Below are 55,652 nucleotides of genomic sequence, written 5' to 3'. Positions count from 1 at the left end.
CGCCTCCGTAGTGGGTGTCTGGGCGCTCTGGTGGGGTTCCATGGGCTGGTTGCTGGTGTTCCTGATTCTCGTTGCCTTCACGACGCCCTGGAAGGAGGGCGGCTACGGTGGCTGGGCCCCGTGACAGCCGCCGGTCAGGGGCCGGGCCTTGACTGCCGTGGTCGCCCGGATGGCACGAAGCGTCACGGGCGATGGGTGATGTTCTTCAGCAGCACCCGGATCAGGCGGAACGGGGCCCGGATCAGCCAGGTGAGGGCCGTCCAGTACCAGCGCCACAGTTCCGCGCCGAGGACCGGGACGAAGCGCTTGACCAGCAACATCATCACGGTCGAGACGGCGATCAGGGTGATGGCCTGGGCCACCAGGCCGGTGGCGGCGTCGATGACCGGTCGCATCGGCTCAGGCCCCGGTCTTGTTGCCGAAGATGACGTCGCCGCCGGCCTTCGGTCCGTTGACCATGTCGCCGGCGACCTCGATGTTCTCGATGTGGATGGCGTACTCCAGGGCCGGGTCGTCGATCGCGTCCACGACCCGCTGGGCCAGGCGGCTGATCACCGCGCCGTCGCGGCTGAGGACCGCCGCGCGCTGGGTGCCCGCGATGCCGATGCTCAGCACGTGCAGGGTGCCGAAGGAAAGGCGGCGGACCAGCCGGACGGTGATCACGATCAGGGCGACGAGCAGGACCACCCCGTAGCCGGTGGTCACCTCGGCCGGTACCGAGGTGCCGAGACAGCCGAGGATGACCAGGCCGATGACGCCCAGCACGAGCCAGGACCCGGTGTCCTTCAGGTAGGTGAAGAGCAGGCGGCCCCGCTTCACCGTCACCTCGAGCGGCTGAATCTTGGTGACATGCGCCAGCGGGTACGCGGTGGTGTCGACCCACAGCGTCCGCCGGCTGATCCGCACCTCGACGTCCTTGCGTCTGATGCTGCTTCTGCTCATGTACGTCTCTGACGGACCGGTCCGTCAGAGAGCACCATGCAGACGTACTTCAACCGCGTGAACGTCGCCGGCGATCTGGTCAACGGCCCGAAGATCGGGGGCGACGTCGTCTTCGGCGACAAGAACGGGACCCCGGAGAAGGCGGTCATCCTGCTGATGAGCGCCCACGCCGCCGGGGCGCCGCCGCTGCGCCTCGACGAGGAACGTCGCGCGATCGGTCAGGCGGTCACGCGGTCCCGCGGGCGGGATCGGCTCCGGGTCCAGACGGCCGACGCGGTGCGGCTGGACGACCTGCACGACGAGATGTTGGCCCACCGGCCGGTGATCGCCCACTTCAGCGGCCACGGTCACCCGACGGCCGGGATCCAGGTCGTCGACGAGCGCGGCCGGGGCCGGTTCGTGAAACCGGCGGCCCTGAGCCGGTTGTTCGGCGTTCTCCAGGCCGGTCTGCGGTGCGTGGTGCTCAACGCCTGCCACACCCGCGAGCAGGCGACGGCCATCGCCCAGCACGTTCCGTGCGTCATCGGCATGCAGCGGGAGGTGCTCGACCAGGCGGCCATCCAGTTCGCGCGGAGTTTCTACGCCGGCCTCGCGGGCGGGCTGACCATCGGCGGCTCGTTCGACCTCGCGCTCAACGGGCTGGATCTGCACGGTTTCCCGGACCAGGACGTCCCGACGCTCATCGCCCGGCCCGCGGCCGCCGAGCAGACCGTCGTCACAGTTCCTTGAGCGTCACAGTTCCTTGAGGCGGCGCTGGACCTCCTCGTCGACCTCGCCCCGGTCGTAGCCGCGCAGGACGATCGCGAACTCGGCCGTGCTCAGGGCCTGCCGGGCGGCGGCGGTGTCGCCGGCGGCGAGGGCCCGCTCGACCCGGGCGAACAACTGCTCGACCTCGGGCAGGGAGTAGCCGCGCAGGACCGTGGTGAAGCCGAGCGACGCGTCGTCCGGTGTGGGCGCGGGCGCGGGAAGCGGGCCGCCCAGCCGGGTCAGGCGCTCGCTGATGGCCTGCTCGACGGCGGGACGCTCGTAGCCGCGCAGGGTGACGCGCAGCATCGGGTCGCTCAACGTGGACCGGGCGGTGACGTGGGCGGTCTCGCTGCCGGAGGCCAGCGCCTGGTCGGCCAGGGCGAGGAGTTGGTCGACCTGCGGGCGGTCGTACCCACGGAACACGACGGTGAAGGGCTGCGTCATGAAGGCGAAGCCTAGGCCGTGTCGCAAACCCGGCCAAGCGCTCCGCCGCCCCGGTCGGGCCGGCGAGCACGGCCTAGGTGATCGCGTGCTCCACGGGCAGCCCCGCGTCGGCCCAGGGCTGGATGCCCTCGGTGTAGACGCTGATGTTGGTGTAGCCCAGCTGTTCCAGGGCGGCGGCCAGGTCGGGGCCGCGGGTGCAGTGCGCGTCGGTCGAGTACACGACGATGTCGGCGGCCCGGTCCGGGAGCACCGACGGCGCGCGGGCGGCGGCGTCCTCGGCGGTGAGGTTGACGGCGGAGGGCAGGTGGCGGTTGGCGTAGGCGTGGGCCGGCAGGGCGTCGACCACCGTCACGGCGCCGACGGACAGGGCGGATCGCAGGTAGTCGCGACCGATGTGGTGGGGCATGGCCGGACGGTAGGAGCGGCGGCGGACGGGCGGCAAACGGATTCGAGCGTGACCGAATAGGTGGCGAGGATGCGTGCGACCGGGCGGGTCCGGCGGGCGCGCGAAGGCGGCGGAATCGGGGGGCTGTGCGCGGCGGCGGGGCTCGGGCGGCGGGATTCTGGCCGGACCGGCCGGCACCACCCGAAGCGCCTCGCGGAGAGCTTGGTTTCCGCAGCTCAGGGGTGGTGACGGGACCGTGCTGCGCCCGTACCCGGAAGGGGTTTTCGGCAATCTCGATAGGTCGTTCCCGGTGACCGTCGGTGGTTGGTGCAATGCTGAGGAGGACGCCTACCAGCACCGCAGCAGTGGGAGGACACCCGATGCCACCGCTCACCCAGCAGAACCTGACCGAACTCCCGGAGGGGGTGCCCGGGCCCGGCTATGACCGCGGCCGGCTCCAGACCGGAATCGTGCATTTCGGGGTGGGTGGCTTCCACCGGGCTCATCAGGCCATGTACCTGGATCGTCTGATGAACGAGGGCAAGGCGCTCGACTGGGCGATCTGCGGCGTCGGCGTGATGCCCGCCGACCTGGGCATGCGCGACGTGCTCGACGCCCAGGACGGGCTCTACACGCTGGTCGTGAAGGCGCCCGACGGCACCCTCGAGCCGCGGGTCATCGGGTCGATCAAGGAGTACCTGTTCGCGCCGGAGGACCCGGAGGCCGTGATCGCGAAGATGGTCTCCCCCGAGATCAAGATCGTGTCGCTGACGGTGACCGAGGGCGGCTACAACATCAACGCCGTGACCGGGGAGTTCGTGTCCGACAATCCGGACATCCAGCATGACCTGCAGCCGGGGAACCAGCCGAAGACCACGTTCGGGCTGGTGGTCGAGGCGCTGGCCCGGAGGAAGGCGGCCGGGACGCCGCCGTTCACGATCATGAGCTGCGACAACATCCAGGGCAACGGCCACGCCGCGCAACGGAGCTTCGTCGCGTACGCCGCGCTGCGTGACCCGGAGCTGGGCACGTGGGTCGAGGACAACGTGGCCTTCCCGAACAGCATGGTCGACCGGATCACGCCGGTCACCACCGACGAGGACCGCGCGCTGGTCCGGAGCCGGTTCGGCATCGACGACGGCTGGCCGGTGGTGTGCGAGCCGTTCACCCAGTGGGTCCTCGAGGACACCTTCAACCAGGGCCGGCCGCCGTTCGAGGAGGCCGGCGTGCAGGTGGTCGACGACGTCGAGCCGTACGAGCTGATGAAGCTCCGCCTGCTCAACGCCAGCCACCAGGCGCTCTGCTACTTCGGCTACCTGGCCGGCTACCGCCTCGTGCACGACGTGGCCCAGGAGCCGCTGTTCGCCGACTTCCTGCTCGCCTACATGGAGCAGGAGGCGTCGCCGACGCTGGCGCCGGTGCCGGGCATCGAGCTGGACGACTACCGCCACCAGCTGATCGAGCGCTTCTCCAACGCGCAGGTCCGCGACACCGTGGCCCGGCTGTGCGCGGAGAGCTCGGACCGCATCCCGAAGTGGCTGCTCCCGGTGATCCGGCACAACCTGGAGACCGGCGGCCCGATCCTGCGCGCCACCGCGGTGGTCGCGTCGTGGGCCCGCTACGCCGAGGGCCGCGACGAAGAGGGCCGGCCGATCGAGGTGGTCGACCGGCTGGCCCCCGAGTTGAAGCAGCGGGCCCTGGATCGCACGTTCATCCAGAACCGTGACCTGTTCGGCGATCTGGCCGAGAACGAGCGGTTCGCCTCGACCTACCAGCAGGTGCTCGACCTGCTGCACGAGCGCGGGTCCCGCAAGACGCTCAAGGAGCTCGAGTAACTACGCGGCCAGCGCCACCTGGGCGGTCGCCCCGCCCAGGTGGCGCAGGTAGGCCGGCAGGGTGAGGAACTCGGTGCACGTGCGCTCGGTGACGAGCACGGTCAGCAGGGTACGGGCCTGCCCGTACCGCCGGGCCGCGTCCTCGTCGAGCGCGCCGGTCGCCGACAGCACGTCGAGCTCCTCGCGGAGCATCCGGGTGACCAGCCCGGCCGTGATCGGCACGCCGTAGTCGGTGGGGGTGCCCGACGAGAGCCACTGCCACAGCTGGGTCCGGCAGATCTCGGCGGTGGCCGCGTCCTCCATCAGGCCGTTCAGCGCGACCGCGCCCTGCCCGCCGAGCCACGCCGCGATGTAGCGCACGGCCACGCTGACCGAGGTCCGCAGCGCCACCTCGCTCACCCCGCCGTACTGGCGCTTCACGTCGAGCAGCTGCGCGGCGGTGACCCGCACGTCGTCGCGGCGGCGGACGATCTGGTGCGGCTCGAAGCCCAGCCACTGGTCGAACACGTCCCGGCAGGTCTCGACCAGACCGGGATGAGCCACCCAGGAGCCGTCGAAGCCGTCCCCCACCTCGCGGCGCTTGTCCTGCCGCACCTGGTTGAGCGCCCGCTTGGCCGCCACCGGGTCCTTGCTGGGCACGACCGCGGCCATCCCGCCGATCGCGTGGGCGCCGCGCCGGTGGCAGGTCGCCACGAGCAGTTCGGTGTACGCCCGCATGAACGGCGCGGTCATGGTGAGCTGGGAACGCTCGGCCAGCACCACGTCCGGCCGGTTCTTGATCATGCTGAACAGGTAGTCCCAGCGGCCGGCGTTCAGGCCCGCCGAGTGCTCGCGCAGCTCGTACAGGATCTCCTCCATCTCGAACGCGGCCGTGATGGTCTCGATCAGCACGGTCGCCCGGATGGTGCCGCGCGGGATGCCGAGCATCTCCTGGGCCTTGACGAAGACGTCGTTCCAGAGGCGGGCCTCCAGATGCGACTCCAGCTTGGGCAGGTAGAAGTACGGGCCGCTGCCGCGCTCGATCTGCTTGCGGCCACAGTGGAACAGGTACAGGCCGAAGTCGAACAGGGCCGCCGAGATGGCCCGGCCGCCGATCCGGATGTGGCATTCGGGCAGGTGCCAGCCTCTCGGCCGAACCATGATCGTGGCGTGTTCCTCGTTGTTCATCGGCATCGCGTCGAGGAGATTGAGCTGCCCCTCGATCAGGTTGTCCCAGGTCGGGGACGTGGCGTCCTCGAAGTCGGCCATCCACACCTTGGCGCCGGAGCTCAAGGCCTTGATCGTTTTTGACGCGGTGGGCGGCCCGGTGATCTCCACCCGCCGGTCCAGCAGGTCCTCGGCCGGCGGCGCGACCGTCCACGACGTGTCGGCCCGGATGTGCCTGGTCGATTCCAGAAAATCGAGTTCGCCGGTACGCGCGGCGCGCCGCCGGCGCCGACGGTCGAGCAGTTGCACCCGCCGCGCCCCGAACTCCCGGTCCAGCGCGACCACGAAGGCGACCGCCTCGGGGGTCAGGATCTCCGCGTACCGCCCGGCCGTGCTGCCGGTGATGACGATCTCTTCCACGCTGCTCATCAGAACTGCTCCGCTTCGGTCGAGCCGGACAGCGCCGTCGTGGAGCTGTCGGGGTTGAGCGCGGTGGACACGGCGTCGAAGTAGCCGGTGCCGACCTCGGCCTGGTGCTTGGTCGCGGTGTAGCCGTCCGCCTCGGCGGCGAACTCGGCCTCCTGGAGCCTCACGTACGCGCTCATGCCGCCCTCGGCGTAGCCCCGGGCCAGCTCGAACATCGAGTGGTTGAGCGCGTGGAAGCCGGCCAGCGTGACGAACTGGAACTTGTAGCCCATCGCCCCGAGCTCCTTCTGGAACCGGGCGATCGTGGCGTCGTCCAGGTTCTTACGCCAATTGAACGAGGGCGAGCAGTTGTAGGCCAGCATCTTGTCCGGGTGCTCGGCGTGGATCGCCTCGGCGAACTCCCGCGCGAACTCCAGGTCGGGCTTGCCGGTCTCGACCCACAAGAGGTCGGCGTAGTCGGCGTACGCGACACCGCGGGCGATCGCGGCCGCCGGCCCGCTCCGCACCCGGAAGAAGCCCTCCGCGGTGCGGTCGCCGGTGAGGAAGGGCTGGTCGCGCTCGTCGACGTCGGTGGTGAGCAGGTCCGCGGCCAAGGCGTCGGTACGGGCGATGACCAGCGACGGGACACCGCACACGTCGGCGGCCAGGCGGGCCGCGTTGAGCGTGCGGATGTGCTGCTGGGTCGGGATCAGCACCTTGCCGCCCAGGTGACCGCACTTCTTCTCGCTGGCCAGCTGGTCCTCCCAGTGCACGCCCGCCGCGCCGGCCGCGATCATGGCCTTCATCAGCTCGAACGCGTTCAGCGGCCCGCCGAAGCCGGCCTCCGCGTCGGCCACGATCGGCGCGAACCAGTCCCGCTCGTGCCGGCCCGCCGCGACCTCGATCTGGTCGGCGCGGGTCAGGGCGTTGTTGATCCGCCGGACGACCGCCGGCACCGAGTTCGCGGGATACAGACTCTGATCCGGGTACGTGTGCCCGGACAGGTTCGCGTCGGCCGCCACCTGCCAGCCGGACAGGTAGATCGCCTTGAGCCCGGCGCGCACCATCTGGACGGCCTGGCCGCCGGTCAGGGCGCCGAGCGCGTTGACGTATTCCTCGTCGTGCAGGAGCTCCCAGAGCCTCTCGGCGCCGCGCTCGGCGAGCGTGTGCCGCTCCTGGAGCGAGCCGCGGAGCCGCACCACGTCCTGCGCGGTGTAGTCGCGGCGGATGCCCAGCCAACGAGGATCGCCGGCCCAGGCCCGAGTGAGGTCCGCTGCGGTACCGCCTCTGACGTCGGTCATTGTTTCGATCCCCTCCTTGGTAAGAACCCCACTGTTGCTGGGTTGGGCCGGCGTTGTGGAGACGTTTGTGAGCAGAAGATTTCACGTTCTTCTGTTAGCGTTAACTTCGTGGACCTCGCACTTCTCGGGCAGCGGCTGCGGCATCAACGCCGGGCCAAGGGCATGACGCTGGACGATCTCAGCGCCCTGGTGGGCCGGGCGCCGTCCCAGTTGTCGCTGATCGAGAACGGGAAGCGCGAGCCCAAGCTGTCGCTGCTGCAATCGATGGCGACCGCTCTGGAGGTGCCGCTGCAGGATCTGCTGCGGGCCGAGGCGCCGACCCGGCGGGCGGCCCTGGAGATCGAGCTGGCGCATTTTCAGGAATCTTCCGTTTACGGCGCGCTCGGGTTGCCGACGGTTCGCGCCGGCCGTCGCCTGCCCGCCGACGCTCTCGAATCGCTGATCGGGCTGCATCGGGAGTTGTCCCGGGTCCTGACCGAGCAGAGCGCGACGCCCGAGGTGGCTCGCCGGGCCAACGCTTCCCTTCGGACGGAGATGCGCTCACGGGACAACTACTTCGCCTCGGTGGAGAAGGCCGCTTTTGATGTGCTGCAATCGGTGCGGCACTCGACCGGGCCGCTGTCCCAGCGCGGGATCCTCGATATCGCCGGACAGATCGGATTCACGCTGCACTGGGTGTCGGATCTGCCGAACTCGACGCGGTCGGTCACCGACCTGCGGAACCGGCGGATCTACCTGCCCCAGGTGGCCAGCGGCAAGGGCCACGACCCGCGGGCGGTGGTGCTCCAGACACTGGGTCACTTCGTGCTCGGCCACAACGATCCGGTCGACTGGGGCGACTTCCTGCGCCAGCGGGTCGAGGCGAACTACTTCGCGGCGGCGCTGCTGATGCCCGAGAAGTTCGCGGTCGAGTTCCTGCGCGAGGCCAAGGCCGACCGGGCGCTCGCCATCGACGACTTCCGGGACGCGTTCGGTGTCTCGTACGAGACGGCGGCCCACCGCTTCACCAACCTGGCCACCCACCACTTCGGCATCCCGGTGCACTTCACCCGGGTGCACGAGAGCGGAATCGTCTACAAGGCGTACGAGAACGACAACGTCCGCTTCCCGGCCGACGTGACCGGCGCCATCGAGGGCCAGCCCATCTGCCGCCGCTGGGCGTCGCGCACGGTGTTCCAGTCCGAAGACCCGTACTCCAGCTTCTACCAGTTCACCGACACCACGGCCGGCACGTACTGGTGCACGGTCCACGTCGAGTCGACCCGCTCCGGCGAGTTCTCGGTCACCGTCGGCACCCCGTACGAGCACGCCCGCTGGTTCCGCGGCGGCGACACCACCCGCCGGACCGTCTCACGCTGCCCCGACCCGGCCTGCTGCCGCCGCCCACCGTCATCGTTGGTCGACAGCTGGGAAGGCCACGCCTGGCCGAGCGCCCGAGTCCACTCCCACCTCTTGGCGGCCCTTCCCCCGGGGACGTTCCCGGGCGTCGACGCCCAGGACGTCTACGAGTTCCTCCAGCGCCGATCGCCCTCCTCCGCCTCTTGAGCATGGGCGGTGCCGAACCATCGGGCCAGCGCGACGTCGAGGCTCGGCTGGTCCTCGCCCACCCACGCGACGTGCCCGTCCGGGCGGAGCAGGAGCGCGGGAACATCCAGATCCTCGGCGACATGGTCGACCCGGCCGGCCCAGCCCTCGACCGACAGCCGCCCGGTCCGGTCGAGCAGCAGCCCGTGGCCGGCGCGCAGCAGCTCGAACAGGCGCCCGTGCTTCAACCGGCGGTCGGCGAGCCGCCGGCCGAGCAGCGGATGGCCCCCGCCCAGGTCGTAGCGGACGCCGATCGCGGTGATCTTCTCGATCAGGAACCGGTTGACGTCGTCGAAGTCCATCAGCTCGGCCAGCAGCCGCCGGACCGCCCGCGGCCCCGGCTCGTCGGTGGTCAGCTGCATCTGGGCCCGGGTGTTGGTCAGCACGTCGGCGGCCACCGGATGCCGCTCCGACTCGTAGCTGTCCAGCAGGTCGTCCGGCGCCCAGCCGGTGATCGCCGCCGCCAGCTTCCACCCCAGGTTGAACGAGTCCTGAATCCCCAGGTTGAGCCCCTGCCCGCCGATCGGCGGGTGAACATGCGCCGCGTCCCCGGCCAGGAACACCCGCCCCACCCGGTAACGCTCGGCCTGCCGGGTCGCGTCGCCGAAGCGTGACAGCCAGCGCGGTGAATGCGCGCCGAAATCGGTTCCCGCGTACGCCCGCAGCTGGCCCGTGAACTCCTCGAACGTCGGCGGCGCGGCCCGGTCCTCGACCACGCCCGCGGCCGGCACCACTGCCCGGAACACCCCCGGCCGGCCGGACGGCCCGATCCCGAACCGCTTCTCGGTCACCCGGACCCGGGTCATCACCTCGGCCAGCTCCTCCGCCGGGGCGGTCACCTCCATCTCGCCCAGCAGCGTGTCGATCCTCGACGGCTCACCCGGAAAACCGACCCCGAGCAGCTTCCGGACCGTGCTGCGCCCGCCGTCACACCCGACGACGAACCGCGCCCGCTCCCCCGCCCCGTCCTCGAACCGCACGGTCACGGCGTCGTCGTCCTGCTCCAGCCCCGCCACCGCGACGCCACGCCGCACCTCGGCCCCGGCCTCGATCGCATGCTCGGCCAGCAGCCGGTCGGTGATCGTCTGCGGAATCCCGAGCACGTAGCCGTGGGCGGTGTCCAGCCCCGTGGGCGCGGGCTTGTCGATGCCCGCGAAGAACCCCCGGATCGGATGCTGCGAGCCGTTCTCCAGAAACCGCTCCAGCAGCCCCCGCTGATCCATGATCTCGATGCTGCGCACATGCAGCCCGAGCGACCGCACGAACGGCGGCGGCTCGACATCCTTCTCCACCACGAGCACCCCGGCGCCCCGCAGCCGCAGTTCACTCGCGAGCATCATGCCGGTCGGGCCGCCACCGACCACGATGACATCGAACATGCGTTTCCCCCGATTCTTGGGCTCGGCCGCCGATTCTGCGCCGCCACCGGGGTCTTGCCGCAAGGCCGGGGGTGCGATATACGTTAGAGGTGGCAGGGAGTTCGTCTCCTTGCCTTTCTTGTGTTCCGGGCCTTTGTTCCCGGGTCTTTTGATTTCCGGGCGGCGCGGCACCGCACGAACCGTCGTGGCCAGTGGCGCGATCGGGGCGCAGCACTCCGGGTTCTCGTGGACGACCAAATCGGGTGGTGATGGCCGGGCGCGGGCCTATCGTGGTCGCGTGCTGACACCTCCCTCGGATCTGGCCGAGACCACGTGGCGGGCGGCGCTCGCCGATCGTTGGGGGCTGGGCGTCGCGGCGATGAACTATCGGGCCGTCGGGTTCGGGGCACATCACTGGGAGCTTGAAGACGTCGACGGTGGGCGGTGGTTTGTCACCGTTACTGGTCTGCGGACCCAGCGGGTCTGGGGCGGGGAGCCGCTCGACGCGGGGTTCGGGCGGTTGCGGGGCTCGGCGGGGAGCTATGCGCGGCGGGTGGACGACCTGCTCGCCGCCCATCCGGGAGTGCTGGGCGGGGCGCTCGAACGCTATGACCGGCTGGTCGCGGGTGTTCACGATGACCCGCCGGGGCTGGTGCTGACGCACGGCGAGCCACATCCCCTGACCGAGATCGCGATCGGGCTCGACCGGTTCCGCGCGCCGCACGGCGACACCGCCGACGACGAGGAGACCTGGAACAACCTGGCCGAGTCGCTCGCCACCCTCGCCGGCGGCGGTAGCTGATGTTTCCACCGCTGCGCACGGCCCGGCTCACCCTGCGTCCGGTCACTCTGGACGATCTCGACGACGTGCACTCGTTTCAGCGCCGCGCCGACGTCGTGCGGTGGATGCTCGGGGCCGAGCCCCGCACGCGGGAACAGTCACGGGCGTCGGTGATCGCGATGACCGGGGAAGACGCGCTGCGCGCCGAGGGTGACTGCCTGAGCTTGGCCGTGGCTGGTGACGCCGGGGTGATCGGCATTGTCGAACTGGTCTGGCGCAGCCAGGCGGAGAGCACGGCCGAACTCGGGTATCTCTTCCACCCCGACCACGGCGGGCGGGGCCTGGCCACCGAGGCCGCGACGGCGTTGCTGGACCGGGGGTTCGGGCTGCACCGGGTCTACGCGCGGTGTCACGCCGGCAATGAGGCGTCGGCCCGGCTGCTGGCCCGGATCGGCATGCGCCAGGAGGCCCGTCATGTCGAGAGCTACCTGTTCCGGGGCGAATGGGCCGACCGCCTCGTCTTCGCCACCCTGGCCCGGGAGTGGCTCAGCCGCTGATCACGCGTAGCGGATTCCGTAGCTGGTGAACCCGCTGATCGCGTCGCTCGGACTCGTGACGAAGTTGACCCGGATGGTGCCGAAGCCGTCGTTCCAGTTCAGCGCGACCTGAGCGATCGTGCCGCACCGCTGGCCGGAGTTGGCCCCCTGGTTGCACACCGGGGTGCCCACGGTGCTCAGCGCCGGATCCCGCTGGGTGAGCAGACGCGTGGAGACGGACGGCGGAGCATTGGTCCCGTCGAACACGAGTGCCGAGCCCTGGGCGCTGAACACGGCCGAGCCGTTGAAGCCCGTTCCGGTCAGCGAGATGTCGCCCATGCTGTAGCTGCCGCTGTCCGTGCGGTACGGACCGGCCGTGCAATGACGAGCGCTGATGTAGCGGTGGACGCTGGCGCCGGCGGTGACACCGAAGCCGCTGCTGCAGATTCCGGTGTTCGAGACCATGAGACCGCCGGCGTTGAACGGTGACGTGTCGTCGTACCTGCCCGCTGCGTTCATGCCGGCCGCGCGCGACACCCGCACCGGGACACCGAGGTCGGCCTCGAACCGGCTCCGGACGGCGTTCAGATCCTGCACCTTGGAGACGCCCGGGTCGATGTTGACCTGCACGCCGTCGAAGTCGGCGGCGAAGCCACCAAAGGTGGACACCGCGATGCCCTGGCTCTGGTAGGCGCCGACGCCGGCTTCGATCCGCTTGGTGGCCGCCTCGATCTGCGCCCGCGTCACCTTGCGCGGCGCGACGATCACCGTGGTGCCGGTCCGCGCGGCGACCTGCTTGATCGTGGTCAGCGCGGCGGCGTCGGCCGGCCCGGACCAGTAGACGACCAGGGTGCCGATGGCGGTCATGTTGCCGAACTCGACCAGCTGCGGGTCGTTGCCGATGGCGGAACGGATCTCGGCCGCCGCCGACGACAACGCGGCGGCTCGGGGTCAATGTCCAAGAGGGACCGGACGGGAACAACCCGGCGCTCATCGCGGAGGTCTCCCCGCGCCTGGGCCGAGGGTGGTGGCGGGACCTTTCCGGCGCGCGTACCCGGAAAAGATCGTCAGCCCAAGGGGTACGGGGACTGGGCCCACGGCGGGCGCGCGGACGGCCGGATGTCGGTGACCCACTTGACCCACCAGAAGCCGCGGCGGCCGGGGGCGACGATGCGGGCCGGGTAGCCGTGGCCGTAGGAGAGCGGGCTGCCGTTGAGTGCGGTGACCAGCCAGATGTCGTCGGTGGGGGCGAACCAGCGGGCGTAGCCGGTGACCGAGGTGACCTTGACGCTCCGCCACTCGCCGGAGCCCAGGAGCGTGCTCAGCCGGATGCCGGACCACTGCTGGGTGCTGTACCAGCCGCTCGTGCAGTCGAGGGTCGCGGCGAAGCTCTCGTGCGGCAGGGCGCGGACGGCGTCGAGGTCGAGGGTGCGGCCGGCCACGCGGAGGGTCCAGGCGGCGCGGTCGAGGCGCTGGATGCCGTCGTCGAACCACGAGGTCACGCGCAATTGCGACTTGGGCACCGAGCCGGTGAAGCGGCGGTCGGTGGCGGCGGCGCTGTCCCAGACGGCGGTGGCCGCGGCGGCGCCGGCACCGAGGGCGGCCAGGCGGAGCAGGGCGCGGCGGTCAGGGTCGGTGCGGCGCGGGCGGACGGCATGGCCCAGAAAATGCAGGAGTACGGCCAGGAGCGCGCCGATCGCGGCCCCGACGTGGATCTGCATGAGGGTGAGCGGGCCGACGTATTCGAGCCGGCCGGTGGAGTGGATCAGGCCGGTCGCGACCGTGAGCAGGATCAGCACGGCCAGCGTGATCGACAGCGCCTTGGTCGGCATGGCGCGGGCGGCCCGGCCGAGACCGCGGCGGATCACCGTGACCTTCCACGGCGCCACGAGCAGGATGGCCAGCGCGGCGGCCGCGTGCACCTGGATCGGGTCCAGCGGCCAGTCGCCGTCGATCGACCAGCCGGCCACGCCGGTGATCACGCCCAGCAGCACGAGCAGGCCGAGGACGAGATCGACCCGGCGACCGGCCTGTCTGCTGCGCATGATCGGAGGCTAGTACCTCCGCGATCAGCTCGGCTGCCACGGCCCGGTGATGAACCGGCCGTCAGCGGCGAACGGCCACACGTTCGGCCTGCATCCGTCCAACTTGATGGTCTGCTGCATCATCGCCGGCGCGGGTTTTCCCTTCCCCGGGCAACCCTGGTGATTGAAACCCAGCGCATGACCCATCTCATGATTGATCACCATCGCGTGGTATTCGTCGACCGTCACCGGAAATTTCGGCGCGCCCTGCAACCACCGCCGAAGATTGATCACCACCGTGTTCTCGAACTTGCACGAGTACTTACCGGCCGTGTTCAACCCGATCGCCGCACACAGCCGATCCGCGGTGTCCGGGGTGGCCAGACGGATCCGCAACTTGTACTTCGACCCGCTGACCCGCTTGAACTTCCACGAGGCCTTCTTGAGCCCCTGCTTCTTGTCCGTGATCGGATGTTTGGCCGCCGCCTCCCATCCCCGCTTGTCGGACAGCACGCGCTCGATCTCCGCCGCGAAGTCCGCCGGCGTCACCTTCTCCAGCGAGCCCCACTTGATGCCCTTCTCCACCTCCACCCGGTACGTGATCACGGTGCGCCCGGTCCCGACCGCCGGCTCGTCTCCCCCCGCCACCGCGTACGTTCCCGCCCCCGACCGCGGCACCTGACGATCCGTCGGAACCGTCGGGCTCGGCTTCACCGGCGGCGCACTGGCCACAACCGGCCGCGGCGCCGCCGCGGACCCCGACACCGCCCGAGGCGGATCCACCGCCTGACTACACGCCCCCAGAGCCATCACGAGACCCACCACGCCCACCAGCCGCCGCACGCACTGCCTCCCTATCTGACCAACAACCCGCATCACCGCACGAAGCGCACACGACAAATTGCCAAACCCACGCAAGTCGGCTACCGGGCGATCTCCCTAAGTGACGAGCGTGGCCCCGGAAAAGGTTGCTCCGCCGCGCCGACGGCTGTACGGCAGGACCGTTAGCCTGCCCGGAGGGTCATTGTCGGCCGGTGGCGGATCTGGGACGCTGACGCGATGACGTTGCCGCTGCGGGTCAGTGTGGCGCCCGATCGTGCGGAGGCGTCGCCGGGAGACGCGCTGACCTTCGATGTCACGGTGCGCAATGCCAGTGACATCGTCGAGCACTACGGTGTCGAGTTCCTCGGGCTGCCCGACGGGGCCCAGGTCCGCACCGAACCCGATGTGGCCAAGCTGCGGCCGTCCGAGTCGGGGACGATGACCGTGCGGATCTCGCTGCCGGTGCAGCCGCCCGCGCCCGCCGGCACCTATGTGCTCGGCGCGCTGGTGCGGTCGAAGTACCGGCATGACGTGTCGCGCTGCGTCGAGGTGCCGGTCGAGCTGGCCTCGATCGAATCGATCACGGTCAAGGCCATCCCCGAGGTGGTCACCGGCGGGCGGGCCGGGCGATACACCGTCGAGGTGTCGAACGGCGGAAACGCGCCGGTGCGGCTCTACCTGGCCGCCACCGATCCGGAACGGCGGGTCACCGCGACCTTCGAGCCGGGCTGGGTCGATCTGCCGCCGGGGACGTCGGCGCAGGCGCTGCTGACCGTGCAGGCGCCGCTGCCGTGGAACCGCGAGCAGCAGCGCCAGCTCACCATCACGGCCACGCCCGATCTGCCGGGGGCGACACCGGGCACCGGCACGGCCTCGTTCGTGCAGAAGCCGCGGATCGCGTCCAAGTTCGGCAAGGTCGCGGGCATCGCCGCGGGCGTGCTGGTGCTGGCCGCGGCGATCGCGGTGCCGGCGCTGCTGATGAACCGCAACAACGACAAGGACGGCCAGCCGCAGAACCCGGCCGCCGCGACCCAGCCGGCCGTGGTCCCTCCGCCGGGACAAGCTCAATCAAGCGCGCCGGGCGCGCAGCCCTCGGCGGCCGCGCCGTCGCAAGCCGGCGGGCAGGAGTCGGCGCCCGCCCAGCTCCCACCGTCAGGCGGCCAGGAATCGCCGCCCGCCGGCCAGAATCAGCAGGCCCCCCGCCGGGTCGACCTGACCAAGCCCAAAGACGGCGTGCTGGCCTCGGACACCTTCCGCGACCAGGGCTTCCTGTCCAGCGCCGACCCGGGCTCGATCGCCGTGCCGGGCTGCGAGAACGCGACCGCGGTGGCGGTGGTCACCGACGCCGACCAGAAACGGTTCCTCACCTCGGCCAACCCGGACGACGCCACCAAGTGTCACAGCGTGCCGGTGCTGCTCGACTTCCTCCAGGGCGCGCCGGCCGGCGGGCTGACCGTGGTGCCGCTGACCAAGAACACCCTGGAGATGGAGGTCGGGTTCGCCGACCTGTCCCGGACCACCGAGGCGTCGCTGGCCGTGTCCGAGAACGACGCCAAGGCCCGCGGCGGCATCGACTTCGTGCTGATCAAGCCCCGGTCGGCCGACGGCGCGGCCACACCGCCGGTCGCGCTGACCGAACTGGTGATCACGCCGCTCCGATAAAGCGTCAGGACCAGAAGACGAAGTACGCCACCAGGGCGCTGGCGATCGACAGCACGGCCAGGACGCCGAGGATGATCAGCAGGATGAGAAGCCAGTTGCTCTTCTTGACCGGCGCCGGTGGCGGGCCCAGCCGCACCCCGTGCGGCCGGGCGGCCCGAAGCTCACGGCCGCAACGCTCGCAGCGGATGCGGGCCGGCTCGTTCGGGTAGCCGCACTGCGGACACTGTGTCCCGGGCCCGGCGGCCGGCGGCGCGCCGTAAACGGGCTGCGGGGTGGGGTCGACCCGGGTCTGGCTGCGGTACACGCCGGTGCGTTCGTCCGGCTCCCCCGGCGTACGCGGAACCGCCCGCGCCTCGTCGGTGACCTCCTGCCGCAGGAACATCAGCGGATACCCGCAGTTCGGGCACAGCTGGTCGACCTCGGGCCGCACCGGCGAACCGCAGTCCGGACACGGCATCTGCCTAGCCATTCGCACCACCCGGTCGAGCCCGTCCCTGGGCCTTGTCCTCACGCTTGAACCGCACGTCCAGCTGCACCTGAGCGCCCAGCGGCAGCTCGCTCTGCAGGAAGCCGAGCACCTGCCGCTCGGTCAGGTGCCCGGTGTGGTCCATCTGCACGACCACCACCGGGTTCTCCGCGGGCACGTTGTCGTTACGGCCGTAGACGCCGCCCACGTCCACGACCGTGACCCGGGCGCCGGTGGCCGCCTCCAGCAGCGCCTCCACCCCGTAGCGGGTGCCGCGCCAGCCGAGCAGCCGGCCGACCTCGCGGACCATCGAGCGCCGGTACTCCACCGGGTCGGTGGGCTCCAGCTCGACGCCCAGCCAGGTGCCGAGGAACTGGAGCATCTCGGGGCTGGCCAGGCCGGTGTCCATCTGGTACTCGACACTGTCGATGCGCTCGCGGACGGTGTCGGCCACCTCCTGGAAGGCCAGCACGAAGTCCCTGATCACCGGATCCTGGGCCATGGCCCGCGGCAACTGGGAGACCAGCCAGGTCATTGCTGCACCACCACCCGGTGCTCGTAGGACATGAACAGCGCCTCGGGCAGCAGCCGCAACCGCTGCTCCACCTGGTCGAGCGTGCGCTTGCGGCGCAGGTCGGCCGAGAAGAAGTGCACCGCCTCGACACCCTGCACGCCGAACGAGCCGTGCAGCACGCCGTACACGTCGCCGAGGCGCAGATCGGTGTCGAACGGCCAGCCCTGACCGCTCGGGCCGCCGGTCAGCGGGTTCAGGTAGTCGTACAGCGCCCGCTCGGCGCGCTCGCGCACGGTCTCCGGGCGTACCCCCGGACCGGCCCGCACCTCGGAGACCACCTTGACCCCCTGGTAGCGGGGCGGTTCGATGCGGATCCGCATGGTCAGCAGGCGACGCGGCTCGAGGTAGGCCTTGATCTGCTCCTCGAGCTCCTCGGGGATGGTCAAATCGTCGAGGGTCAGATTCTCCGGGGGTACGTCGAGCCGGGGCACCACCAGCAGTCGCGCCGGCTCGCCCGGGGCCGAGGGCGGCAGGCACCGGGCGCGGGCCACGTTCGGGGCGGCGTCCAGGGTGAGCCGCTCGACGTCCTCGGCGGTGACCGCGCGCCGGCCGCCCCGCAGCAGCAGCGGGCCGCGGATCTTCGCGTTGTCCACGCTCTCCGCGTCCACCCCGCCGACACTCGAGTCGAGGTTCGTGACCGAGGCGACGAACGGGATCGAGGTGTGCAGGACGGTGAGCCGGTCGGCGGCCACGTTGCCCCGCTTGCCGCCGCCGAAGCGGTAGCCGGTCACGTAGATCTGCGCGTCGATCGGCGGGATGGCGCCGTGCTGCCAGACCCGGCCACCGCGGTCGAGCACCCGCGGGCCGAACCGGATCTCGCCGGTCGCGCCGGACCAGGTGTAGACCTTGTCGTGCACGGTCGCGTCGGCCAGGTCGGCGACCTCGGTCCACTCCTCCTCCTCGGGCTCGCCGTGCCGGTCGCGGCGCGGCAGCACCACCTTGACCGTCTCGTCGAAGCGGCGGGGCAGCACCGGCACCCGGCGCACCTGGAAGGTCTGACCGGGGCGGCCGCTGCTGGCGCCGAGCAGCTCGGCCGGGGCCGGTTCGGCGTGATGGGCCGGGATGGCGCCGCCCAGGGCCATCGCCGACAGCGACTCGAGTTCCGGCGGGTTGGCGTACTCGGGCTGGCCCTCCTCGGCCTGGACCAACCGGCAGCGCAACCAGAACGCCCGCTTCGCGCCGAGGGCCAGGGCCTCGTGCCGGGCCGGGAGCAGCAACGTCACCTCGCCGCTGGAGTTGAAGCCGGCCGTGGTGTCGCTGAGCACACGGACGTCGACCCACTGCTGGCCGTCCCACGCCTCCCAGACCCGGGGCGGGCGGCGCGGGTCGACGCCGGCGCCCTCGGGACCGGTCTGCACCTCGAGCCGCAGCAGGTTGCCCGCGGCCGAGTCGTTGAGGCCGAAGTACACCGCCTCGTCGACCCGCAGATTCGGGAACAGCCGCACCGACGACGCCTCGCGGCGCAGGTCTTCCCAGTGGTCCGAGTACCGCTCGCCGGTGTGCGTCATGCAGGCCACCAGCTGCGGCGGGGTGATCAGCAGCTCGGAGTCGGTGAGGAAGACGACCGGCTCCTCGTCGTCCCGGCGCTCGGTGCTGACCTGGGTGCCGGCCGGTACCCGCACCGGCTCGTCGCGCGGCGCGGTCAGCGTGAACATCAGGTCGACCCGGGCCGGCACGGCCGAGAACAGCTCGACGCCGACCAGCTCCAGGAACTTGATGTAGAGCCGGTCCGGCACCTGGTTGAGCCGGTACAGCGTCATCTCGGTCATCCAGGCGAACAGCTCGACCAGCGCGACCCCCGGGTCGGAGACGTTGTGATCGGTCCACTCCGGACACAGCCGGTTGATCCGCCGTTTCGCCTCGTCGACGATGTCCTGGAACCGGCGGTCGTCCAGTTCGGGCGCGGGAAGGCTCACGGCTGGGGCTCCTCGTGGGGAATGGTGTAGAAGGGGAACACCAGGTTGCGCACGTCGTTGGTGGAGCGGACCCGGTAGCCGATCGAGATGTGCACCGTACCGGTGTTCTGCTCGCCCTGGGCCAGCACCTGTTCCAGCGTGATCCGGGGCTCCCAGCGCTCCAGGGCCTCGCGGACGTACTGCTCGATCAGGCCCAGCGTGCCCGCGGTGAGCGGGGCGAACAGCATCTCCCACATCGAGCAGCCGAAGTCGGGACGCATCACCCGCTCGCCCGGCACCGTGGACAGGATCATCCGGATCGCCGCGTCGATCTCCTCGACGCCGGTGACCAGGCGGACGGTTCCGGTCCGGTTGATCGCGGCCGGGAACGCCCAGCCGCTGCCGATGAACTCCTGCTCGCGCATGCTCACCCCCACATCACGTCGGCCGAGCCCGCGGTGATCGAACTGACCGGCAGGTCGACCGGGTCGTTGCAGGTGGCCACCTGGTCGCCCATCCGGGCCGCCGGCTTGCCGTTGATCAGGACGGTCGGCGAGCCGACCATCACCCGGCCCTGATTGGTGGGCGGCTTGCTGAACGGCGACGGCGGGATGTGCGGCGGCAGGTTCTGCGCGACGCTCCCCTGCGTCGCCGCGGGCAGGCCGTTGACCAGCACGTCGGTGGACAGTTGCAGCATGAGCTGCCCGCTGAACGGCAGCGGCGTGGGCGTCGGGACCGGCCCGCCCGGCGAGGGGACGAGCAGGATGTGGGTGTCCGTCCCTAGGACCGGGTCGTTCTGGCGGGCGGCGGGCTGTGGCATCAGTTCAACCTGATCGGCTTGCCGGACTGGGTCAGCGGTCCGGAGGCGGTGATCTCGACCTGGGCCCCGGACAGCGCGAGCTTCTGGGTCGCCTTGATCTCGATGTTGGTGGCGGCCAGCACCAGCTTCTGGTCGCCGGTGAGGTTCGACTCGGACTTCTCCAGCTTGAGCAGGACGGACGTGCCGCCGAGGCTGAGCGTGATGCTCGCCGGGTCGTCGTCGGCGAAGACCAGGCGCGAGTCCTTGCGGCTGACCAGCAGACGCTTCTCGATCTTCCCACCGGTGGCCGCGCCCGGCTCCGGGATGCCGTCGGTGCGGTTCCACAGGCCGCCCAGCACCACCGGGCGGGTGTGGTCGTTCAGCTCGAAACCGACCAGCACCTCGTCGTCGACCTCGGGCAGCCACTGGAGGCCGCGTTCCTTGCCGCCGCCCGGGGTCGCCGTCCGGGCCCAGGCGCTCTCGTCGTCCGCGCTCAACGTCGGGAACTTCACGCGTACGCGGCCGAGCTTTTCCGGGTCGTCGTTGTTGGTCACCACGCCGATGACCAGGCCCGACCATTGTGGTCCGCTCGCCTTTCCGGACATTTCCGATATGCCGCCGGGCTCTTTTCCGCCGCAGACGAAGCGGGTCACATAGGGCCGGCCGGCGCCGTAGGTGTGCTCCACACTGGTCACGCGCCATTTTCCGGTCATGCGGGAGCCGACGCCTTCGATCTGAATGTTCGCGCCCGCCCCGATCAGCGGATCACCGGCCGCCTCGCCGCGCAGCACCGCCTCCTCGCCCGACGCCCGCAGCAGCAGCGACTTGGCCAGCGCGTCCGCCTCGGCCTGGTCGACCACCGGGAACTGGCCGGCGTTGCGCTTCACCCGCCCGAACGCCCGCTTCGCGGCATCGCTCATCTCCTGCGCGGCCGGCGCGTCGGTGCCCAGCTCGGTCTCGGTCGACCGGCCCTGGATGGGCGCCTTGCCCAGGTGGTCCCAGCCGCGGATCTGCACCTCGTCGCTGCGCTCGGCGGCCGAGAACCGGACCGCGAACCGGGACAGGTTCTGCCCGTAGCGCAGCTTCGGCGGGGTCGCGTCCGAGCGCGGCGTCTTCTTGAAGTGGAAGGTGCGCTCGCTGACCCAGACGTCGAAGCCGATCCGGGCCGCCCGCCGGCGCAGGAAGGCGAAGTCGGTCTCACCGGCCTGGAGCACGTACTCGTGGGCGCCGCCGGTCGAGTCGACGTCGGCGTCCAGCCCGTACTCCCCCGCGATCCGGGAGGCGATGTCGGCGTCGGTGACCTTCTGGAAGCTGCGCGACTTGGGCTCGCGGGCCAGCCGGTGGGTCAGGTCGAAGCCGTTGAGCACCAGCTCGTGCCGCCCGGCGCCGCCCGGCTCGACCGACACCGCGGTGATCTCGCCGGTGGTGACCACCACCGGGTCGCCCTCGGCCCGGAAGGCGATCTCCACACGGGTGCCGATGCTGAACGTACCCTGGTCGAAGATCTCGAAGTGTGGGTCGTCGAAGTGGATCGCGAAGAAGTCCGGCAGCTGCACCGACTCCTCGACGCGCACCAGCGTGACGCGCGGGTAGAGGTCGGGCGCCAGCGGCCGCCCGTCCACCGTCAGCACCACGCCGTCGAGGCGCTTGACCGCCTCAGGCACGGCGGCGCACCGGAAGCTCGGGGATCACCAGCAGCAGGCCGGGTTCCAGGGTGAGCGGGTCGACCACGTTGTTGGCCTCGGCGATCAGCCGCCAGCGGGTCGAGTCGGCGTAGTGCTTGGCCGCCACCCGGTCCAGCGTCTCGCCGTGCGCCAGCCGGTGCACGGTGTGCAGCGTCGGCGTGTGCGAGGTCGGGTTCTGCAGCGGCCGCTCGGCCTCGTCCTTCCACTGCTTGAGCGTCATGTCGGCCTTGGCCCGCAACGGCGTCCCGTCGCTGGCGAAGAACGTGAACTTGAGCTGGAGCCGCTCGACGATGGCCTTGAACGAGTGCAGCTTGCCCCAGTGGAACTCCACCCACGGCGGCCGCGCCTTGTTCCGCTGCCGGTCCGAGCCGGCCAGCGCGGGGTCGACCTTGAGCAGGTCGAGCAGCTTGTTGGTGTGCTCGGTGACGTCCGACCCCTGGTCGGTGGTGTCCAGCGTCAGGGTCAGCGTCAGCGTGCCCGACTGCCCGCCCTGGAAGCGCAGCTCCGGGGCGTTGCCGCCCTTCTTCTCCGAGGCGTTCCAGGTGTTCGACTTGCTGATGGTCAGCTCGGCCGGGTTGAACAGGCAGTCGATCTGGTCGCCCTGCTCGGTCTTGAGGAACGCCTTGGCCGGCGCGCTGGGTGCGGTCATCAGAACACTCCTGCCCATCGGCCGCCGCGACGCTCGATCTCGCGCAGCAGACGTTGTTCCACGATCTCCACGACCCGGTCCGGGTCGAGCGCCTCCGCCTTGCCGCCGACGGCGCCGGCGGCCTGGCTGACGGCGCCGGTGGCTTGGTTGACGGCGCCACCCGCCGCGTTCGACGCCTGGTCGACGTAGCCGCCCGCCTGATCCGCCAGCCCCGCCGCGGCCCCACTCGCCTGATCCACGTAGCCCGACGCGGTGTTCATCGCGCCCGACGCCATCCCCTGCGCGTCGTCGAGCATCCCGTTGGCCGCGGCCATCGGCCCCGATGTCGCCTCGATGACGGCCGCGCGGGCCGCCCGGGTGGCCATGTCGCCGACCCCGCCCAACCCGCCGACCGGAAGCTGGTCGACGATGCCGGCCGCGGTCTCCCCCGCCCCGGCCAACGCGTTCCGACCCTGCCCGATCAGCCCATCGGCCATCTGCCGCCCCTGCCCGAGATAGCCGGCCGCGGTGTCCTTGGCCCCCGCGACCGCGTTGCGCCCCGCCCCGACCAGCCCCGACGCCGCCTCCCGGCCCTTGCCGACCAGGCTCTGCGCACCGGCCGCGAGCGCTCCGCGTTCATCGTCGTCCAGCAGCGAGCTCAGCCCGCCCCCGAGGAAGAACCGCGGCCGCCGCACCGGGCTCCGGGTATGGGTCAGCTCGTGCGCGAGCACGGCCGACACGCTCGGCCCCGGCGTAGGCGCGGCATGCAGGTGGATCACCGATCCGGTGGTAGCGCCGAGCGCCCCCGCCTGGCTGAGCGCGTTCCGGGTGTTCGGCCCGGTCGTATACAGCGGCGGCCGCGCCCGCCCACTGATCGCCGCGGCCATCGCATGCAGTCCCGCGGGAAGGGCCCGCGGAGCTTCGAGGGGCCGATCGGCGACCGCGCGGTCCCAGCGTTGGCGCGGGGTTGCGCTCTTTCCAGGTACGCGCGACGAAGAGTCCCCGCCTCCGGGCCCGGCCTGGCCGCCGGGCCCGGGCCGTTCGCCCGGCTGCGGCCCGGCGCGGCGCGCCGGGGTCAGGCTGACCGCCCCGCTCGGATCCGGAACGTTCCCCGGTGGCAGCGGCGCCGCCCCCATCACCCGAAGGTAGGCGACCCCATCCGGATTCGACACCGACGGCCCCGCCTCAGGCCGAGCCGCCAGCGGCCCACCGGCCGTGGTGGCGGCGTCCGGCCGACGCAGAATCGGCGCCTGTCTCCCGCCGCCCGCAGTGCCGGTCGGACGCAACGCGCCCCGCGAGCCCGCCCCTGTGGACAGCCGCCCAAAGTCGTCGTACCCACCACCTACGTTGTGCCCACCCAGTACAGGGGTGGGGGAGGTGGCGGCGGCCGCACCACGTTTCAAGATCGAATCCGCTCCGACCGCGGACGCTGCCCGGCCGGCCCGCGAGGCCGCATCCGCCCACGAGGCCGCGCCCGCCGGGGCCGCGCCCGCGCCCGCCGGGATCACGCCCGCCGAGACGGCGCCGGCCGAGGCCGCGCCCGCCGCCGCAGTCCACGAGGTCACGCCGATCGCGGCAGTCCTTGAGGCCGCGCCGATCGCCGCGGTCCGCGAAGTCACGCCGATCGCCGCAGTCCGCGAGGTTGTGCCGATCGCCGCCGGCCCGGGTCCACCGGCCGACCCGTAACCACCGGGCCCGAAGCCACTGGGACCCATCGGCATCGCGTTGCCCGGGCTCACCTCGGGTCCGGCCGAAGGCGCAGTGGCCAGCGCCGCCCGACCCATCTGACTCGCGCCGGCCAGCTCGAACCCCCCGCCGAGCCGCCCCCGACCGGCGCCGTCTCGTCCCGTTCCCGTGGCAACCCGCCGCAGAAGCCCGCCCGAGGACGGCGACCCCGCCAGCGGCTCACTCCGCCGCCGAACCGATCGCAGCATCGCCGGCGCCGCCCCGATCGGCGGCCGCGCCACCGCTCCTGTGGACAGAGACCCGGAATTGTCGTACCCGGCCGCTACGTTCGACCCACCCAGTGCAGGGGTGGGGGAGGTGGCGGCGGCCGCGCTACGTTTCAAGATCACCGAGTTTCGGGCGGCCGCCGAGCGACGGGCCTGAATGCCCTGCCACCAGCGAACAACACCCCACGGCACCCGCACCGGCAGGTCGCCGACCACGCCGGCCCCCAGCGCGCCCGAGCTGGCAACGCCGCCCCTTCCAGAACGGTCACCGCCGCGCCCGTCACCGCCGCGCCCATCGCCGACGCGCCCAGGGACGCCCAGCCCGGACCCGCCCGAACCCACTCCCGGCGAACGGCGCCCGATCAGCCGCCGCACCACCCGGCCGAGCAGCCGCGGCCGCCCGCTACTTCGATGAGCGGAAGCCACTGTGGCACACCTCCAGCTCCTCGATCGCCAGGTCGCGGGACGACGCCGCCAGCTTCGGGCCGCTCCACTTCACCGGCTTGGCGCTGATGATGGTCCACGTACGCATGGGCTCGCCCTTGGCGTTGAGCACGCTGATCTTGCCGTCGCGCGGGGTGACCTTGTTGCCCTCGCGGGTCAGGCCCTCGCCGGACGCGGACATCAGCCACTCGAAGAGCGCGTCGGTGTCGGTGAGGCCGCGCTTGAAGACCAGGTTGGGCCACTTCATCCGGCCCAGCAGCTTGTGCGTGTACGCGTTCTGCCCGCCCTCGGCCAGCTCCTCCACGTCGATCTGCACCGACAGCCCGGACACCTCGGTGAACGCGCCGATGGTGGTGCCGTCGATCTCGAACGTGAACTTGCCGACGAACGGCGGGTCGACGGTGTGCGCCTTAGCCACCCTGCACTCCTTGCCATGCGCGCTCGTTCAGTCCGCCGACCTCCTGGAGCAGGCGGATGCGGTCCCCGTGCTCCAGGTCGAGCAGTCGGTCGAGGTCCCAGTGCAGGTGGTACGCCAGGAAGGCGATCTCCTGCCACAGCTCGTCGTGGGCGTAGTGCCCTAGCCCACCTCCACGGACGTCGGCGGGAAAGGGGCGCCGGGCTCCAGCGTGTCGAGGATGCTGGTGTCCTGGAAGTTGACGATCCGGTAGAGGTCTTGCAGGTAGCCGAAGTCGGAGACGAACAGCGACTCGATCGTCTTGGTGGTCACCCGCTGGACGGTGCCCAGCTCGGTGACCACCCGGGACAGCACGATGACCGTCGCGTACGCCTCGTTCTCCTTGACCCGCCCGTCGCGCAGCGGCTCGATCTCGTCCCGCGCGCAGGCCAGCCGCATGATGCCGGTGCGGTGCAGCGTCCCGTGCTCGTCCACGTACCCCTTGGGCAGCGTGAACGGGAATTCGGTCTGCAAGCTCATGCTCGGTGGAGGCCCTCGTGCGTGATGACGATCTTCTCGGTCGCCACCTCGTTGGAGCCGGCGTCGAGTTCGGCGCCGGTCCACTTGGAGACCCAGCCGCGCTCGAAGTTCCAGCGGGCCACCTCGGCCTTCATCGAGTCCTTGATGACGATGGAGCCGTCCCGGCGGGCCGAGTCGACGTCGCCGTCCTCGACCTGCTTGCGCCATTCCCACAGCGCCTTGGACTCGTCGATCCGGCGCTCCAGGGTGATGTCGGACCACTTCATCGCACCCGGAACCTTCCGGATGATCATCTTGCCGTCCTTGGTGGCTTCCTTGTACTCGATCGTCTCCGTCTCGGACTCGACGCCGGAGCACTTCCGGAAGCTCGCCATCTCCACCCCGCCGATCTCGAGGATGAAGTTGAACGTGGTCAACAGGTCAGGCATCTCTTACCTCCTACTCAGGTCTTCCGCTGAAAGGTCCACGCCGGTTCTCAGTCGGTGGCCGAGCCGCCGCCCTGCCACTGGCTGATCCGGAAGATCACGAACTCGGCGGGCTTCACCGGCGCGATGCCGACCTCGACGATCAGCTTGCCCTCGTCGACCGACGACGGCGGGTTGTTGGAGGCGTCGCAGAGCACGTAGAACGCCTGCTCCGGGGTGGCGCCGACGAGCGCGCCCTGGGTCCACAGACCGCGCAGGAACGAGGTGATGTTGCGCTTGACGCGCTGCCACAGGTCGAAGTCGTTGGGCTCGAAGACGGCCCACTGGGTGCCCCGCTGGATCGACTCCTCGATGAAGTTGAAGAGCCGCCGGACGTTGATGTAGCGCCAGCTCGGGTCGGTCTTGGCCAGCGTACGAGCGCCCCAGATCTTGGTGCCGTAGCTGCCGAAGGACCGGATGCAGTTGACGCCCTCCGGGTTCAGCAGGTCCTGCTCGCCGCTGGTGACGTCGTTCTCCAGCCGGACGATGCCCCGGACCGCCTCGTTGGCCGGCGCCTTCCACACGCCCCGGGCGCCGTCGGTGCGCGCCCAGACGCCGGCGACGTGACCCGAGGTGGGCACGGTCAGGTAGAGCTCGCCGTTGGTCGCGCCGGGCCGGGCCAGCGGGTTCGGCACCACCACGTTCGGGTAGTAGAGCGCGCCGAACGCCGAGTCGCGGGCCAGGCGGCTGCGCCACTCGAGGGCCCGGGTCGCGTTGAGACCGGGCGGGACGTCGAGGATGGCCATCTTGCTGTGGCTGGCCTCGCAGAAGTCGATGAGCTGCTTCTGCGCGCCGAGGAACATCTCCTCGTCGATCGAGCCGTCGTCCTTGGTGGCCACGGTGACCAGGTCGGGGACCGCGACCATGGTGACGTTCTCGGCGATGGCCAGGCCCTGGTAGCCGGTGCGGTCGGACTCGTTGCCGGCCAGGTCGTTGACGCTGACCTCGATCGCCGAGACCGGCGGGGACTGCAGCGCGTAGCGGCCGGCGGCCGGGGTGCGCTCGGCCAGTGAGGCGCCCTGGAGCGGCTGGAGCTCGATGCGGAGCAGCTTGGAGCGCTCGTTCACGGTGCGTTCGACGGTGCGGGCGCTGCGGCCGCTGAACTGCAGGCCGCCCAGCTCCTCGCGCAGCTGGCCGCCCTCGTAGACGCGCAGCGTGTACTCGCCGGCGGCGTTGCCCGCGTCGCCGTCACCCTCGGCGGGCGCGGGCGGCGGGACCACCTCGACCTCGAGGTTGGTGCCCGGGTTGAGCGCCGAGATCTGCAGGCTGGGGTTCTGTGGGTTGTCCGCGGCGGGCAGGGTCAGCGTCGGGTTGCCGCCGTTGCTCCCGTCGCCGTTGCTGGCGGAATTCGGAATGCGGCAGATGTACGCCGCGCTGCCACCGTTCTCGAAGAAGCCGCGCACGGCGTGCGGGAGCATGGCACCGCGGACGAAGCCGCCGTACACCCTCTCGTACTGCGGCCAGCTGGTGACGAGCTGCGGTTTGACGCCGTCGGGGTCGGTGGGGTCCCCCTGATCGACGTCGTAGCGCTCGGTGAAGCCGACGAACGCCGCCACCGCGGTTCCCACCCCCTCGATGGGCATGGAGCCGCTCGGCTGCTCCTCGATGTAAACGCCCGGGGCTCCGTACGACGCGGCCATGGGTGACACCCTTCGTTGTCAGGCCTGCACCGCGCTGGTCAGCAGCGCGGGGTCAAGATCTGTTTCGTAGAACTCTCCGTAGTGCAGCGGCGGGAACACCCGCACCGTCGGCCGGATCGACGAGCAGGCGACCACCTTGACCCGGGGAAAGCGGTGCACGATCTCCCGTACCAGGTCAACGGTGGCGCGCCGGTCGAGGTCCAGCACGATCACGTCCGGTAGTGCCTCCAGCAGGCGGGCGAGCACATCGTCGCCCGCGTCCATCAATTCGATGCCGTCCTGCCGGAGGATGGCCTCGATGCCGAGCCGGTGCAGCGCGCTGAAGTCGCCCATCAGGACCCTCGTCACCGCACGCACCTCCTCACGGGCCTCGCCGCCGAGGATGAGCGTCCCGCGCCTACGCATGTGTAAAGAAGGTGCGGCGGTGCAGCCGAAGGTGCAGGCGACACCCCGGCGGTGCGATCAGGCTTGGGAATCCGTACGCCGACGCCGTTTAATTTCCGCGTGACCTATTCGCTCGGCGTTGATCTCGGCACCACGTACACGGCGGCGGCCGTGCGCGTCAACGGCCACGCCCAGATCGTGCAGCTGGGCAGCCGCCGGGCCGAGATCCCGTCGCTGGTCTTCCTCCGCGACGACGGCGTGGTGCTGGTCGGTGACGCCGCCGAGCGCCGGGGCGCCCGCGAGCCGATGCGGCTGGCCCGTGAGTTCAAGCGCCGGCTCGGCGACCCGGTGCCGGTGCTGGTCGGCGGGTCCCCGATCTCGGCCCACGCGCTGATGGCCCGGGTGCTCGAACACGTGCACCAGACGGTCACCCGCAGCCAGGAGGGCCCGCCCGCCACGATCAGCGTCACCCATCCGGCGAACTGGGGACCGTACAAACGCGAGCTGCTCCAGCAGGCGATGGCGATGGCCGAGGTCGGCGCGGTCCGGCTGCTCTCCGAGCCCGAGGCGGCGGCGATCCAGTACGCCTCGCAGGAGCGGGTCCAGCCAGGCGAGATCGTCGCGGTCTACGACCTTGGCGGGGGTACGTTCGATGCGGCCGTCCTGCGTAAGACGGAAACCGGGTTCGCGTTGCTCGGCGAACCGGCCGGCATCGAACAGCTCGGCGGGTTCGACTTCGACGAGGCGGTGCTCGCCCACGTGGTCGACCAGCTCGGCGAGATGGCGACCGCCCTCGACCCGGCCGACCCGACCGTCGTCGAGGCGCTCGGCCAGCTCCGGCGCGACTGTGTGATGGCCAAGGAAGACCTGTCCTCCGACACCGAGGTGCTGATCCCGGTGGCGCTGCCGTCGGTGCACACCCGCGTTCGGTTGAACCGGTCCGAGTTCGAACAGATGATCACCCCGGCGCTGACCGAGACGGTGGCGTCGATGAAGCGGGCGCTGCGCTCGGCCGGTGTCGACGCGGGGCAGCTCCGGTCGATCCTGCTGGCCGGCGGTTCGTCACGGATCCCGCTGGTCAGCGAGATGTTGTCGACCGAGTTCGGCCGGCCGCTGGTGCTCGACGGCAACCCGGAACACAGCATCGCGCTCGGCGCCGCGCTGGCCGCGGGTGGCCCGGTGCCGATGCCGGCCGCCGCCCCGGTCCGGCCGGTCGCCTCCGCGCCACCGGTCGCCTCCGCTCCACCCGTGACCTCGGCCCCGCCCGTGACCTCGGCGCCACCGGTGCCCGTACCCCATCAGCCTGGCCGCCCGTACCCCACCGCTCCTTATCCGACCGAAGCGCAAGGGCCCGCCCAGCCGGTGGCCTACCACCCGGGCCAGGCCGCGGTCGACGCGACCGTCACACAGCCCGGGGTCTACCGCGCGAACCCCGCGCCGCCGCCTCCGTCGCCGGAGGCGCCGACGACCCAGTTCATCCCGGCGCAACCGCCGCCGCCCCGGCCACCGCCGGCCGCCGCGCCGGCCGGACCGGGCACGCCACGGAACACCGGGCGCATCCTCGCGATCTCCGCCGCGGCGCTGGCCGTGCTGCTGGTCATCGGCGGGGTGGGCTGGTTCCTGCTGCGCAAGACCGACGACGACAAGGGCGGATCGACCCCGGCCGCGGGCGCCCCGAGCACGGCCGCCTCGTCGGTCGCGCCGCCGGAACCGGCCGGGTGGAAGAAGCTGGCCGACCTGCCGGTGGCGCTGGAGGGCGCGGCCGTCACCGCGTTCGAGGACAAGGTGTGGGTGGCCGGCGGCACCCTGACCGACGAGCCCCGCACCAAGCTGACCACCACGTACATCTACGACCCGAAGTCGGCCAAGTGGTCGCAGGGTCCGAAACTGCCCCGGATCACCACCCACGCCCAGCTGGTGGCCACACCCCGCACGCTCTACCTGCTCGGCGGCCTGTGGGAGGGCAACGGCTCGACCCAGGTGCTCAAGCTCAGCGACGACCGCAAGGCCTGGCTGCCCGACGTGCCGCTGCCCGAGCCCCGGGTCGACGGCGCGGCCACCTTCGACGGGAAAGACCTGATCTACGCGGGCGGCACCCGCGACGCCAAGACCATGAGCGAAGAGGTCTGGGCGCTGCGCAAGGGCAAGTGGACGCTGATCGGCCGGCTCCAGGACCCCCGGCGCCGGCTGGTCGCGGTCCACGAGGGCAACGACATCGTGCTGCTCGGCGGGCGCTACGTGGAGCGGGGCGACAAGACCGGCACCATCGACCGGATCTCCGGCGGCAAGCTGCTCGAACCGACCGGCGAGAAGACCGACCCGCCGATGGACGGCGGCGTCGGCGTCGACGTGCCGGGGGTCGGCGTGTGCCTGCTCGGCGGCGAGACGGCCGGCATCGCGTACACCGACTGGTGGTGTGTGAAGGACGGCGCGGGAGCGACGCTGCCCAAGCTCGACCCGCAGCGGGGTGGGCTGGGCGTGGCGCAGATCGGCCGGACGATCTACGCGGTCGGCGGCTACACCGCGGACGAGCACGGGATCAACCGGTTCGAATCGTTCACGGTTCCCGGATGACGTACGCGCTGGGAATCGACTGCGGCACCACCCACACCGCCGCAGCGATCTCTCGGGACGGCTCGGTCGAGGTGCTGCGCCTGGGCGCGCGCCGGGCCGAGCTGCCGTCGCTGGTGTTCGTGGCGCCGGACGGCACGACCGTGATCGGCGACGCCGCCGCCCGCCGCGGTGAGAGCCTGCCCGGCCGGCTGGTGCGCGAGTTCAAGCGGCGGATCGGCGACCCGGTGCCGATCCTGGCCGGCGGCTCGCCGTTCTCGGCCCACGCGCTGACCGCCCGGGTGCTGGAGCACGTGCTGCGGGCGGCGGTCACCACCCAGGGCGGGCCGCCCGGCTCGATGGTGCTGACCTGCCCGGCGAACTGGGGTCCGTACAAACGTGACCTGCTGGTGCAGGCGGCCCGGCTGGCCGATCTGCCGCCGGTCGCGCTGCGGACCGAACCCGAGGCGGCGGCGATCGAGTACGCGGCCGGCTCGCGGGTGGGTGACGGCGACATCATCGCGGTGTACGACCTGGGCGGCGGCACCTTCGACGCGGCGGTGCTCCGGCGCACCCCCGGCGGCTTCGAGGTGCTCGGCCAGCCCGAGGGCATCGAGCAGCTCGGCGGCATGGACTTCGACGAGGCGGTCTTCGAGCACGTCGTGGCGGCGCTGCCGGCCGACCGGCTGGGCGCCGCCGACGACCCCGAGGTGCTGGCCGCCCTGGCCCGGCTGCGCCGCGACTGCGTCGAGGCCAAGGAGGCGCTGTCCGAGGACACCGAGGTGCTGATCCCGGTGGCCCTCCCCCAGCTGCACACCCGGGTCCGGCTGACCCGGGCCGAGTTCGAGGCGATGATCCGCCCCGCGCTGTCCGACACGGTCGGCGCGATGCGGCGGGCGCTGCGCTCGGCCGGCGTCCCCGCCGAGCAGGTGAGCACGTTCCTGCTGTCCGGCGGCTCGGCCCGGGTGCCGCTGGTGTCCCAGCTGCTGTCCACCGAGTTCGCCCGTCCCGTGGTCCTCGACCCCCACCCGGAGCACAGCATCGCCCTGGGCGCCGCCCGGGTCGCCGCCCAGACCCCTATGCCCCAGCCAGAAACCGCCGAGCCAACCCGTCTCGTCCCACCCGCGCCCACCGCGCCCGCACCCGCCGCGCCTGCGCCTACCCCGCCTGCGGCGCTCACCGGGCCCGCGGTCGGTGCGTTCGGTGCATCTCCGTCGGTATCCACGCCGCCGCGACCGGAGACACCGAAGCCACGGCCGGGTAACACCTACGGTTCGCGGAAGCCGGAGGCGGCGCCACTTGACGCGCGGACCGAGCCGGTTCATCCCTCGGACGCCCCGACCGAGATGTTCAAGACCACCCCGGAGACCGAGGTCGTGCCCGCCGCGAGGCAGCCGGTCGTGTCCCGGCCACCGGACCTGCCCAATACCGACGACTCGCCGGTCTTCCTCACCCGGGCCGGCCTCGACCTCGCCGCCGGCCCTCCTCCCCCGGCCGACAAGCCCCCGGCCGACAAGCCGCCGGGCGGCGAGGCGGGGGGACCGCGTCCGGTGAGCCGGCGCGCCCTGGTGATCGTCTCGGCGGCGGCCGCGGTTCTGGTCGTCACCGCGATCGTCATCTCGATCGTGTGGTTCGGGTCCGGACGGGACGACCCCGGCGGCGACGACCAGGCCGCCGGGCCGATCAGCACAACCAGCGCGTGCGGCGGGTTCGTCGACGAGTTCGACGGCGGCGCGCTCGACCCGGGATGGCAGCGCACCCAGCCCGGCGCCACGGTCGCGATCGGCGGGGGCGGGGCGACGGTGGAGGCCCCGGACGGCGCCGACATCTACGCCGATCACACGGCCGCGCCGATGTTGGTGCGCGAGCACTCCGGCGACTTCGTCCTGGAGGCCGAGGTGGTGGTTCAGCCCGGCCAGTTCTACCAGGGCGCCGGGCTGGTGGTGTGGAACAGCCCGACGTCGTTCGTCCGGTTGGAGCGCGGCTTCGGCGACATCGGCGCGATCACCTTCGAGTACCGCGACGGCGGCGATCACGTCCGGCCGCGCCCGCCGTTCAAGAACACCAAGGGCGTGGTGCCGACCGACGCCGGCCACGTCCTGCTCCAGGTGCGCCGCGAGGGCGACCGGATCAGCGCCGGCTGGCGAGAGCCGGGCAACCCCACGTACTCAGATCTGGGGAGCGCGCAGATCGACCTGCCCGGCACCGTGCGGGTCGGCCTCTCCGTCCTGAACCGCGCCCAGAACGGCGCGAAGCCCGAGACCTTCAGCGCGACCTTCAGCCGCGCCGCCCTGACCTGCTGAACCGGCGCGAAGCCCGGCGTCACTGGGTGGCGGAGTCTCCGGAGCCGTTGCCGGCGGCCAGGCGGCGGATCTCGTCGAGGGACGTGGCGCGGGACTCGACCACCTCGACCGGCGGGCCGGCCGGGCCGCGTAGCGCGGCGTCCATCGTGGCCGTGACGACCAGGTCGAGGCCGGGCTTGAGCTGGCCGCCGAGCGCCGACCAGAAGTCCGAGTTCTCGCTGCCGTCGCCGCTGCGGAGTTTGAGGGTGGGCAGGGGCCGGACCTCGGCGAACGGGCCGTGCAGGTGTTCGGCCTCGATCATCGGGTGGAGCAGCAGCGCGGCCAGGACGTCGCCGAGCAGCGAGTGTTCGTCGCGCACCTCGCTGGTCCAGGCGGTGACCAGGTAGCGGCAGTCGACGCGGGGCAGCGGGTCGCGGCGGTAGCGGCGGCCGTCGGCCTCGACGATGGTCTCGCCGAAGTCGCGGTCGGACAGGTTGGGGCGTACGTCCCAGAGGTAGAGGTCGACCGTCGGCTTGGAGGACAGCGCCGCCGACCATTCACCGTCCGGCGCGTCGAAGGCGATGTCCACGTCGCGGGCGGGCAGCGGCACCACCTTGCGCAGGAACGCCTCCAGCGTCTCATCGAGCAGATGCAGCATCGGCGTCTCGATTCACCAGGTCGAAGTAGCGGTCGAACTCCTTCTCGGTGCGCAGGCGCCCGAGTTTCTGGAACTCCCGTTTCACGCTGAGCACGGCGTGCCGCATGGTGATCGGGCTGTCCTCGGCGGCGGCCAGGAACGCCGCGCCCAGGGCCGCGTTGCTGATCACGCCGCCGGTGATCTTGAATTGGCGGGCCAGGAAGTCGACGTCGAGGTCGGTGACCGGCGCGGTCGGCGGGAAGGCCCGGGTCCAGATCTGGCGGCGTTCCGCCTCTTCGGGCGGGACGAAGTCGACGGCCACCGCGATCCGCCGCAGGAACGCCGGGTCGATGTTCTTCTGCAGGTTGGTGGCTAGCACGACCAGGCCCTCGTAGGTCTCCAGCCGCTGGAGCAGGTAGGCGGTCTCGATGTTGGCGTACCGGTCGTGCGCGTCGCTCACCTCGGAGCGCTTGCCGAACAGGGCGTCCGCCTCGTCGAAGAAGAGCACCAGGTCGCCGGCGGCGGCCGCGCCGAAGATCTGCTCGAGGTTCTTCTCGGTCTCGCCGATGTACTTGCTGACCACCGCGGACAGGTCGACCTTGTACAGGTCGAGGCCGAGGTCGCCGGCCACCACCTCGGCGGCCAGGGTCTTGCCGGTGCCGGACGGGCCGGCGAACAACGCGACCACGCCGGCCGACGGCAGCGGGCTGAACTTCCACCGGCCGTAGACGGTCTCGCGGCCGCGGTGCCGGGCCGACAACTCGCGGAGCTGCTCGGCCTCGGGCGGCGGGAGGATCAGGTCGTCCCAGGAGCGGCGGGGCCGGATGCGGACGGCCACGTTGTCGAGGTGGCCACCGGCGAGCCGGCGCACCCGGGTGGCGACGCCGTCGGCGGCCGGGCCGGGGTCGACGGCGGAGATCAGCCGCAGCTGCTCGCGGCTCAGCCGGTAGGCCGGGTCGGGGTCACGACCGAGCGCCCGCCGCCAGTCGTCCGCGTCGGCCTCGCCGTCGGCGACCCGCACCTCGCGCCACGGCCGGTCGGGCACCGCTTCGAGCGGCTGCTCGCCCGGCGAGCTGAGCACGAACCCGAGGTGGGCCGCCTTGCCGATCTCGTCGCGGGCGGCCGGGCTCAGCGGCGCGGCCGGTTCCAGCACGACGGTCAGGTTGCCGATCGTCGCCTCGCGCACCACCGCCGACCAGCCCGCGGCGTTCTCGGGCGGCGTACACACCAGAAGGTTTTCGGACGGCACCGCGCGCAACCGGCTCTCGCGGTCGGCGCCATGCACGAGGAGGAGGCCGCGCCAGGTGTTGGGGCCGAAGCGCATCGAGGTGCCCGGTGGCAGGGCCGGGTCGGGCGCGTCGTCGCCGCGCAGGTGCCAGATCAGCCGGGGCGCGGCCGCCACGGCCAGCACCGCCCACGCCCCGTCGCCGGTGAGCTGGACCAGCCCGGCGCGGAGCAACCGCCCGGACGGCTTCAGCGGCGAGTCGTCCTCGAAGACCCGGTCGAGGGTGGCGAGGGTGAGCCGGGGCAGCTGCACCGAATCTTGCACGTAGGACACCAGCCGCTGCCGGGCCGTGGACTGCTCGACCGCGACGACCAGGGCCAGCGCCTCGGCCTCGGGCGCGCTGAGCCCGGCGGTGCGCGCGACCGCGGCGAACCGCGAGTCACCAGCGAGCCAGGTGGCGAACGCCTCGCGGGCCGAGGCCACCTGGGCGGCCAGGCCGGCGCGGACCGCGGTGACCCGGTCGGGGCCCGGACCGTCCAGCCCGGGCAGGGCGGCGAGCGCGCGTTCCAGCTCTTCGTTGCCGACGTAGAGGCCGGCGAAGTCGCGCGGCGGGCGGCCCTCGGCGAGCCGGCTGACCAGCGCCTCGCGTTGGAGCAGGGTGTCGGCCAGGACGGCCCAGGGATCCTCCGGTCGTGTCACCCGGTCAGATCACGCCCTCGCGGGTGGCCACCGCGACCGCCTGGGCGCGGGTCCGGCAGTTCAACTTGGTCAGCACGTCGTGCACCACGTTCTTGACCGTGCGCTCGGAGAAGCAGAGGTCTTCGGCGATGCCGCGGGTGTCGAGGCCGTCGGCGAGCAGCCGCAGCACCGAGCGCTCGCGCGGGTTGAGGCCGGTCGGGCCGAGGTGGGAGGTCTGGGTGACATGGAGCAGGAGGCGGGCGAGCATGTCGCCCGGAAGGGCGACGGTGCCCGCGACGACCGCACGCAGGCTGGTGATCAGGGTGTCGGGCGTCAGCGTGCGGTGGGGCAGCACGGCGCCCACGCCGGCGTCGACGATCTCGCGGACCGACTGCTCGCTGACGTCGCGGACGGTGGCGACCAGGCGCACGCCCTTGCCCTCGGCGAGGCGGACGGCGCGGCGCAGCGTCGGACCGGCGTACTCGAAGACCAGGAGGTCGAGGCCGGCGGTGACCGGGGCCGGGGAAAGGGTCGAGCTTTCGCCGCGTACGACGAAATCTGCCTGTTGCAGGCAGGCGGCCATTCCGCGCCGGACGATGGCATGGCTGTCATCGATCCAGACAGTGGGTGGCCGCTGCGCAAGCATGATTAACAATTCCCCCAGGTCACGCGACACATCCCCCCGCGCCGCGAGCACATCTTGCACCGGCGAAGTGGATCAGAACAATAGGGCTACCGGTTCTGTCGGACATCCGGCTGAGTCGGTGGATCCGATCGTCGTACAGCCATGCAACCCGGCCTGTCCTATACAGAGTGGAGGACGTCTCCTACGCTCGTTCACATGCCCAGGTACTCGGCCGAACAGATCTACGGTTTCGCGCGCCGCGCCGGCTTCAATCCGGACGAGGCGGCGACGATGACCGCGATCGCGTTGGCCGAGTCGGGCGGCAACAGCCGGGCCCACAATCCACACGGCGAAGACTCCAAGGGCCTGTGGCAGATCAACGCCCGCGCCCACCCCGATCTGAACGGCAAGGGCGATCTCTTCGACCCGCTGACCAACGCCAAGGCCGCGTTCCTGGTCTCGCGCAAAGGTGACGACATCTCGCCCTGGACGGTCACGCACGGCGGCAACAGCGCCCGCTACCTGCGGCACAAGGGTGAGGCCCAGGCGGCGGCGATCTCGTTCGGCGACGGCGGCGGGCGGGGGGTCTGGACCGGTACGCCCGGGTACGGCCACCCGGTGTCCGCCTCCAACACCGACAGTCCCGGCGCGCCGGTGGAGTCGCTGGTGGCGGCCGGCGGCGGGGGCGGAGCGGCCGGCGGCGGCGACAACGCGGCTCTCGATACGTTCCTGAAAGTTGCCAAAGCGCAAGTAGGCGACCGATATGTCTTCGGCGCCGAGGTGAAGCTGAACGATGACGATCCGGACGTTTTCGACTGTTCCGAATTCACCCAGTGGGCGGCGCATCAGGCCGGAACCACCATCCCGGACGGCGCCACGGCGCAATATCTCGACCTGAAGAATAAAGGTCTGCTGATTCCGGTCGACAAGGCCAAGGACACGCCCGGGGCGTTGCTGTTCTCGTTCGACCGTGAGCCGCGGGCCGGCGACGGCCGCACGCCGGGCGCCCACGTGGCGATCAGCCTGGGCGACGGCAAGGTGGTCGAGGCGGCCAACCGCCGGGCCGGGGTCCGCGAGTCGACCGCAGGCAACCGGTTCGAGTTCGCCGCCGTGCTGCCCGGCATCTCGGACGGCACCGGGACGCCGATCCCCAACGCCGGGGTGCTTCCGGCGGCTGCGTCCGTACTCCCGGAGACCCTGCCGGTTCCCGACCCGCTGCCGGCGCCGCCGCAGCTGGGTGGGACCGACACCGATCGCGATGGTCTGAGCGACGCGATGGAGCGCCGGCTGGGGCTCGACCCGCTGCGCGCCGACACCGACGGCGACAACCTGAACGACGCCCAGGAACTGATCGTCCACAAGACCGACGCGCGCAAGGCCGACACCGACGGCGACCAGCTCAACGACGCGTTCGAGCTGGCCCAGGGCCTGAACCCGCTGTCGCCGGACACCGACCAGGACGGTCACATGGACGGCAGCCTGGCGCCGCTGCAGACCGACACCGACCAGGACGGCATCGACGATCGCCTCGAGCAGGCGATGGGCCTGAACGCGCGGCTCAGCGACAGCGACTCGGACGGGTTCAGCGACGGCCTGGAGTACCGGATGGGCGCGAACCCGCTGGACGCGGCCGACAACCCGATGCTGCACCCGCAGCCCGGCGGCGCCCAGCCCGGCGGTGTGCAGCAGCCCGGCGGCGTGCAGACCGCCACGCAGCCGTTCACCGGCCGTGTCCCGGTCGCCGGTGGCCAGGGCGTCTACTTCAGCGGCGCCGCCCAGGTCCCGATCAGCGACCCGGAGGCGTTCGCCCAGCCGGCGCCCGTGCCGCTGACGCCGGCCGTGGACCCGCCCGATGACGTGATCCACCTCCCGTGACCCTCGAGCTCACCCTCCAGCCGACGCCCGTCGCCCTGGCTCCCGGCGTCGCCACGCGTGTCCCCGTCGAACTGCACAACCGGAACGCCGCCCCGATCGCCGTCCGCGTCGGCGTCGCGCGCGGGCGCGCCTCCGGCTGGGCGTACGTCGAGCAGCCCGACATCGTGGTGGCCGGCGGCCGGACCGAAACGGTCGAGGTGATCCTCGCGCCGCCCGCCGACCAGCCGCCGAGCACGTCGATGGTGCCGTTCACGGTGCAGGCCACCGAGAGTGGCACCGGCGAACCGGCGGGCTTCGCGACCGGCCTGCTCACGGTCGCGATCCCGATCCCGGTGGTCGGCACGATGACCGAGCGCCCCAAGGCCCGCACCACCTACGACCTGACGCTGGTCAACGAGGGCGCGGTCGCCGCACCGGTCCGCGTCAACGCCGAGCTCGACCCGCCGGCCGGCCACATCTCGGCGACGCCGGCGGCGGTCCGGCTCGAGCCCGGCCAGTCGGTGACGGTGACGATCACGGCCAAACCGGCACGGCCCTTCATGGGTACGCCGAGACCGTACTTCGTGGTGGCCGAGGTCCTCGACGCCGACGACCCCGACCGGCCACCCCTGCTCACCGCCACCAGCAAGGGCACCCGCAAGCCGCGGGTGGCCACCTGGGCCGCCGCCACGGTGGCCATCGTGCTGGCCCTGGGCGCCACGGCCGCGGTGGCCTTCTCGGGCATCCGCATCCCGCTGCCCGGCAGCCGCCGCGGCGACTCCCCGCCTCCGGCCGCCGCCACCCCACCGGCCGCGGTGACGATCGCCCGCCCGTACGCGCTGGTCGACGTCTTTCCGCACAAGGGCGACGACGGCGGCAAGGGCGCGGCCGAGGCGGCCCGCCAGCGGCTGGCGACGGCCGGCATGCCGGTCAAGCTGGTCGACAGCCTCCAGTCCAACGACCTCGCCGACCAGGGCACCGGCTTCTGGGTGCTGCTCCAGGACGGCTTCCCGTCCCCCGAGGCGGCCCAGCAGTTCTGCGCCCAGTGGAAGCCGATCGCCCCCAAGTGCGCCGTGACCACCTGACGTCGCATTCCCTGTCCGTCGCGGGCGTGCCGTTCGCTGGGACCATCCGCCGATGGACGCCACTGTGGAAACGCTCGGACCAGGGGCGATGCTGCGCGAGTCCGCGGTCAAGGAGGCGGTCTGGGGCTGCGCCACCTACTTCTTCGAGCTGACCCACGCGGGCGCCGGCGCGGTCGTCGAGTGGACCTACCGCGCGGTGCAGGCGGTGCTGGACACGCAGCCGGTCGAGGTGGACAGCGGGTACGACCTGACCGTGGACGTCCTGCCCACCCCGGTGCGGAGCCTGTCGTTCGCGTTCCGGGTGTGCGAGCTGTCGGAGGGCTCCAAGCTCCTGCCACGCGGCGGCCTCGTCCTCGACGTCACCTACGTCGCGGCCACCGACGACGGCGGCCCGTGGCACGACTACCGTTCCCGCATCGCCGCGTCCGACCCCGAGGACATCCTCGACCACGTGGCCGTCCTGCCGCCGGGCACACCGCTCACCGCCCTGACCGGCGTGGACCGGGCCTCGACCCGCTGGGCGTTGCGGGTCGCCCTCGATCGGGCCGGCCACCTGGAGGCCCTCGGCATGCGCCGCGGCGACGCCCCGAGCTGAGCCGCGGTCATCGCAGCCTCGCCGCCCTCGACTCGAGGTAGTACTGCTCGGGCCGGCTGAGCGTGAGCCGCGCCGCCCGCCGGTACTGCTCCTGCGCGCCGCCCCGGTCGCCGGCCTGCTCCAGCAGGTGGGCCCGGACCGCCGCGGTCCGGTGGTGCTACCGCCTCCTCGCGGCGCCGCCGGGCCGTCTCGTTACGCAGCAGCACGACCCGCCGGCGGCCGGCCACGGTGATCAGCCAGTTCCGTGGCTGCTCGGGCACACCGGTCTCCGGCCACTGCCGGGCCGCCGCGATCAGGGCCTCCTGCACCGCGTCCTCGCACGCCTCGAAGTCGCCGTAGCGGCGCACCACGGCCGCCAGGACGTTCGGCGCGTTCTCGCGCAGCAGGTCGGGCAGGACGGTCACAGGTCCCAGGTGCTCATGTCGAGGACCGGGCGAACCTCGACCCGGGTGTACGCGGCGACCGGCGCCTTGGCGGCCCAGGTCACCGCCTCGCCGAGATCGGCCACGTCGATCAGGTAGAAGCCGGCCAGATGTTCCTTGACCTCGGCGTACGGGCCTCGGAGGTGATCGTCCGCCCGTCGCGCACCGAGACCTGGGTGGCCAGGGCCGGGTCGCCCAGCCCTTCGCTGACCACCAGCACCCCGGCCTCGCGCATCTCCTCGGTCAGCCGCAGGTGACCGAGGCCGAAGTCGGTCCGCTGCTGGTCGGTGAGCGTCTCCCAGACGGCCAGGGACCGCGGGTTCGACTGGATCAGGATCAGGTACTTCATGATTTCTCTCCTTCGCTCGGCCCAGCATGTCGAAACCGGCCCGGCCCGCTTCGACGTCCCGGGAAAGAACCGGGAAGAAAACAGGAGGACCTGTCAGCCTCGACTCCCTGACCGCGGTGCCGCGCGGGACGGCCGAGGGCTTCACCCTGTGGTTCCGGGTGACGCTGGGCCTGCGCCGCGTCGGCGGGCGCTGGCTGGTCACGCACGAGCACGAGTCGGTGCCGTTCGAGATGGACGGCTCGTTCCGCGCCTCGACCGGGCTGACCCCGACCGGCTGAGCCGGATCAGGCCGGGCTGGGGCCGGGCGCGTCGCCGCCGGACGAGAACGACGAACGGATGTGGGACACGATCGCGGAACGGCCGGCGCGGGCCGAGGAGACCGGGAGCAACGGATAGACGTGGATGGCGCCCGGCTCCTCGTGGTAGCTGAGCGGCACCGAGGCCGGCATCCGGTCGCGGAGCAGGCGGCAGTCGGGCAGCGTGATGTCGCGGGTGCCGACCAGGATCTGGGTCGGCGGCAGGCCGGCCAGGTCGCCGTGGATCGGGCTCAGCCGCGGGTCGGTGAGCGGCACGTCGCCGGCCCAGGCGGCCGCCATCGGGTGCAGGCCGGCGCGGCGCAGCCAGGGGTCGTGCGGCTCGACCTGGTCGATGCCGGGGTTGCTCATGGTCAGGTCGAGCCACGGCGCCATCAGCGTCAGGCCGGCCACCCGGCCGGGCGCGGCCTGCGCGGCGATCAGGGCCAGGCCGCCGCCGGCCGAGTCGCCGGCCAGATAGCAGCGACCCACGTCGGCGATGACCTTGGTGACGAGATCGAGCGCCTCCAGCCCGTGGTGCTCCGGCGCCAGGCCGTAGATCGGCACGTGTACCGCCAGCCCGGTCTCGGCGGCGAGGTGCCCGATCAGGGACCAGTGCTGGCTGACGATCTCGGCCACGTACGCCCCGCCGTGCAGGTAGATCACGGCCGGACCGGGCGGCGCTCCGCGGGGCGCGACCCGGTAGACGTCGAAGCCGTGGTCGCGCGTCGAGGACACGTCGAACCGCCTGGTCAGTGACCGGGGCGGGGCCGAGGCGGCCTTCGGCTCGGCGAGGACCCGGCGGCCGTGCGAGGCGGTGGCGAACTTGCGCTGGCGGGTGAGGCGGATGACCGTGGCGACCACGGACATCGGGAGGGCGGGCACCCGTCGATCAAACCATCACGGTCGGAAGTTCACCTGACCGCCGCGAGGATTCCTTCGCACGTACGCATCGCGGCGCGTGCCGCCGTCCGCAACTCGCGGGCCGAGAACGGGTGTTCCCCGACCGCCTGCCACCGCGCCAGCGCGATCTTCGCGGCCGCCGCGACGCGGGACGGGGGCGCCTCCGCGGGCAGCCCGAGCCGGTCGGACGCGGCGCCGCCGGCCCCGCCGAACAGCAGGTCGAGCTCGGTCAGCTGGGCGTCCGTCCCGGCCAGCCGGCCGGACCGCAACAGGTGCAGCAGACGCAGCTCGACGAACTCGTGCGCGCTGGCCCGGATCCGTTCCGCCTCGGCCGCCAGCCACGACTCGGCGGGCACACACTCATCGATCACGGCCAGCGCGGACCGGGCCTTGAGGACTTCGCTGCGTCCCACGAACTGGGCGGTGAACACCTCGCGGAGCTTGTCGATGCCGCTGTGCTCGGTCAGCGCGCGGGCCAGGTCGGCCGCGTCACGGACCACGTTCTCCCGGATCAGCCGGACCGAGAGGCGTACGCCGAAGAGCCCGAGCCGGCCCAGCACCCGCTGATGACCCGGCGCCGACGACGCGAAGCGGTCGGCGGTCAGCAGCAGCTCCACCACATCGGACATCGGCTCGGCCGCGACCGCGGCCAGCACCCGGAACTCGTCCTCGCGCAGCGTCGCCCCGGCCGCCCCGAGCAGCCCGGCCACCGGCACGACGACCGGGCACAGCCGGCGCAGCCGCTCGTCGGTGGCGTAGCGGGCGGCGACCCGGCCGGCCGCCTCCATCGCGTCCAGCCGGCAGCCGCCGATCTCGTCGGCCCGGGACAGCACCCCGACCGCGTTGACCGGCGTGCCGGTGGCCAGCCCGTCGCCGTGGAACGACTCGAGGAACCGCACGTCGCTGCCGTGCATGTGACGCAGCAGGTAGATCACCGCGTCGGTCTGCGCGGCCCGCTCCCCCTCGGCCTCCAGGAACGCCATCGTGCGCAGCGAGACGTCGGTGGAGAGCGAGGCGATGCCCGGGGTGTCGATCAGCGTGTGCCGGCGCAGGCGGGCGCTGGGCACGCGGACCTCGAGGTGGGTGACCTCGTCGGCCGGCCGGCCCAGGTTGATCTGCACCGCGCCCTGCACCCGGTTGAACGGCCGCGGCTCGGCGTGCCCGTCCTTGAGAAAGGCGGTGACCTGGTACGTCGGGCCGTCGGCGTACCAGGTGACGATGCGTGTGCACTCGCCCGCGTCGGTGGCCGCCAGCTCCTCGCCGACCAGGGCGTTGAGCAGGGTCGACTTGCCCGCCTTGACCTTGCCGGCGATGGCCACCCGCAGCGGTTCGTCGATCCGGCGCCGCGCGTCGAACAGCCGCCGCTTCAGCGTCGGGTCGGTCGCCTCGGCGAAGGCCCGGTCGAGCAGGCCGCGCACCTCGTCGAGCAGGCTCATGCCAGGTGGTCCCGATGTGAGGGCCGCGGCGCCAGGTCGTCCAGCCGCCGGCGTTGGTCGGCCAGCGTGGCGGCCCGGGCCTGCCGCTGGTCCTCGGGAAGAGCAGCGGTTTCGCGTACGGCCGCAGCCGTCGCCGCCGCCGACCGCTCGATCGCCATCGCCCGCGCCGCGAACTCGTCCCGCAGGAACCGCTGGGTCCGCCGCACCGCCTCGCGCGAGTCGCGCCCGACGTGGAACGTGACGTCGTCGACGTACCGCCGCAGCTCCTGTTTGGCCTGCGCCCGCCGATGTTGCACCTGCCGCTCCTTCTCCTGCCGGACCAGCCGCCGGCCCAGGGTCACGCCGGCCAGCAGCCCGAGCGGGGCGGCCACGGCCACGTTGAACAGCGCGCCGACCGCCCCGAGCATGTAGAAGCCACCGTAGGTCACGCGGGCCGCCGTGAACGCGCCGAGGAACTGCTGCATCCCGGACTTGTGGAAGCTGACGTCGAGGTCGCCGACCTTGCGCAGGGCCTGGTCGGGCGCGGGCAGGTCGACGTCGAGGCTGTCGTATTCGATGCCGAACCGCTCGGCGACATCCCGCGCCAGCTGTTCGGTGCGGCCGACCAGCAGCATCAGGTTGTCGACGGCGGCCGCGGTGGCCTCCCGCGCGGCCCACGCCTGGAAGTCGCGCCAGGTGTCCCGTGGGTCGGACTCGTCCAGCAGCTCCTCGCCCTTGCGGACCATCAGCCGCAGACGTTCCCGCAGGTCGTGGTCGACGTCGGCGGTGAGGTCCTGGATGCCGTCGCCGAGCACGGTCTGCCACGAGCCGCCGGTCAGCACGGCCTGCGCGCGGCGCCGCTTCTCGACGTACCGCTCGGCGATGGCCGGCGCCGCACCGGGTTCGGCCGCGACCGCCTCCTCGACCGCGACCCGCTCCCGGAGCTGGGCCACCACGAACCCGAGCTCGGCGCGCCCGGCGGCCAGCGAGTCGGCCTCGGCCGCGCCCAGCACGTCCCGGCGCAGCAGGTCGACCAGCAGCGGGAAGCCGGACTCGCGGTTGAGCTCGATGCTGTCCTTGGCCTGCGCGCGCATCCGCAGGAAGGAGGAGACCGCGACGATCGGCACGTCGAGTCCGGCGCGGGCCAGGTGACCCTGGTTGATCTCGACGATCCGCCGCCACTCGGCGTAGAGGTCGGTCTTGGTGACCACGCAGAACGCGCGCGGGCAGCGTTCCAGCACCCGGCGCAGGAAGTCGACCTCGGGCGCGGTCAGCTCCTGCGCGGCGTCGGTGACGAACAGCGCGGCGCCGGCCAGCGGCAGCGCGGCGAGGGTGATGTTGCCCTGGGCCGAGTCGAGGCCGCCCACGCCCGGCGTGTCGATGATGGAGAGGCCGGCGCCGAGCAGCCGGCGGTCGAGGCGGACCTCGACGCTGCGCGGCGCGGGGCCGTCGACCGGCGTGCCCTCGGTGATGTGCCGGCGGAGGGTCTCGAAGGGTACGGACACCGACTCCAGCCGCCCGTCGGTCGCCGCCAGTTGGAGCGACACCGCCGGGGTCCGGCCGTAGCGCAGAACGGTCGGCACCGCGGTCACGATGTCCGAGTCGACCGGGCAGATGTCGGTGCGGAGCAACGCGTTGACCAGCGTGCTCTTGCCCTGTTTGAACTCGCCGACGACGGCCACCGCCACGTCGTCGGCGCGCAGCCGCTGGGCCGCGCGTTCGAGTCGTTCGACGAGGTCGGGCCGGGCCACGTCGGCGGCGAGTTTGCGCGCGTCGTCCATCTCGACGAGCAGGTCGGCGACCGCGCCGCCGCCCCCCGCCTCGATGGGCGTCACCGTGGCCACCGCTCTCCCAGCATCGGGCCTTCCCAGATCACTTTGCCGAAACCCTACCCGAGCGATTACCACCCACCGTGCCTACGCTGGCCCGGTGACTCACGACGTGTTCAACCAGCCACCGGCCCTGGTCGACTACGACGTGGCGGAGGACGTCGCGCTGCTTGATTCGGTACGGCGGGAGGGCGCGGACTGGTCGCTGGACGACCTGCACGCCCTGGGCCGCCGGGCCGGCGAGGCCGAGCCGCAGCGCTGGGCCGAGGAGGCGAACGCGTACCCGCCGAAGCTGCGCACCCACGACCGCTACGGCAACCGGGTCGACGAGGTCGACTTCCACCCGGCCTGGCACGAGCTGATGCGGACCGCGGTCGAGGCCGGGCTGGCCGGGGCCGCGTGGGGTTCGGGGAACAAGGGCGCCCACGCCGCCCGCGCCGCCGCCCTCTACACGTGGTCGCAGGTCGAGGCCGGACACACCTGCCCGATCTCGATGACGTACGCGGTGATCCCGGCCCTGCAGCACGAGCCGAGCCTGGCCGCCGCCTACGGCCGGCTGCTCACCACCCGCGAGTACGACCCGGGCCTGCGCGCCCCGCAGACCAAGCGCGGCCTGCTGGCCGGCATGGGCATGACCGAGAAGCAGGGCGGCTCGGACGTCCGCGCGAACACCACCCGCGCCGCGGTGACCGCCGACGGCTCCTGGCGGTTGCGGGGCCACAAGTGGTTCACCAGCGCGCCGATGTCCGACGTGTTCCTGGTGCTGGCCCAGGCGCCGGCCGGCCTCTCCTGCTTCCTGGTGCCCCGGGTGCTGCCGGACGGCGCCCGCAACGACTTCCGCATCCAGCGCCTCAAGGACAAGCTGGGCAACCGCAGCAACGCCAGCAGCGAGCCGGAGTTCGAGAACACGGTCGGCTGGCTGGTCGGGCCCGAGGGCCGGGGCGTCCGCACGATCATCGAGATGGTCGCCACCACCCGGCTCGACTGTGTGATCGGCTCGGCGGCCGGCATGCGGGCCGCGCTGACCCAGGCGATCCACCACGCGCGGCACCGGTCGGCGTTCGGCCGCCCGCTGATCGAGCAGCCGCTGATGACCGCGGTGCTGGCCGACCTGGCGCTGGAGACCGAGGCGGCCACGACCCTGATGATGCGGCTGGCCGGGGCGGTGGACCGGGGCGAGGACGCGTTCCGGCGGCTCGCGGTGGCGGTGGGCAAGTTCTGGGTGTGCAAGCGGCAACCCGCGGTGGTCGGTGAGGCGCTGGAGTGTCTCGGCGGCAACGGGTACGTGGAGGAGTCCGGCCTTCCGCGCCTCTACCGGGACGCGCCGCTCAACTCGATCTGGGAGGGCTCGGGCAACGTGCAGGCCCTCGACGTGCTCCGGACGCTGCGCAAGGAGCCGGAGGCGGTGGAGGCGTTCCTGGCCGAGGTGACCACGGCGGCCGGCGCCGACCGGCGGCTGGACGACGCCGTGGCCGGGCTGAAGGACCTGCTGGCCAACCCACCGGAGAGCCAGGCCCGGCAGGTCGCCGAACGGCTGGCCCTGGTGCTCCAGGGCTCGCTGCTGGTCCGGCACGCGCCGGAGCGGGTGGCCGACGCCTTCTGCGCCACCCGGCTCGGCGGGGACCGGGGCGGCACGTTCGGCACGCTGCCCCCGGGAGTCAACACCACCGCGATCGTCACGCGGAGTGGTTCAGCGCTCAACTAGGTCCCGTCCCGGCCGATATGTCCGACGGCGACCAGTTGCTCATCGCGGTCGCCCGCCGCCATCTCCGAGGCGATAGGTTGCCCCGGTGGCGCTGGGTCCGGACTTCCGACGGTTGTGGGCGGCGTACTCGATCAGTGAACTGGGCAGCGGCGTCGCGATCGGCGCGCTGCCGCTGGTCGCCACGATCGCCCTCGCCGCGCCGGTGTTCCAGGTGTCCCTGCTGTCGGCGCTGTCCGGCGTCGCCGGCGCGGTGCTGGCCCTGCCGCTCGGGCCGTGGATCGAGTTCCGGCGCAAACGGCCGATCATGATCGGCGTCGATCTGACCCGGTTCGTGGTGCTGCTCAGCGTGCCCGTCGCGGCGGCGTTCGGCCTACTCACGTACGCCCAGCTGTGTGTCGTGGCGATGGTGCAGGCGGCCGGGGTGATCGTGTTCGCGAGCGCGAGCGGCGCCCACCTCAAGGCGCTGGTCCCGCCCGGCCTGCGCGGCGAGGCGAACGCGCGGCTGGAGATGACCCTCTGGACCGTCTACAGCGCCGGTCCCCCGCTCGGCGGCGTGCTGGTGTCGGCCCTCGGCGCCACCGCGTCGATGGCCGCCGACGCGGTGTCGTTCCTGCTGTCGGCGCTGGGCATCCGCCGCCTGCGCGCCCCCGAGCCGCCGCCCCCGCCGCGGCACCCCACCCCGAGGCTGCACGAGCTGACCGCCGGCTGGCGCTACATCCTGGGCCACCGGGCGCTGCGAGCACTGTGGCTCAACTCGATGGTCTTCGGTGGCAGCGTGATGGCGACCGCGCCGCTGCTGGCCGTGCTGATGCTGCGCGAGCTGCACATGACGCCGTGGGAGTACGGCATCGCCCTGGGCGTGCCCTGCCTGGGCGGGATCCTCGGCGCGTTCGTGGCCCGGCGGATCACCGAGGAGCGCCCGAAGCTGCTCGGCTTCGGCGTCGGCCGCACCCTGTTCATGATCCTGCTGGCCGTGGCCCCGGCCGGCCCCACCGGGCTGCTCGTGATCACCGTGTCGCAGTTCCTGCTGATCTTCTGCGCCGGCGCGTTCAACCCGACGTTCGCGACGTTCCGGATGCGGGCCACCGAGGACGGCTACATGTCCCGGGTGCTGTCGGCCTGGTCGATCAGCCAGCGGGTGGCCCAGCCGATCGGGATCATGCTCGGCGGCGTGCTGGCCACCCTGTTCTCCACCCGGATCGCGCTCGCCCTGATGGCCGGCGTGCTCCTGACCAGCATCTTCCTGTTGCCGTGGCGGTCGTTCACACGCTCGGCGCCGATGGCCCCCGCAGCTCCGTGATCGAGGCGGCCAGCTCCTCCTGGGTGATCGGGCCGACCTCGCCACCGGTCCGCGCGTCCTGCATCGCCTTGGACAGCTGCACCCGGCGCAGCACCTCCTTGATGTCGGCCCCGGTCATGCCCAGGCTGGCCCGGCCCAGCTCGGCCAGGTCGAGTTCGTCGGCGAACATGGTGAACCCGGGCGCCTCATGCGCCGAGATCAGGCCGCGGATCATCTTGCGGAAGATCTCGGCCCGGCCCGCCTCGTCCGGCTTCGGCACGGACAGCTTCACGTCGAACCGGCCCGACCGGATCAGCGACTCGTCGACCCGCTGCGGGAAGTTCGTGGTCGCGACCACGATCACGTTCGGGTTGGCCTCGATCAGATCGTTCATCTCCTGCTTGAAGATGCCGGCCACCGCGTTGATGGCCTGACCGGCCGCGTCGCCACCCGACCCGACGTAGCTGATGATCGAGTCGAACTCGTCGAACAGGATCAGCGTCGGCACGCGGTAGCGCCGCGCGTCCCGGAAGATCTGCTTGATGTTGCGCTCCGAGCCGCCCAGCCACTTGTCCAGGATCTCCGGGGTGCGGACCTCGCGGAAGTCGGCGCCGATCTCGTTGGCCAGCGCCCGCGACAACATGGTCTTGCCGGTGCCGGGCGGCCCGTACATCAGCAGCCCCTGCGGTCGGCGCGCCCCCCACCGGGCCATCGCCTCCGGATGCCGGAAGGACACCGCGATCTGCCGCAGCTCGGCGACGATGTGCGCCAGCCCGCCGACCTGGTCGAGCGTGACCTCCTGGGTGGTGGTGGGCTGGGCCGGCAGGTTCTCCCGGCTGAGCACGTACCGCCGCCCGCGCAGGCTGTCCGGTCCGGCGATCTCGATCACCGCCTGCAGCGTCAGCCCCGCGAAGGCCTGCAGGTGGGCCGGCGACACATCGTCACGCGGCACCTCGGCCCGCAGCCGCACCAGCGTCCCGGTCTCGTCGTAGGTCACGGCCGCCTGCAACCCCACCGCGGCGTCGGCCAGCGTTCCCGGCTCACGCTGGGTGGCCGGTTGCGGCATGCGATCAAGACCGAGCTTCTTGTACGCGGCCACCGCCGCGCTGCCCACCCCGTCCACGAGCCGGGCGGTCAGCACGTCCCCTTCGGCGATCCGCTTGGACAGCAGCACCCCGATCGGGTCGGCCCCCAGCACCAGCTTCCGCACCTTCTCGGTGGTGAACCGATCGGCCGCGGTGGAGATCTCGGCGCCGAAGACCTGCACCTCGCCTTCGCTGAAGACGGCCAGCTCAACCCTCTTGACCGGCTCGGGCCAGCTGGCGTTCCGCAGCAGCTCGACCCGGTTGACCCGGGCCGCCGCCAGCGCGGTGACGGCATCGACCATCTCCACCGTCGCGCCCGCGTACTCGAAGGCATCCCGCCGTCCGCGCGCCCCGTCACTCATAGTGGTCCTCCGCCTGCTCCGGGTCGTCCTACCAGCCAAGAGTGACACGCCCTCGCCCCGGTCGCTCGTCCCGGCGGTCTCAGCCATGCAACGAGAAGGGGCCCGGCCCGCGTCTTTACCAGCGTGGCCGGCCCCGTCATCCCCCGTTGACGGCGCCGGCCGCTCCCCGTCAGAGGGAGCGGTAGAAGTCGAGGTGGCGGCGGGCGGCGTCGGTCCAGGTGTGCGCGAAGGCGAGGGCGCGTCCGGCGGCGGCGCGGGCCGGGTCGGGCTTCACGATCGCGGTACGCAGCGAGTCGGCCAGCGAATCCGGCCCGGTGCCGTAGAGCACCGCCGGCCCGAACACCTCCCGCAGCACGGGCAGGTCGCGCGCCACCACCGGCACCCCGCCGGCGAGCGCCTCCATCGCGGCCAGCCCGAAGCCCTCCTTGGTGGACGGGAACGCGAACGCGGCCGCGCCCGCCACCAGCCCGGGAAGCTCGTCGTGGGCGACCGGCCCGAGCACCTCCGGCGTAACGTCCAGGTCGGCCGCGAGCTGATCGAACGCCACGCGGTAGTCGCGATAGTCGAACAAGGTCTCCCCACCCGCGAAGACCAGGCGCAGGTCCGAGATATCCGACAGCCGGGCAAACGCGCGCACCAGATCCCATGAGCCTTTGCGGGGCTCAATACCTCCGACCGCGAGAACGTAGAACCCCGGCAAGGGAGTCGCCGCGGCGAAGCGCGCGGCGTCCACCCCGTTCGGGATGACGGTCGGCGAGATGCCCCAGCCCGACCGGACCTCGGCCGCCACGGCCGACGAGACGCAGAGATGCGCGTACGGCGAGACGATCGCCCGCTCGTGGCACGCGGCCAGTTCGGGGGTCGTGAAGGTGTCCAGGTGGTGGATGGTCCGGACGCACCGGCCGGCCGCGTTGGCGCTGATGCAGTCCTGCGCGTGCACGATGTCGTACGCGGAAGGATCGAATGCTTCCCGCAGCACCTCGATCGACCGCAGGATCCGCTCTCCCACGTTTTCCCCGGGCACGTCCTCGAACGGCACCGCGCACAGGCGTACCCGGGGATCGACCGGGCGGAAGAACCCACCACCGCGGGCCAGCGTCCAGACCGTGACGTCCTGGCCGAGCGCGGCCAGCGCCTCGGCCAGCGCCAGCGTGTGCACCACCCCGCCCCGCGGCCGGGTCGAATAGGTGAGCAGCGCGATCCTCACCGGTAGGCGTCCCGCCGCAGCTCCGTGAGGTGGGACAGCACCCGCCGGGCGGACGCGATCTCCTCGGCGACGTCCAGCGAGGCCACCGCGAGGCCGGCCTTGGCCCAGGTGCGGGCGAGGATGTTGCCGCCCGGCCCGACCACCTTGGCCTGTCCGAGGAAGCGCATGCCGCCGACCGCGCCGGTCTGGTTGGAGGAGGCCACCACGATCTGGTTCTCCGCGGCGCGAGCGCAGTCGTAGAGGTCGAACAGCCGGGACTGGCGGTCCTGGGAGAGCTTGGGCGCCGCGTTGGTGATGCTGGCCGGCCAGGCGGACAGGCAGGCAACGATCTGCGCGCCGTCCAGGGCCAGGGTGCGGGCCGACTCGGGGAACGTCTTGTCGTAGTCGATGAGCATGCCGATCCGGCCGGCCGGGGTGTCGAAGGCCGCGAAGGTGTCGCCCGGCGCGTACGCGGTGACCTCGGCCGCCGGGAGGTGCACCTTGCGGTGCCGGCCGAGCACCCCGTCGCCGGTCAGGCAGACGGCCGCGTTGTAGCGCCGGTCGTCGTCGGCCTCGCAGTAGCCGACGCACACCACCATGTCGCGGGCCAGCGCGGCGACCTGGGTCAGGATCGGGTCGTCGGGCTTCAGCGCCGGCGGCAACGCCGACGGGTCCGGGTGCCGCAGGTCGGCCAGGTAGCCGCCGATCGCCGCGTCCGGCAGCACCAGCAGCGCGGCGCCGGCCTCCCGGGCGTCGCCGATCAGCTTGCCGATGCGGCCCAGGCAGTGGTCGAGGTCGCGGCCGAAGTGCGCGGCCGCCGCGGCGATCCGGACCATCGGTCAGTACGCCTCCGGCCGGCGGTCGCGCAGGTGACCCATCGAGCGCCGGGCCGCGGTCAGCGCCGCCGTCACGTCCACCTCGGCGACCGCCATGCCCGCCGCGACCCCGGTGGTGGCCAGCACGTCGCCGCCCGGATCGACGATCTTCGCCGAGCACACGAAGCGCAGCGAGCCGAACGTGCCCGCCTGATTGGCCGACACCCAGACGACCTGGTTCTCCAGCGCACGGGCCCGGTCGAAGAGATCGAAGCGCCGCGTCCAGCGATCCTCGGCGAGATCTTCCGCCGCTTCGGTACGGCTGCCCGGCCACGCCGACACGCACACGATGATCTCGGCCCCGTCCAGCGCCAGCGCCCGCGCCGACTCCGGGAACGCCTTGTCGTAGCAGATCAGCAGCCCGACCCGCCCGACCGGCGTGTCGAACGCGGCGAACGAGTCACCCGAGTCGTAGCTGGCGTCCTCTCGCAGCGGCTGATGCACCTTCCGATGATTGCCGAGCACCGCACCGCCGCCGACACAAACCACACTGTTGTAGCGCCGGTCGCCGTCGGCCTCGCAATACCCCGCGCACACCACCATGTCCTCCGCGACAGCGGCCAGCCGGGCGATCTCGGGCCCGTCCACGCGCAACGCCGGCGGCTGTTCCGCATCCCCGTCGAGGTCGGCCAGATACCCGCCGAGACAGGCTTCAGGCAGCGCAAGCAGCTGTACGCCCTCAGCCCGCGCCGCCTCCACAATCTTCTCGATCCGGGCGAAGTCCCCGTCCAGGTCCCGATCGAACTCGTCGGCAACCGCGGCCATCCTGATGACGGTCATGCCGGCCCCATTCCGGTCACGCCGCCCTCCAGGGCGACGGTCAGTTCCCCGTCCGGCCAGCGCAGCCGAACCCCTTGCCGTGACGTGAGCTCGCCGCAGCCAGCAGTGGTCGCCAGCCCCCTTTGCTCTGAGCGCGTATAGGCACCACCACCTTGCTCTGAGCGCGTATAGGCACCACCATCCTGCTCTGAGCGCGTATAGGCACCACCACCCTGCTCTGAGCGCGTATAGGCACCACCACCCTGCTCTGAGCGCGTATAGGCACCACCACCCTGCTCTGAGCGCGTACAGGCACCACCACCCTGCTCTGAGCGCGTACAGGCACCACCACTTGCCGTGATCATGGCGAAGCCGGGGAAGCAGGTGAGCCAGTCGCCCACGGTCGCGCCGTCCGGGCGTGGCACCGAGGCGACATCCAGGACCGCACCGCATCCGCTCGCCTCGGCCAGCATTCCGAGCGTGCCGACGATGCCGGCCATCGAGACGTCCTTGGCCGCGGCGGGCCGTCGCTCGGCGACGATGCCGTGCAGCGCCCGCAGCTCGGCGCTGGTCCGGTGGCTGGTCGAGTCCCACTGCCGGCCGTGATAGCCGGGGCGCCAGCGCCCACTCAGGTCGGCGGTGAGCTGGACGCGCATCCCCGGCCGCCCGCCGCCGCCCGGGACGGGATGCGCGGCGCGCCCAAGAGCGGTCGCCGAGAGGGCGGCCGGAACCCCGAGCTGGGTGTGCCCGCCCAGCACCGGAATGTCCCAGGCCTCGGCGGCGCGGCGCAGTCCCCCGAGGATCCGGGCGGCATGTGCGGCGTCGCGAGCGCCGACGGCGTTCAGCAGCCCCACCGGGGACGCGCCCATGGCCGCCAGATCGTTCACATTCACCAGTACCGAGCACCATCCGGCCCACTCCGGATCACGCTCCACCATGGACGGGACGATCGCGTCGCAGGCGGCGATCAGATCCGATCCCGGCACCGGGGCGCCGTCGTCCCCGGCGTACCCGAGCGGTGTCATGCCTTGTAGAAGCGGTCCCAGCGCCTGCTTGGTGGCCGTGGTGAGCGCCGCGATCCGCCCGATGGGCCAGCGCATCAGCACGTGCGGCCGCCCGGCGACCGTGATCTCCCGGACCCCCTGCCACCCCAGCCGAGAGAACGAACGTTCTTTCTCTCTCTGCACCGTCGCGTCGAAGCGCAACGCGCCGGCGCTCTCCGCGTACGCGCAGGCCGCCCGCACCAGAGCCGAGCCAACACCGCCCGAGCCGCCGCCCGCCGCGCCCACGCCACCCGCCGCGCCCACGCCACCCGCCGCGCCCACGCCACCCGCCGCGCCCACGCCGCCCACGGCGCCCACGCCGCCCACGGCGCCACCGCTCAAAAAGCCGAGGCCACCCGCGCCGCCACTCAAAGAACCGAGGCCACCCGCGCCGCCGGTTGAAGAGCCGCCTCGCGCGCCGGGCTCGACGACCAGCCGGCCGCCCTGCCACCAGCCGATGTCCAGCCCGTCCACAGCGGGCCCAACGCGCACCCCGCCCAGAAACTCCCCGCGAGCCGACCGCGCGACCAGCACCACCGTGCGCGGGTCGTCGTCCCGGTCGTCCAGGTCGTGGCCGTCGAACAGCCCCTGCTCGTCGACGAAGACCCGCCGCCGCAGCGCGTGATACTCCGCCCGATCCGTCGTCGGCAGGATCGTGAACGCGGGCCCGAGCAGGGCGGGCACAAGATCGGTCATCCGCCGGCCGCCTGCAGCACCCCGCACGCCCCGCAGGCCGCGCACCCCGCCTTCTGGTCGGCGCCCAGCATCCCGGCGTCGCGAAGCAGCCGCGCCACTTTGTCGGAAATGTCACGGACGACCGACGGCGCGGGCGCCGGCGCCTTGATCATCGCGCCGGCCACCGGCCGATACGGCACCACGAACGGGTAGACCCCGTGAGCGATCAGGCGGGCCGCCCAAGTTACCAACTGGTCGGTATCTTCGCCCAGCCCGACAAGCAGGTACGTCGACACCTGGTTACGCCCGAACACCGACACCGCGTAATCCCAGGCCGCCCAGTACTCCGCCACCGGAACCGACCCCTTGCCCGGCATCCACTTCCGCCGGACCGCGTCGTCGAGCGACTCGACATGGATCCCGATCGACACCGCCCCGGCCGCCGACAGGTCCGAGATGACCGACAGATCCGCGGGCGGCTCGATCTGCACCTGGATCGGCAGCCCCGGCACGGCGTCGAGCACCGCCCGCACACACCGCACCAGGTTGCGGGCGCCACGATCCGGCCCGGCCGTCGTGCCGGTGGTCATCACCATCTGCGTGATGCCGTCGAGGTCCACGGCGGCCCGGGCCACCTCGGCCAGCTGCGCCGGCGTCTTGGCGGCGATCGTGCTGCCCGACCGCAGCGACTCCTCGATCGTGCAGAACCGGCAGCGCTGCTCCTCGGCGTACCGGATGCAGGTCTGCACCACCGTGGTGGCCAGGACATCCTTGCCGTGCAACCGGGCGATCTGCTCGTAGCGCACCCCGTCGGCCGTGGTCAGGTCGTAGAACCGGGGCCGCCGGACGACGTCCAGGGTGAGCCCGGTGTCGATCTCGCCCAGCCAGATCTTGCCCCGGTCGATCGAGTAGGGGCTGGCCGGGTTGATCGGCAGGGCGGCGTTGCGCCCGTCGATGACCAGATGCCCGTCGTCGGACGGTCCCGCCCCGGCCGGGCGGCGCACGGGTGTCGGCACCCGTACACCGCGCACCGCCAGGTCGGCCCGCACATTCAAAGGGGTGTCGAGGGTCATCAGAACATGTAGGTCGAGTTGATGATCGCGCCCTTGCGCGCGTAGTGGATGAGCGCGTCCTGCACGTCCAGCGGGTGGGTGGGGATGACGCCCTCGATCAGGTCCTCCTCGCGGGCGCCGTGCAGGGACAGCCCGAACCGGCAGCAGTAGACCTTTCCGCCCTCGGCGATGAACGTCTTCAGCGAGTTGTTGATGTTGTGCTCGCCCGGGAACGCGGACGTGCCCGTGGTCGGGAACCCGCGCGTGGCCAGGGCGTTGAGCGAGCCCGGTCCGTAGAAGTAGATGGCCGACTCGAAGCCCTTGCGCAGCGCCCGGGTGGCCTGGAGCACGGCGACGAAGCTCACCGAGGACTCGTGCGCGATGCCGTGCACCAGCGTGAAGTAGCTCTGGCCCTCTTCGGCCTTGTAGTCGGGGAACACCTTGGTGCCGCCGTAGATGCTCGATCCTTCGGACAGCGCCGGGTGCGGGATCTCGTTGAGGGACTTCTGCTCGAGGTCGGTCAGGTCGGTCATTTTTCTCCTCCGTAGAGCCGTTCGAAGTTGGCCGTGAAGACTGCGTTCTCGAGTTCCGAGCCGGCCACCGCGTCTCTGAGCAGGGCGGATTCGCCCGCATGGGAGCCCCACGGCTCGTCGCTGGCGAAGAGCACCCGGTCGTGGCCGAGGCCCCGCCGGTCGATCTCGGCGGCCAGCCAGCGCGGGGCGAAGCCGATGGCCCAGGACAGGTCGGTGTAGACCTGTTTGCCGGCCGCGATCCAGTCGAAGAAGCGCCCGCCGATCAGCTTGATGTGGCCGCTCATGCCCCCGCCGAAGTGCACGAGGTGGATCCGCGTGTGGTCGCCGTACCGCTCGACCAGCTCACCGACCCGGTCGATGTCGGAGCCCGCGCCGGGCGAGGTGTGGATGTGAATCGTCAGGTCGTGCCGTCGAGCAGCCGCGAAGATCCCGTCCAGTGCGGGGTCGTCCACGCTGCCACCGAGCAGGAAGCTGAGTTTGAGCGCCCGCACACCCTTCTCTCCGGCGAGTTTCAAAGCC

Annotated in this window: 53 protein-coding genes and 3 pseudogenes (1 of these 56 running past the window's edge); 15 read left to right on the top strand and 41 right to left on the bottom strand. The window is 71.9% G+C overall.

Translation table 11 applies throughout. From position 1 onward, the window contains the following. Window positions 1–182 precede the first annotated feature (182 nt). Both AB0M54_RS28460 and AB0M54_RS28455 read right to left on the bottom strand, forming a co-directional pair. Window positions 183–395 carry a hypothetical protein gene (locus AB0M54_RS28460; protein ID WP_364327312.1) on the bottom strand — a complete coding sequence of 71 codons (213 nt, stop codon included), beginning with the start codon at window positions 393–395 and terminating at the stop codon, window positions 183–185. A gap of 4 nt (window positions 396–399) precedes the next feature. Then, window positions 400–942 (bottom strand): DUF6232 family protein, encoded by a 543-nt coding sequence (locus tag AB0M54_RS28455; RefSeq protein ID WP_364327315.1) that lies wholly within the window; start codon window positions 940–942, stop codon window positions 400–402. Window positions 943–978: 36 nt separating this feature from the next. Between AB0M54_RS28455 and AB0M54_RS28450 the strand changes: the two genes are divergently transcribed. After that, window positions 979–1,671, top strand: a complete 693-nt coding sequence (locus AB0M54_RS28450) for a CHAT domain-containing protein (protein ID WP_364327318.1) — start codon at window positions 979–981, stop codon at window positions 1,669–1,671. Between the two features lie 3 nt (window positions 1,672–1,674). On the opposite strand, the gene AB0M54_RS28445 is transcribed toward AB0M54_RS28450, so the two are convergent. Together AB0M54_RS28445 and AB0M54_RS28440 are read right to left on the bottom strand one after the other, a co-directional pair. Further along, window positions 1,675–2,133 carry a hypothetical protein gene (locus tag AB0M54_RS28445; protein ID WP_364327321.1) on the bottom strand — a complete coding sequence of 153 codons (459 nt, stop codon included), beginning with the start codon at window positions 2,131–2,133 and terminating at the stop codon, window positions 1,675–1,677. Window positions 2,134–2,206: 73 nt separating this feature from the next. Next, on the bottom strand, window positions 2,207–2,539 hold the full coding sequence (locus AB0M54_RS28440; protein ID WP_364327323.1) for a rhodanese-like domain-containing protein: 333 nt from the start codon (window positions 2,537–2,539) through the stop codon (window positions 2,207–2,209). A gap of 359 nt (window positions 2,540–2,898) precedes the next feature. Between AB0M54_RS28440 and AB0M54_RS28435 the strand changes: the two genes are divergently transcribed. Beyond that, window positions 2,899–4,353 carry a mannitol dehydrogenase family protein gene (locus tag AB0M54_RS28435; protein ID WP_364327326.1) on the top strand — a complete coding sequence of 485 codons (1,455 nt, stop codon included), beginning with the start codon at window positions 2,899–2,901 and terminating at the stop codon, window positions 4,351–4,353. Here the strand turns inward: AB0M54_RS28435 and aceB are convergent, their stop codons facing one another. Both aceB and aceA read right to left on the bottom strand, forming a co-directional pair. Next, window positions 4,354–5,928 carry a malate synthase A gene (aceB, locus tag AB0M54_RS28430; RefSeq protein WP_364474600.1) on the bottom strand — a complete coding sequence of 525 codons (1,575 nt, stop codon included), beginning with the start codon at window positions 5,926–5,928 and terminating at the stop codon, window positions 4,354–4,356. Then, window positions 5,928–7,205: an isocitrate lyase gene (gene aceA / locus AB0M54_RS28425; protein ID WP_364327332.1), complete on the bottom strand. Its 1,278-nt coding sequence runs from the start codon at window positions 7,203–7,205 to the stop codon at window positions 5,928–5,930. The genes aceB and aceA overlap by 1 nt, the downstream gene beginning before the upstream one ends. Before the next feature lie 108 nt (window positions 7,206–7,313). Here aceA and AB0M54_RS28420 point away from each other — a divergent pair, with 108 nt between their 5' ends. Further along, the gene (locus AB0M54_RS28420; RefSeq protein WP_364474598.1) at window positions 7,314–8,750 is read left to right on the top strand and encodes an XRE family transcriptional regulator; all 1,437 of its coding nucleotides are present in this window, start codon (window positions 7,314–7,316) and stop codon (window positions 8,748–8,750) included. Here the strand turns inward: AB0M54_RS28420 and rox are convergent. After that, window positions 8,708–10,168, bottom strand: coding sequence for a rifampin monooxygenase (gene rox / locus AB0M54_RS28415; protein ID WP_364474596.1), 1,461 nt, complete (start codon window positions 10,166–10,168; stop codon window positions 8,708–8,710). The two genes, AB0M54_RS28420 and rox, sit on opposite strands and share 43 nt — an antisense overlap. Before the next feature lie 277 nt (window positions 10,169–10,445). On the opposite strand from rox, the gene AB0M54_RS28410 reads away from it, so the two are divergent. Both AB0M54_RS28410 and AB0M54_RS28405 read left to right on the top strand, forming a co-directional pair. Continuing rightward, the gene (locus AB0M54_RS28410) at window positions 10,446–10,949 is read left to right on the top strand and encodes a hypothetical protein (protein WP_364474594.1); all 504 of its coding nucleotides are present in this window, start codon (window positions 10,446–10,448) and stop codon (window positions 10,947–10,949) included. Then, window positions 10,949–11,485, top strand: coding sequence for a GNAT family protein (locus tag AB0M54_RS28405; RefSeq protein ID WP_364474593.1), 537 nt, complete (start codon window positions 10,949–10,951; stop codon window positions 11,483–11,485). Before AB0M54_RS28410 ends, AB0M54_RS28405 begins: the two co-directional genes overlap by 1 nt. Here AB0M54_RS28405 and AB0M54_RS28400 read toward each other — a convergent pair whose 3' ends face one another. From AB0M54_RS28400 to AB0M54_RS28390, 3 genes are all read right to left on the bottom strand, one after another. Further along, window positions 11,486–12,400: a hypothetical protein gene (locus AB0M54_RS28400; protein WP_364474591.1), complete on the bottom strand. Its 915-nt coding sequence runs from the start codon at window positions 12,398–12,400 to the stop codon at window positions 11,486–11,488. 131 nt (window positions 12,401–12,531) lie between these two features. Further along, window positions 12,532–13,509 (bottom strand): molybdopterin-dependent oxidoreductase, encoded by a 978-nt coding sequence (locus AB0M54_RS28395; RefSeq protein WP_364327349.1) that lies wholly within the window; start codon window positions 13,507–13,509, stop codon window positions 12,532–12,534. A gap of 24 nt (window positions 13,510–13,533) precedes the next feature. After that, window positions 13,534–14,331: a DUF3152 domain-containing protein gene (locus AB0M54_RS28390; protein WP_364327352.1), complete on the bottom strand. Its 798-nt coding sequence runs from the start codon at window positions 14,329–14,331 to the stop codon at window positions 13,534–13,536. A 216-nt stretch (window positions 14,332–14,547) separates the two neighbouring features. On the opposite strand from AB0M54_RS28390, the gene AB0M54_RS28385 reads away from it, so the two are divergent. After that, the gene (locus tag AB0M54_RS28385) at window positions 14,548–15,972 is read left to right on the top strand and encodes a hypothetical protein (RefSeq protein ID WP_364327355.1); all 1,425 of its coding nucleotides are present in this window, start codon (window positions 14,548–14,550) and stop codon (window positions 15,970–15,972) included. A gap of 4 nt (window positions 15,973–15,976) precedes the next feature. Here the strand turns inward: AB0M54_RS28385 and AB0M54_RS28380 are convergent, their stop codons facing one another. From AB0M54_RS28380 to AB0M54_RS28345, 8 genes are read right to left on the bottom strand one after another with little or no spacing between them, the layout of a single operon-like run. Continuing rightward, complete coding sequence (locus tag AB0M54_RS28380) at window positions 15,977–16,402, bottom strand: hypothetical protein (RefSeq protein WP_364474590.1); 426 nt, start codon at window positions 16,400–16,402, stop codon at window positions 15,977–15,979. 31 nt (window positions 16,403–16,433) lie between these two features. Further along, window positions 16,434–16,973 (bottom strand): phage tail protein, encoded by a 540-nt coding sequence (locus AB0M54_RS28375; protein WP_364327361.1) that lies wholly within the window; start codon window positions 16,971–16,973, stop codon window positions 16,434–16,436. Beyond that, window positions 16,970–18,928: a putative baseplate assembly protein gene (locus AB0M54_RS28370; protein ID WP_364327364.1), complete on the bottom strand. Its 1,959-nt coding sequence runs from the start codon at window positions 18,926–18,928 to the stop codon at window positions 16,970–16,972. The genes AB0M54_RS28375 and AB0M54_RS28370 overlap by 4 nt, the downstream gene beginning before the upstream one ends. Beyond that, the gene (locus AB0M54_RS28365; protein ID WP_364327367.1) at window positions 18,925–19,332 is read right to left on the bottom strand and encodes a GPW/gp25 family protein; all 408 of its coding nucleotides are present in this window, start codon (window positions 19,330–19,332) and stop codon (window positions 18,925–18,927) included. The genes AB0M54_RS28370 and AB0M54_RS28365 overlap by 4 nt, the downstream gene beginning before the upstream one ends. Before the next feature lie 2 nt (window positions 19,333–19,334). Beyond that, window positions 19,335–19,727 carry a PAAR domain-containing protein gene (locus AB0M54_RS28360; RefSeq protein ID WP_364327370.1) on the bottom strand — a complete coding sequence of 131 codons (393 nt, stop codon included), beginning with the start codon at window positions 19,725–19,727 and terminating at the stop codon, window positions 19,335–19,337. Beyond that, window positions 19,727–21,370 carry a VgrG-related protein gene (locus tag AB0M54_RS28355; RefSeq protein ID WP_364474588.1) on the bottom strand — a complete coding sequence of 548 codons (1,644 nt, stop codon included), beginning with the start codon at window positions 21,368–21,370 and terminating at the stop codon, window positions 19,727–19,729. The genes AB0M54_RS28360 and AB0M54_RS28355 overlap by 1 nt, the downstream gene beginning before the upstream one ends. Continuing rightward, window positions 21,363–22,040, bottom strand: coding sequence for a peptidoglycan-binding protein (locus AB0M54_RS28350; protein WP_364327376.1), 678 nt, complete (start codon window positions 22,038–22,040; stop codon window positions 21,363–21,365). Before AB0M54_RS28350 ends, AB0M54_RS28355 begins: the two co-directional genes overlap by 8 nt. Continuing rightward, a complete protein-coding gene (locus tag AB0M54_RS28345; protein ID WP_364474586.1) occupies window positions 22,040–22,906 on the bottom strand; it encodes a DUF4157 domain-containing protein in 867 nt (288 codons plus the stop codon). Before AB0M54_RS28345 ends, AB0M54_RS28350 begins: the two co-directional genes overlap by 1 nt. A gap of 490 nt (window positions 22,907–23,396) precedes the next feature. On the opposite strand from AB0M54_RS28345, the gene AB0M54_RS28340 reads away from it, so the two are divergent. Beyond that, window positions 23,397–23,705, top strand: a complete 309-nt coding sequence (locus AB0M54_RS28340) for a hypothetical protein (protein WP_364474585.1) — start codon at window positions 23,397–23,399, stop codon at window positions 23,703–23,705. A gap of 669 nt (window positions 23,706–24,374) precedes the next feature. Here the strand turns inward: AB0M54_RS28340 and AB0M54_RS28335 are convergent. From AB0M54_RS28335 to AB0M54_RS28310, 6 genes and pseudogenes are all read right to left on the bottom strand, one after another. Then, entirely contained in the window at window positions 24,375–24,833 is a 459-nt protein-coding gene (locus AB0M54_RS28335) for a phage tail protein (protein ID WP_364327384.1), read from the bottom strand. Beyond that, window positions 24,826–24,975: pseudogene (locus AB0M54_RS28330) on the bottom strand (DUF6760 family protein); the annotation flags it as partial. The gene AB0M54_RS28335 and the pseudogene AB0M54_RS28330, both read right to left, overlap by 8 nt. 17 nt (window positions 24,976–24,992) lie before the next feature. Beyond that, window positions 24,993–25,349 carry a hypothetical protein gene (locus AB0M54_RS28325; RefSeq protein ID WP_364327387.1) on the bottom strand — a complete coding sequence of 119 codons (357 nt, stop codon included), beginning with the start codon at window positions 25,347–25,349 and terminating at the stop codon, window positions 24,993–24,995. After that, window positions 25,346–25,777 carry a phage tail protein gene (locus tag AB0M54_RS28320; protein ID WP_364327389.1) on the bottom strand — a complete coding sequence of 144 codons (432 nt, stop codon included), beginning with the start codon at window positions 25,775–25,777 and terminating at the stop codon, window positions 25,346–25,348. Before AB0M54_RS28320 ends, AB0M54_RS28325 begins: the two co-directional genes overlap by 4 nt. Window positions 25,778–25,824: 47 nt before the next feature. Beyond that, a complete protein-coding gene (locus AB0M54_RS28315; protein ID WP_364474583.1) occupies window positions 25,825–27,453 on the bottom strand; it encodes a phage tail sheath C-terminal domain-containing protein in 1,629 nt (542 codons plus the stop codon). 18 nt (window positions 27,454–27,471) lie between these two features. Continuing rightward, window positions 27,472–27,858: a hypothetical protein gene (locus AB0M54_RS28310; protein ID WP_364327394.1), complete on the bottom strand. Its 387-nt coding sequence runs from the start codon at window positions 27,856–27,858 to the stop codon at window positions 27,472–27,474. A gap of 99 nt (window positions 27,859–27,957) precedes the next feature. On the opposite strand from AB0M54_RS28310, the gene AB0M54_RS28305 reads away from it, so the two are divergent. After that, window positions 27,958–30,411 (top strand): Hsp70 family protein, encoded by a 2,454-nt coding sequence (locus tag AB0M54_RS28305; RefSeq protein WP_364327397.1) that lies wholly within the window; start codon window positions 27,958–27,960, stop codon window positions 30,409–30,411. Beyond that, on the top strand, window positions 30,408–32,690 hold the full coding sequence (locus AB0M54_RS28300) for an Hsp70 family protein (protein ID WP_364474581.1): 2,283 nt from the start codon (window positions 30,408–30,410) through the stop codon (window positions 32,688–32,690). Before AB0M54_RS28305 ends, AB0M54_RS28300 begins: the two co-directional genes overlap by 4 nt. A 19-nt stretch (window positions 32,691–32,709) precedes the next feature. On the opposite strand, the gene AB0M54_RS28295 is transcribed toward AB0M54_RS28300, so the two are convergent. From AB0M54_RS28295 to AB0M54_RS28285, 3 genes are read right to left on the bottom strand one after another with little or no spacing between them, the layout of a single operon-like run. Beyond that, entirely contained in the window at window positions 32,710–33,327 is a 618-nt protein-coding gene (locus AB0M54_RS28295) for a DUF4255 domain-containing protein (protein WP_364327401.1), read from the bottom strand. Beyond that, entirely contained in the window at window positions 33,308–35,230 is a 1,923-nt protein-coding gene (locus AB0M54_RS28290; RefSeq protein ID WP_364474579.1) for an ATP-binding protein, read from the bottom strand. Before AB0M54_RS28290 ends, AB0M54_RS28295 begins: the two co-directional genes overlap by 20 nt. A gap of 4 nt (window positions 35,231–35,234) precedes the next feature. Continuing rightward, window positions 35,235–35,855, bottom strand: a complete 621-nt coding sequence (locus AB0M54_RS28285) for a response regulator transcription factor (RefSeq protein WP_364327406.1) — start codon at window positions 35,853–35,855, stop codon at window positions 35,235–35,237. Window positions 35,856–36,050: 195 nt separating this feature from the next. Between AB0M54_RS28285 and AB0M54_RS28280 the strand changes: the two genes are divergently transcribed. From AB0M54_RS28280 to AB0M54_RS28270, 3 genes are read left to right on the top strand one after another with little or no spacing between them, the layout of a single operon-like run. After that, on the top strand, window positions 36,051–37,709 hold the full coding sequence (locus tag AB0M54_RS28280; RefSeq protein ID WP_364474577.1) for an NlpC/P60 family protein: 1,659 nt from the start codon (window positions 36,051–36,053) through the stop codon (window positions 37,707–37,709). Beyond that, window positions 37,706–38,773: a hypothetical protein gene (locus AB0M54_RS28275; protein WP_364474575.1), complete on the top strand. Its 1,068-nt coding sequence runs from the start codon at window positions 37,706–37,708 to the stop codon at window positions 38,771–38,773. The genes AB0M54_RS28280 and AB0M54_RS28275 overlap by 4 nt, the downstream gene beginning before the upstream one ends. Before the next feature lie 52 nt (window positions 38,774–38,825). Beyond that, complete coding sequence (locus AB0M54_RS28270) at window positions 38,826–39,368, top strand: hypothetical protein (protein WP_364474573.1); 543 nt, start codon at window positions 38,826–38,828, stop codon at window positions 39,366–39,368. A 155-nt stretch (window positions 39,369–39,523) separates the two neighbouring features. Here AB0M54_RS28270 and AB0M54_RS28265 read toward each other — a convergent pair. From AB0M54_RS28265 to AB0M54_RS28255, 3 genes and pseudogenes are all read right to left on the bottom strand, one after another. After that, a pseudogene (locus AB0M54_RS28265) lies at window positions 39,524–39,781 on the bottom strand (sigma factor); the annotation flags it as partial. After that, window positions 39,769–39,876, bottom strand: coding sequence for a hypothetical protein (locus AB0M54_RS28260; RefSeq protein WP_364474572.1), 108 nt, complete (start codon window positions 39,874–39,876; stop codon window positions 39,769–39,771). The pseudogene AB0M54_RS28265 and the gene AB0M54_RS28260, both read right to left, overlap by 13 nt. A gap of 5 nt (window positions 39,877–39,881) precedes the next feature. Further along, window positions 39,882–40,139, bottom strand: coding sequence for a hypothetical protein (locus AB0M54_RS28255; RefSeq protein ID WP_364474570.1), 258 nt, complete (start codon window positions 40,137–40,139; stop codon window positions 39,882–39,884). Window positions 40,140–40,159: 20 nt separating this feature from the next. Between AB0M54_RS28255 and AB0M54_RS28250 the strand changes: the two are divergent. Continuing rightward, window positions 40,160–40,417 (top strand): annotated as a pseudogene (locus AB0M54_RS28250) (nuclear transport factor 2 family protein); the annotation flags it as partial. A 6-nt stretch (window positions 40,418–40,423) separates the two neighbouring features. Here the strand turns inward: AB0M54_RS28250 and AB0M54_RS28245 are convergent. Genes AB0M54_RS28245 through AB0M54_RS28235 form a run of 3 tightly spaced genes read right to left on the bottom strand, consistent with a single transcriptional unit; the run spans window position 40,424 to window position 44,585 of the window. Next, complete coding sequence (locus tag AB0M54_RS28245; RefSeq protein WP_364327417.1) at window positions 40,424–41,317, bottom strand: alpha/beta hydrolase; 894 nt, start codon at window positions 41,315–41,317, stop codon at window positions 40,424–40,426. Between the two features lie 29 nt (window positions 41,318–41,346). After that, a complete protein-coding gene (locus AB0M54_RS28240) occupies window positions 41,347–42,771 on the bottom strand; it encodes a dynamin family protein (RefSeq protein ID WP_364327420.1) in 1,425 nt (474 codons plus the stop codon). After that, a complete protein-coding gene (locus tag AB0M54_RS28235) occupies window positions 42,768–44,585 on the bottom strand; it encodes a dynamin family protein (protein WP_364474568.1) in 1,818 nt (605 codons plus the stop codon). Before AB0M54_RS28235 ends, AB0M54_RS28240 begins: the two co-directional genes overlap by 4 nt. Window positions 44,586–44,679: 94 nt before the next feature. On the opposite strand from AB0M54_RS28235, the gene AB0M54_RS28230 reads away from it, so the two are divergent. Continuing rightward, entirely contained in the window at window positions 44,680–46,284 is a 1,605-nt protein-coding gene (locus AB0M54_RS28230) for an isovaleryl-CoA dehydrogenase (RefSeq protein ID WP_364327426.1), read from the top strand. Window positions 46,285–46,369: 85 nt separating this feature from the next. Continuing rightward, window positions 46,370–47,584 carry an MFS transporter gene (locus AB0M54_RS28225; protein WP_364474566.1) on the top strand — a complete coding sequence of 405 codons (1,215 nt, stop codon included), beginning with the start codon at window positions 46,370–46,372 and terminating at the stop codon, window positions 47,582–47,584. Here the strand turns inward: AB0M54_RS28225 and AB0M54_RS28220 are convergent. The 8 genes from AB0M54_RS28220 to AB0M54_RS28185 all read right to left on the bottom strand — a co-directional run. Continuing rightward, window positions 47,547–49,010 carry an ATP-binding protein gene (locus AB0M54_RS28220; RefSeq protein ID WP_364327431.1) on the bottom strand — a complete coding sequence of 488 codons (1,464 nt, stop codon included), beginning with the start codon at window positions 49,008–49,010 and terminating at the stop codon, window positions 47,547–47,549. The genes AB0M54_RS28225 and AB0M54_RS28220 overlap by 38 nt on opposite strands. A 169-nt stretch (window positions 49,011–49,179) precedes the next feature. Then, complete coding sequence (locus AB0M54_RS28215) at window positions 49,180–50,217, bottom strand: MSMEG_0565 family glycosyltransferase (RefSeq protein WP_364474564.1); 1,038 nt, start codon at window positions 50,215–50,217, stop codon at window positions 49,180–49,182. After that, entirely contained in the window at window positions 50,214–51,032 is an 819-nt protein-coding gene (locus AB0M54_RS28210; RefSeq protein WP_364327437.1) for a carbon-nitrogen hydrolase family protein, read from the bottom strand. Before AB0M54_RS28210 ends, AB0M54_RS28215 begins: the two co-directional genes overlap by 4 nt. Window positions 51,033–51,035: 3 nt before the next feature. Then, window positions 51,036–51,851 carry a carbon-nitrogen hydrolase family protein gene (locus AB0M54_RS28205; RefSeq protein WP_364327439.1) on the bottom strand — a complete coding sequence of 272 codons (816 nt, stop codon included), beginning with the start codon at window positions 51,849–51,851 and terminating at the stop codon, window positions 51,036–51,038. Next, a complete protein-coding gene (locus AB0M54_RS28200) occupies window positions 51,848–53,569 on the bottom strand; it encodes an MSMEG_0567/sll0787 family protein (protein WP_364474562.1) in 1,722 nt (573 codons plus the stop codon). Before AB0M54_RS28200 ends, AB0M54_RS28205 begins: the two co-directional genes overlap by 4 nt. Beyond that, window positions 53,566–54,621: an MSMEG_0568 family radical SAM protein gene (locus AB0M54_RS28195; RefSeq protein WP_364474560.1), complete on the bottom strand. Its 1,056-nt coding sequence runs from the start codon at window positions 54,619–54,621 to the stop codon at window positions 53,566–53,568. Before AB0M54_RS28195 ends, AB0M54_RS28200 begins: the two co-directional genes overlap by 4 nt. Next, window positions 54,621–55,133, bottom strand: coding sequence for an MSMEG_0572/Sll0783 family nitrogen starvation response protein (locus AB0M54_RS28190; protein WP_285689569.1), 513 nt, complete (start codon window positions 55,131–55,133; stop codon window positions 54,621–54,623). Before AB0M54_RS28190 ends, AB0M54_RS28195 begins: the two co-directional genes overlap by 1 nt. After that, a protein-coding gene (locus tag AB0M54_RS28185) for an amidohydrolase family protein (protein WP_364474558.1) crosses the window boundary here: on the bottom strand, window positions 55,130–55,652 show its 3' portion. The gene runs 281 nt beyond the window's last position; only the last 523 of its 804 coding nucleotides appear in the window; its start codon lies off the right edge, out of view — the gene reads right to left on this strand; it ends in the stop codon at window positions 55,130–55,132. The genes AB0M54_RS28190 and AB0M54_RS28185 overlap by 4 nt, the downstream gene beginning before the upstream one ends.

The organism is Actinoplanes sp. NPDC051470, assembly GCF_040682035.1.
GTDB lineage: Bacteria > Actinomycetota > Actinomycetes > Mycobacteriales > Micromonosporaceae > Actinoplanes.
Note: the sequence above shows the minus strand (reverse complement) of the source record. Positions and strands in the feature narration are given on the sequence as shown.

Coding starts and splice junctions, on each gene's coding strand:
- AB0M54_RS28200 (WP_364474562.1), bottom strand. CDS start 53,569: ATGACCGATCTTGTGCCCGCCCTGCTCGGGCCCGCGTTCACGATCCTG.
- AB0M54_RS28345 (WP_364474586.1), bottom strand. CDS start 22,906: ATGGCCGCGGCGATCAGTGGGCGGGCGCGGCCGCCGCTGTATACGACC.
- AB0M54_RS28190 (WP_285689569.1), bottom strand. CDS start 55,133: ATGACCGACCTGACCGACCTCGAGCAGAAGTCCCTCAACGAGATCCCG.
- AB0M54_RS28285 (WP_364327406.1), bottom strand. CDS start 35,855: ATGCTTGCGCAGCGGCCACCCACTGTCTGGATCGATGACAGCCATGCC.
- AB0M54_RS28375 (WP_364327361.1), bottom strand. CDS start 16,973: ATGACCTGGCTGGTCTCCCAGTTGCCGCGGGCCATGGCCCAGGATCCG.
- AB0M54_RS28350 (WP_364327376.1), bottom strand. CDS start 22,040: ATGACCGCACCCAGCGCGCCGGCCAAGGCGTTCCTCAAGACCGAGCAG.
- AB0M54_RS28460 (WP_364327312.1), bottom strand. CDS start 395: ATGCGACCGGTCATCGACGCCGCCACCGGCCTGGTGGCCCAGGCCATC.
- AB0M54_RS28300 (WP_364474581.1), top strand. CDS start 30,408: ATGACGTACGCGCTGGGAATCGACTGCGGCACCACCCACACCGCCGCA.
- AB0M54_RS28455 (WP_364327315.1), bottom strand. CDS start 942: ATGAGCAGAAGCAGCATCAGACGCAAGGACGTCGAGGTGCGGATCAGC.
- AB0M54_RS28295 (WP_364327401.1), bottom strand. CDS start 33,327: ATGCTGCATCTGCTCGATGAGACGCTGGAGGCGTTCCTGCGCAAGGTG.
- AB0M54_RS28210 (WP_364327437.1), bottom strand. CDS start 51,032: ATGGTCCGGATCGCCGCGGCGGCCGCGCACTTCGGCCGCGACCTCGAC.
- AB0M54_RS28395 (WP_364327349.1), bottom strand. CDS start 13,509: ATGCGCAGCAGACAGGCCGGTCGCCGGGTCGATCTCGTCCTCGGCCTG.
- AB0M54_RS28440 (WP_364327323.1), bottom strand. CDS start 2,539: ATGCCCCACCACATCGGTCGCGACTACCTGCGATCCGCCCTGTCCGTC.
- AB0M54_RS28365 (WP_364327367.1), bottom strand. CDS start 19,332: ATGCGCGAGCAGGAGTTCATCGGCAGCGGCTGGGCGTTCCCGGCCGCG.
- AB0M54_RS28240 (WP_364327420.1), bottom strand. CDS start 42,771: ATGAGCCTGCTCGACGAGGTGCGCGGCCTGCTCGACCGGGCCTTCGCC.
- AB0M54_RS28385 (WP_364327355.1), top strand. CDS start 14,548: ATGACGTTGCCGCTGCGGGTCAGTGTGGCGCCCGATCGTGCGGAGGCG.
- AB0M54_RS28310 (WP_364327394.1), bottom strand. CDS start 27,858: ATGCGTAGGCGCGGGACGCTCATCCTCGGCGGCGAGGCCCGTGAGGAG.
- AB0M54_RS28445 (WP_364327321.1), bottom strand. CDS start 2,133: ATGACGCAGCCCTTCACCGTCGTGTTCCGTGGGTACGACCGCCCGCAG.
- AB0M54_RS28270 (WP_364474573.1), top strand. CDS start 38,826: ATGGACGCCACTGTGGAAACGCTCGGACCAGGGGCGATGCTGCGCGAG.
- AB0M54_RS28325 (WP_364327387.1), bottom strand. CDS start 25,349: ATGAGCTTGCAGACCGAATTCCCGTTCACGCTGCCCAAGGGGTACGTG.
- AB0M54_RS28405 (WP_364474593.1), top strand. CDS start 10,949: ATGTTTCCACCGCTGCGCACGGCCCGGCTCACCCTGCGTCCGGTCACT.
- AB0M54_RS28320 (WP_364327389.1), bottom strand. CDS start 25,777: ATGCCTGACCTGTTGACCACGTTCAACTTCATCCTCGAGATCGGCGGG.
- AB0M54_RS28450 (WP_364327318.1), top strand. CDS start 979: ATGCAGACGTACTTCAACCGCGTGAACGTCGCCGGCGATCTGGTCAAC.
- aceA (WP_364327332.1), bottom strand. CDS start 7,205: ATGACCGACGTCAGAGGCGGTACCGCAGCGGACCTCACTCGGGCCTGG.
- AB0M54_RS28280 (WP_364474577.1), top strand. CDS start 36,051: ATGCCCAGGTACTCGGCCGAACAGATCTACGGTTTCGCGCGCCGCGCC.
- AB0M54_RS28255 (WP_364474570.1), bottom strand. CDS start 40,139: ATGAAGTACCTGATCCTGATCCAGTCGAACCCGCGGTCCCTGGCCGTC.
- AB0M54_RS28315 (WP_364474583.1), bottom strand. CDS start 27,453: ATGGCCGCGTCGTACGGAGCCCCGGGCGTTTACATCGAGGAGCAGCCG.
- rox (WP_364474596.1), bottom strand. CDS start 10,168: ATGTTCGATGTCATCGTGGTCGGTGGCGGCCCGACCGGCATGATGCTC.
- AB0M54_RS28220 (WP_364327431.1), bottom strand. CDS start 49,010: ATGAGTGACGGGGCGCGCGGACGGCGGGATGCCTTCGAGTACGCGGGC.
- AB0M54_RS28205 (WP_364327439.1), bottom strand. CDS start 51,851: ATGACCGTCATCAGGATGGCCGCGGTTGCCGACGAGTTCGATCGGGAC.
- AB0M54_RS28195 (WP_364474560.1), bottom strand. CDS start 54,621: ATGACCCTCGACACCCCTTTGAATGTGCGGGCCGACCTGGCGGTGCGC.
- aceB (WP_364474600.1), bottom strand. CDS start 5,928: ATGAGCAGCGTGGAAGAGATCGTCATCACCGGCAGCACGGCCGGGCGG.
- AB0M54_RS28435 (WP_364327326.1), top strand. CDS start 2,899: ATGCCACCGCTCACCCAGCAGAACCTGACCGAACTCCCGGAGGGGGTG.
- AB0M54_RS28360 (WP_364327370.1), bottom strand. CDS start 19,727: ATGCCACAGCCCGCCGCCCGCCAGAACGACCCGGTCCTAGGGACGGAC.